This window comes from Streptococcus vicugnae, assembly GCF_016461705.1.
Classification (GTDB): Bacteria; Bacillota; Bacilli; order Lactobacillales; family Streptococcaceae; genus Streptococcus; species Streptococcus vicugnae.
The window spans coordinates 57,672-111,296 of the sequence record NZ_JAEMHW010000004.1; the positions used below are offsets into that span (position 1 = coordinate 57,672).

A 53,625-nucleotide genomic window follows, 5' to 3' on the forward strand; every position below is an offset into this window, starting at 1 on the left:
TCTCAAAGAAAGTAAAAAGATTATAAATGATATTGGGAATCGTTTAGGGAGGAGTATTGATGATTTAGAAATTAATTATCTCTATCAATACTTGTATTCGTCAAGATTTCAACTTAGTACACATCAGCAAAAAATTGAATTTTCAACGCGTGTTGTTTCTGTAACAAAATTTTATTTTAAAAAGATGAAAATAACAAAGTCAGAATCAATAAATGAACAATCTCCTATGTTTATTGATTTGGCAAACCATATCAGTCCATTGTTAAGAAGATTAGATAATAAAATTTATATCAAAAACAATATGTTGCATGATATTAAAGACCGTTATGCTGATATTTTTAATCAGACAGAGAAAGTTTCTCTGGAGATGACAGAACAATTTGGTTTTTCAATGTTAAGTGCTGATGAAATTGGCTTTTTGACGTTATATTTTGTTCGTTTCAAAGAATTAAACCCAACTCCCATAAAAGCGGTTGTGATGTGTTCATCGGGAATTGGCATTTCAGAACTGCTTAAAGTGAAAATTGAAACGGCTTTTCAAAATCTTGATATTGTTAAAGTAGTATCTTCTCAAAATATCAAAGAAATTTTACAAAATTATCCAGATATTCAATTGGTTATCACGAGTGTTAGTTTGCAAGAAATGTTAAACGTAAAGACAATTCTTGTAAGTGCCTTATTAACAGATGAAGATAAAAAGAATATCCAAAATGCAATAAGGGAGATTAATTATGGTAACTGATTTATATCAATACGTTTCTAACCAAAATTTCAATAATCGGCAAGAAGTTTATGAATATTTAGCATCTCAAATTGACAGTCAAACCCTAAGTCAGCAAGAGATAGAAAGTAAATTCCTAGAACGTGAAGCGATGGGAAATATTGAAATCGCACAAGGTGTTGTTTTACCGCATTTCACCAATGAGAATGTTCAAGATAAAATCTTCATTGTACGTCTTTCGGAACCTATTTTGAATTGGTCTAAAGGTATTGCAAAGGTAAATATTGTAATTGCTCTTGTGATTAATTCTCAAACAGCATTTAAAATACGTCCACAAATTCAAAATCTCATTCAGCATCTAATTGATGAGCAGTTTATTGAATTATTAATGACAGGCAGTCAATTGGAAATTAAGAATTATTTAAAACAATAGTACGAGGAGAAATTATGGAGTTATTAGATAAAGAAAATATCCAGTTAAGTTCTCAAAAAATGAATTGGGAAGAGGCAATAAGATTAACGGCTCAACCTTTACTAACAAAAGGAAAAATTAAAGAGAGCTATATTCAGGCGATGATAGATAAGGTAAAAGAATACGGACCATTTATTAACATTGGAGAATATTTAGCTTTACCACATGCCCGACCGGAGGAGGGAGTTATTGAAACTGGTATATCTTTTCTGAAGTTAAAATATCCAGTAAATCTTTTAGATGACCCTAACCATCCAGTATCTATTTTTATTTGTTTGGCTGCTAGTGATAGTAGTCAACATCTAGAAGCATTGATGAAATTAACAAAAATTCTATCTAAGAAGGAAAATTTACAAGTATTGCTTCAATCATCAAATATTGAAGAAATTAGCTCATTGCTAGAAGGAGTGTAATAATTATGAAAATTTTTGCAGTATGCCAAAGTGGTTTAGGAACAAGTTTTATGGTTCAAATGAATATTGAGTCAGCCCTACAAGAATTAGGAGTTGATGTAGAAGATTTTACAGTTGAGCATACAGATTCAGGAAGTGTTAGTGGAGACATGGCTGATTACTTCTTTGCTGAAAAGACTTTGGTTCCTGCTTTATCTAACCTACCAGAGGAAAAGATTATTTCGTTAAATTCTATCATTGATGCTGATGAAATAAAACAACAAGTAATTAATATACTAGATAAAAATGCTATTACACATCGGTAATCAAAAAGTAGAGAAGAGGATTCTATTATGAAAAGTGCTTTAAATATATTTGTTTCTATAGTTACTCAACCTGCCATTTTAGTAGCTCTCATTGCTTTAATTGGTTTACTTTTACAAAAGAAAAAATTCTCTGATGTAATGTCAGGGACAATTAAAACAATAGTTGGATTTCTTGTTTTAACAGGTGGTTCAGGGATTTTGCAGAATGCCTTGGCTCCTTTTGCAAAAATGTTTCAAGTAGCTCTAAATACTCAAGGTGTTGTTCCTAGTAATGAAGCTGTTGTTGCGATTGCTTTACAAGATTATGGAAGTCAAACAGCTTTAATTATGTTGGTTGGAATGATTGTTAATATTCTATTGGCACGCTTTACACGTTTTAAATATTTATTTTTAACAGGTCAAGCTATGATGTATGTTTCTTGTATTACAGCTGTTATTTTGATAAGTGCTGGTATCAAAGCGAATCCTATAGTTATCATACTTGGAGGGTTATTTGAAGGAACGTTACTGACAATCACTCCCGCTCTTTGTCAACCTTTTATGAAAAAAATTACTGGTAATGATAATGTTGCCATGGGACATACAGGAAATATTGGTTATGCTATAGCTGGTTGGATTGGAAAATGGTTTGGTGATAAATCAAAATCTACAGAGGATATGGATGTTCCACAATCATTTAGTTTTCTACGTGATTCAACAGTATCTATTATGTTATTAATGAGTGTAGTTTATGTCATCTTGGCACTGGCAGCTGGCACAGGTTATGTAGAAAAAGAATTGAGTGATGGAACAAGTGCGATTGTTTATGCAATTATTCAAGCAGGGACATTTACGGCAGGATTTGTAGTTGTTCTACAAGGTGTTCGTATGGTACTAGCAGAAATCGTTCCAGCATTTCAAGGTATTGCTAAAAAATGGGTACCAAATTCTAAACCAGCATTGGATGTGCCAATTATCTTTTCTTATGCACCAAATGCAGTATTGATTGGCTTTTTTACTAGTTTTATTGTTGGCACAATTTCAATGTTTATAATGATTGCTCTTCATACTACGGTTATTATTCCAGGTGTAGTTGGACACTTCTTCTGTGGAGCTGCAGCAGGTATTTACGGAAATTCTACTGGTGGTAGAAGAGGAGCTGTTCTTGGCTCTGCTGTTAATAGTTTACTTATAAGTTGGTTACCATTGGCTATTTTACCATTACTTGGTTCTCTTAAAATGGCAGCTTCAACATTTGCTGATACAGATTATCTAATTCCAGGCTATATCTTAGGAAAAATTGGACAATTGGGGTCAGGTGCACTTATTACAGCAATCCTCGCTTTTGTATTTATTGTAATTGTAATAAGTATTATTCTTGATAAACGAACAGATTCTGAATTGTAAGAAGGGGAATACAATGAAATTTTTCTTAGATACAGCCGATGTTTCGGCGATTAAAACAATTAACGAATTAGGTGTCGTGGACGGTGTCACGACCAATCCAACGATTATTTCCCGTGAAGGGCGTGATTTTGAGACGGTTATCAAGGAAATTTGCCAGATTGTTGATGGTCCTGTGTCGGCAGAAGTCACAGGCGTAACAGCTGAAGAAATGATTACTGAAGCGCGTGATATTGCTAAATGGGCAGATAATATTGTGGTCAAAATTCCGATGACAATGGAAGGGTTGAAAGCAGTCAATGTGCTTTCAAAAGAAAACATTAAGACCAACGTCACTCTTATTTTTACGGTATCTCAAGGGCTTATGGCTATCAAAGCTGGTGCAACCTTTATCAGTCCATTTGTTGGACGTCTGGAAGACATCGGCACAGATGCTTACCAATTGATTTCAGATTTGCGAGAAATCATTGATTTTTATGGCTTTGATACGGAAATCATTGCAGCCAGCATTCGTAATACAGTTCATGTTGAGAACGTTGCGAAACGAGGTGCTCATATTGCTACCATTCCAGATGCTGTTTTTGATAAAATGACCAAACACCCTTTGACGACAAGCGGCATAAAAAACTTTACTAAAGACTGGGAAACGTTTAAAAATAAAGTCGAATAATAATTTAATTTAAAAAGTCAAGTATTTTATGTTATAATAGAATCCGAACAATAATACTTTAAGTCCTTAAAAACAGAAAGGTTTCACTCATGACATTTGATGCTATTGATCAGTTGGCAGTCAATACTGTCCGTACGCTCTCAATTGATGCCATTCAGGCTGCTAATTCAGGTCACCCAGGCCTTCCAATGGGAGCTGCACCTATGGCTTATGTTCTTTGGAATCATGTAATGAATGTTAATCCGAAGACAAGCCGTTCTTGGTCTAACCGAGATCGTTTTGTATTATCTGCGGGTCACGGTTCTGCCCTTTTATACAGCCTTCTTCACTTATCAGGCTATGATGTAAGCATTGATGATTTGAAGAATTTCCGTCAATGGGCTTCAAAAACACCAGGTCACCCAGAAGTAAACCACACAGATGGTGTTGAAGCAACTACTGGACCTCTTGGACAAGGGATTGCTAACGCTGTTGGTATGGCAATGGCAGAAGCTCACTTGGCAGCTAAATTTAACAAACCAGGTTTTGATATTGTTGACCACTACACATATGCTTTGCATGGTGATGGTTGTTTGATGGAAGGTGTCAGCCAAGAAGCAGCAAGTCTTGCTGGACATCTTAAACTTGGTAAATTGGTTCTTCTTTACGATTCAAACGACATCTCACTCGATGGCCCGACATCAAAAGCTTTCACAGAAGATATTAAAGGTAAATTTGAAGCTTACGGTTGGCAACATATTTTGGTTAAAGATGGTAACGATCTTGAAGCTATTGCAAAAGCAATTGAAGAAGCAAAAGCTGAAACTGAAAAACCATCTATCATCGAAGTCAAAACAATCATCGGTTTCGGTGCTGAAAAACAAGGAACATCTGCAGTCCACGGTGCTCCTCTTGGTGTTGATGGTATTGCCTACGCTAAAAAATCTTACGGTTGGGAATATCCAGAATTTACAGTACCTGAAGAAGTGGCTAAACGCTTCGAAGTTGGTATCAAATTCCGTGGTGAAGCTGCTCAAAATGCATGGGAAACTAAATTCCGTGAATATGAAGCTGCTTATCCAGAATTGGCTGCTGAATACAAAGCAGCATTTGCTAACAAACCAGTTGATGTAAAACTTGAAGACTTCGAACTTGGAACAAGTCTTGCTAGCCGTTCATCAAGTCAACAAGCTATCCAACAAATTTCAGCACAAGTTCCATCATTCTGGGGTGGTTCAGCTGACCTTTCTGCATCAAATAATACAATGGTCAAAGTAGAATCTGACTTCCAACCAGATAACTACCTTGGTCGTAACATTTGGTTTGGTGTACGTGAATTTGCTATGGCAGCAGCAATGAATGGTATTGCTCTTCATGGTGGTACTCGCGTTTACGGTGGTACATTCTTCGTATTCTCAAACTACCTTCTTCCTGCTGTTCGTATGGCTGCTCTTCAACAATTACCAACAGTTTATGTTATGACACACGATTCAATCGCTGTTGGTGAAGATGGTCCAACTCACGAACCAGTTGAACAATTAGCTAGCGTTCGTTCTATGCCTAACCTTAATGTTATTCGTCCAGCAGATGGTAACGAAACAAATGCTGCATGGAAACGTGCTCTTGCTGAAACTGATCGTCCAACAATGCTTATCCTAACTCGTCAAAATCTTCCTGTTCTTGAAGGAACAAAAGAATTGGCAGAAGAAGGATTGAACAAAGGTGCTTACATTATTTCAGAAGCTAAAGGTGATCTTGATGGTATCCTTATTGCAACAGGTTCTGAAGTGAAATTGGCTCTTGATACTCAAGCTGCTTTGGAAGCTAAAGGTGTTCATGTTCGAGTGGTTTCAATGCCAGCTCAAAACATCTTTGATGAACAAGATGCTGCTTATAAAGAAAGCATCCTTCCATCTAACGTTACAAAACGTTTGGCAATTGAAGCTGGTTCAAGCTTTGGTTGGGGCAAATATGTTGGTCTCCAAGGTAAGACTCTTACTATCGATACTTGGGGAGCTTCAGCACCAGGTGCTAAAATCTTTGAAGAATATGGATTCACAGTTGACAACGCTGTTAACCTTTACGAATCATTGTAATCTTTGATTATTTATAGATAGAAGTCCTTGCTTTAGCAAGGGCTTTTTATAATTAGTTGACAAATAAAGTAAGAAAAGGTAATATATTGTAAAACCTTATTTGTGTTATTATGATAGTACAAATAATCTTGGGGGAAGGTGAGATTTAATGGAAGAAAAATGTAGTAAGTTATATTCAGCTATTAAAGTCGCTTATGAAGATATGATTGTCAGACAAGATATAGAACTATCAAAGATTTTACTATCAGCGTCTAATGAAGTTATCAAGAGTAGAGATGCTGGTTTATGTGCTTTGCATTTAAATCGCAAACTAAATCTCTACAGCGCTCATAACGATTTAATTTTGCCGTGTGGTGTTAAGGAATTAAAAAAATTAACTCAACAGTGGGCAAGAGATTATTACGAAAAAAAAGAAGTCTCTAAGTGGATAAAGTCACTTTGAGGAGATTAGGGGGAAAGAAAAAATGATTCGTTTTGAACATGTTTCAAAATTATATGGGGATAAGGAAGCACTTAGTGACCTAAACGTGAGTATTGAAAATGGGGAAATTTTTGGTTTAATTGGTCATAATGGTGCTGGGAAAACAACAACTATTAGTATCTTGACGTCAATTATTGATGCGACATATGGTGAAGTTTACGTGGATGATTTGGCACTTTCTAAACATCGTGATGAAATCAAAAAACGTATTGGTTACGTCCCAGACTCACCTGATTTGTTCTTGAATTTGACAGCTAGCGAATACTGGCATTTTTTGGCTAAAATCTATGGTGTTGCTGATGCGGAAGCTTCTGAACGAATTGATCGTTTGTCGCACTTATTTGATATTGCAGAACATGTCGATGACTTGATAGAAAGCTTCTCACATGGGATGCGTCAAAAAGTGATTTTAATTGGAGCTTTGATTTCGAATCCTGATATCTGGATTTTGGATGAACCATTGACTGGTCTTGATCCTCAAGCTTCTTTTGATTTGAAAGAAATGATGAAAGAACACGCTCGTGGTGGCAATACAGTTTTGTTCTCAACACACGTTTTAGCAGTTGCGGAACAATTGTGTGATCGTATTGGTATCTTAAAAGAAGGTAAATTAATTTTTGTTGGTTCTTTAGAAGAACTAAAAGCTAATCACCCTAACAAAGATTTGGAAACTATTTACCTAGAACTTGCGGGGCGCAAGGTAGAAGAGGGGTGAGCGTATGAACTGGTCAACTGTTTGGGAACTCGTTAAGATTAATATTCTATATTCAAATTCACAAACTGTAACTGCAGTTAAACGTAAGCAAGAAAAGAACCCAAAGAAAAATTTTTCAATGTACAAGAGTGTGATTCGTCAGCAAATTTTCTTGAGTCTTTTCTTTGCGGTGATTTACATTTTTATGTATGTCAACCTAGATTTTAACTACTATCCAGGTTACTTCACTTTTTATACTGCTATCTTTTTTATCATGGCAACTTTAAATGCATTTACCGCCATGTATAGCATTTTTTATGAAAGTGATGATGTTAAGCTTTATGCACATTTACCAATAAAATCAAGTGAGCTTTATTTAGCAAAAGTAATCTCAAGTTTTGGAATGGGACTAACTTTTTTGATGCCCATATTATCACTCTTTTTCATAGCTTATTGGCAAATGGCAGGCCTTCTAGTTGCCATTATTGCAACTTTGATTGGATTTGGCATTCTTTTTCTAACATCAACAGTACTAGCCCTTTATATCAATAGTTTTGTTGGTAGCTTAATTGCTCGTAGTCACCATCGAAAATTGATTTCAACAGTTTTGATGTCACTTTCTACGATTGGTGCAGTAGGGGCCATTCTTTATATGAATGTCATCAACAGTAGAAATATGGGTGATGTTACAGCAATTACTGATTGCCCAGTTATTCCTTATTTTAGAGGTTTTTATGATCTTGTTAAAGCCCCCTTTAGCTTGGTGACAGTTTTGAATTTTTATTTACCTGTACTTGTTCTTTGCGGCCTAGTGATTGGTCTGGTTAAATGGGCGATGCCAAATTATTACCAAAGTACTTTGTATGCTAGACCTAAAGAAGTTAAGGCTAACAAGCAGCCAAAATCTCATTCAGGTAAAATTCCTTCGTTGACAAATATGATGATTCGTCATCATACGTCAACACTTCAAAATGCAACCTTACTGAGTCAAACTTATTTAATGCCTTTGATTTATGTGGTTATTTTCCTAACCCCAATGCTGGTCAATGGGTTTTCTTTAGCTAAGGTATCTAACCAGTATTTTGGAATAGCTTTGTTGGTTGGAGCTATTTTGGGAACAACTTGTGCTATGCCAACGACTTTATTAGGTGTTGGGATTTCACTTGAAAAAGAGAATTATAATTTTTTGAGAACTTTGCCGCTTAATTTTAAAGGTTTCCTTATTCAGAAATTTATAGTGTTAGCTGTCCTTCAGACCCTTGTTCCTGCTTGTGTTTATTTAGTTATTGGATTAGGGCTTTTGCATATCAGTTTGCCATTGATGATAGCCTTTTTGGTGGGATTGTGCGCTATGATTGTTATTCAAGGTCAACTCATGTATTGGCGTGATTATAAGCATCTCAATTTGCTTTGGCAAGATGTGACACAGCTCTTTAATCGCAATTCTGGTCAGTGGCTTGCCTTTGGTATTATGATGTCAGCTTACCTTCTTGGTGGAGGTCTTGCGCTAGGGTTGGTTATTCTTGGTAATGCTATTCAGCAGGTTCAACTTATTAATATGACCTTGGCAATTGTTTTAATCATTCTAGCAATTATCAGTCAAGTCTTGATTAGTCAAAAATTTTGGAAGAAAATCTCACATTAATTTCTAAAATCTCCTGAAATTAAGATGAGAATTAAAACTGACTAAATAGTTAGATAAAACCTTATAAAAACAGTTCCTAGGACTGTTTTTTTAGTGTATAATAAGCGTATGAAACGAAATTTTGAATCAGTACAACGAATTGTTATAAAAATTGGGACAAGTTCTCTTGTCATGCCAAATGGCAAAATTAACCTTGAAAAAATTGATCAGCTAGCCTTTGTTATTTCTAGCTTAATGAATAAAGGAAAAGAAGTTGTTTTGGTATCATCTGGTGCCATGGGATTTGGTCTTAATGTCTTGAATATGGACAAACGTCCAACTGAGATTGCACGTCAACAGGCGGTGTCAAGTGTTGGACAGGTTGCTATGATGAGCCTCTACTCACAAATCTTTTCACATTATCAAACAGAAGTCAGTCAGCTTTTGATTACACGTGATGTTATCGAATATCCAGAAAGTTTGACAAACTTCACCAACGCTTTTGAAACTCTTCTTTCAATGGGAATTGTTCCAATCGTTAATGAAAATGATGCTATCAGCGTTGATGAAATGGATCACGCAACAAAATTTGGTGATAATGACCGACTTTCTGCCATCGTTGCTAAAGTGACAAAAGCAGATTTGCTAATCATGTTATCAGATATTGATGGTCTTTATGATAAGAATCCAAATGTTTATGAAGATGCTAAACTTCGTGAACATGTTACTGAAATTACTGATGAAATTATTAAGTCAGCTGGCGGTGCCGGTAGTAAATTTGGTACTGGTGGCATGCTTAGCAAGATTAAGAGTGCTCAAATGATTTTTGATAATAACAGTCAGATGATTTTAATGAATGGTGCTAATCCACGTGATATTTTACGTGCTCTTGAAGGTGCTAATATCGGAACATGGTTTTCACAAGTGAATTAAAAGGAGGACCAAAGATGGGCTATATTGATGAATTAGGTAAAAATGCTAAAGTAGCTAGCCAAAGTCTGGTAAAGCTTGGAACTGCTGAAAAAAATCAGATTTTAGGACAAGTTGCGGATGCTTTGCTTGCAGAGACAGACTATATTTTGGCTGAAAATGCACGTGATGTTGACCAAGCACAGGAAAATGGTATTTCGCCTGTTATGGTTGACCGTTTGCGTCTAGATGCTAAGCGTATTGAGGGGATTGTTGAGGGCGTCCGTCAGGTTGCGGATTTGCAAGACCCGATTGGTCAGGTTGTCCGTGGTTATACCAATCTTGATGGCTTGAAAATCGTTCAAAAACGTGTACCACTTGGCGTGATTGCCATGATTTTTGAAAGCCGTCCAAATGTATCTGTTGATGCTTTCAGCCTTGCTTTTAAAACAAGTAATGCTATTATTTTGCGTGGTGGTCGCGATGCCATTTATTCTAATACAGCCCTTGTGACGGTTATCCGAAAAACTCTTGCTAAAGCGGGTGTAAATGAAAACGTCGTCCAGCTTGTTGAGGATACTAGCCATGCTGTTGCTGAAGAATTAATGCAAGCTGTTGATTATGTTGATGTTCTTATTCCACGTGGCGGAGCTCGTTTAATTCAAACGGTCAAAGAAAAATCAAAAGTTCCTGTTATTGAAACAGGTGTCGGAAATGTTCACATTTACGTTGATGATTCGGCTGACCTTGATATGGCAACGAAGATTGTGATTAATGCCAAAACGCAACGTCCAAGTGTTTGTAATGCTGCAGAAAGCTTGCTTGTTCACAAAGCGGTAGCAAAAACATTCTTACCACAGTTAGAAGAAGCAATTGCGAAAGTTCATGCTGTTGAATTTCGTGCAGATGATAAAGCGCTAGCTATTTTCAAAAATGCAGTAGCAGCCACAGATGAGGATTACGGTACAGAATTTTCAGATTATGTCATGTCTGTCAAAGTGGTTGATTCTGTTGATGACGCTATTGATTGGGTGAATCGTTACACGACTCATCATTCAGAAGCTATTATCACCAAAGACCTTGAACACGCTGAACGTTTCCAAGATGAAGTGGATGCGGCTGCGGTTTACGTTAATGCGTCAACACGTTTTACGGATGGATTTGTCTTTGGTCTAGGTGCTGAAATTGGGATTTCTACCCAAAAAATGCATGCGCGTGGTCCAATGGGCTTAGAAGCATTAACAAGTACAAAATTTTATATCAATGGTAAAGGACAAATCAGAGAATAATTTATTTTTCCCTTAAATTGATTTTTATGAAAATAGACTTATTTTGAAAATAAAAATGAACCAAGTGTTTTTAGTAATGAGGCACTTGGTTTTTCTATTTATTCCTATCTTTTAAGGAAGAAATTTTCTATTTGTGTTATAATGAAAGGTATGACAAAAGACTTTCATCATATTACAGTACTTCTACATGAAACCGTTGATATGCTTGATATCAAGCCAGATGGAATCTATGTAGATGCAACGCTAGGAGGAGCAGGACACAGTGAATATCTCCTCTCTAAGCTTGGCCCGAATGGTCATCTTTATGCTTTTGACCAAGACCAGACGGCTATTGATAATGCACAAATTCGACTAAAAGATTATATTGAAAAAGGACAAGTCACTTTTATCAAGGACAACTTCCGAAATCTTGCTTCAAATTTAGCAATGCATGGAGTAACTGAGATTGACGGTATTTTATATGACCTTGGAGTGTCAAGTCCGCAACTAGATGAACGTGAGCGTGGTTTTTCATACAAGAAAGATGCTCCGTTAGATATGCGTATGAACCGTGAGCAAGATTTAACGGCATATGATGTCGTGAACACTTACGATTATCATGATTTGGTTCGTATTTTCTACAAATACGGCGAAGACAAGTTTTCTAAGCAAATTGCGCGTAAAATTGAACAGGCTAGACAGGTTAAACCGATTGAGACGACGACTGAATTGGCTGAGATTATCAAGTCAGCTAAACCTGCTAAAGAACTTAAGAAAAAAGGACATCCTGCTAAGCAAATTTTCCAAGCCATTCGTATTGAAGTAAACGATGAATTGGGAGCAGCAGATGAGTCTATTCAACAAGCGATTGATTTGTTAGCTGTTGACGGTCGTATCTCTGTCATTACTTTCCATTCTCTTGAGGACCGTTTGACAAAACAATTGTTCAAAGAAGCCTCTACTGTGGAAGTTCCAAAAGGTTTGCCTTTTATTCCAGATGATATGCAACCAAAGCTTGCCCTTGTCAATCGTAAGCCGATTTTGCCAAGTCAAGAAGAATTGGAAGCTAATAATCGCTCGCATTCTGCAAAATTGCGCGTGGCTAGAAAGGTTCGTAAGTAATGACTGATAAACATCGTAACGAAGCCATTGCTAAGGCTCTTAAACGTCGTATTCGAAAATTTTCACGCATTGAAAAAGCTTTTTATGGTTCAATTATTTTAACGGCTATTACCATGGCGATTAGTATTATTTACCTTCAAAGCCGTAATCTTCAAGTACAACAGCAAATCACTGATTTAAATAGTCAGATTACTGAAGTACAGACAAATTACGACAATGCTAAACAAGAGGTTAACGAACTGTCAAATCGTGACCGTGTTGAGCAAATTGCCCAAAATGCTGGTTTAACAAGCCAACAGGATAATATTAAACAGGTGGAGTAGTCTATGAAAAAATTAATGAATCGTTTTTTAGACTATGTGGTAAAGGACAGACGCACACCCGATAAGAATCGCGAGCGTGTTGGTCAAAATCTGATGATTTTGGCAGTCTTCCTTTTCTTTGTGTTTATTATCAATTTCGCGATTATTGTGGGAACAGATACCAAGTTTGGTCATAATCTATCTAAAGAAGCCTCAGATGTTTACCAACAAACAGTGACGGTTCAAGCCAAACGTGGTACGATTTATGACCGTAATGGTGTTGCACTGGCTGAGGATTCGACAACTTATAGTGTTTATGCTATTATTTCGAAATCTTATGTGTCAACAACTGGTGAAAAACTCTACGTTAAAAAATCTCAATACGATAAAGTTGCTGAGATTTTGAATGCCCAAATCGGTATTGATAAAGACGAAGTCTTAAAACAATTGAATCAAAGTGGGCTTTTCCAAGTGTCATTTGGAAGTTCAGGGTCTGGTTTATCATACAGTAAGAAATCAGAGATTGAAACAGCTATGAAGGACGCTGGAATTAAGGGAATTGGATTTGAATCAACACCTGGACGTATGTATCCAAATGGTGTCTTTGCTTCGCAATTCTTAGGACTTGCCCAATTAAAAGAAAATAAAGATGGTAAAACATCAAGTCTTGTCGGAACCTCAGGTTTAGAAGCTTCTTTAGATGATGTTCTATCAGGGACAGACGGAAAAGTCACTTATCAAAAAGATAAAAATGGTAACTTATTATTAGGAACTGAAACAACTGTAAAACGAGCTGTTGATGGGAAAGATGTTTATACAACACTTTCTGAGCCATTACAATCTTATCTTGAGTCACAAATGGATATTTTCCAAAATGATGCTCAAGGTAAATATGCCAGTGCGACAGTGGTTAATGCTAAGACAGGAGAAATCTTAGCAACGACACAACGTCCAACTTATAATGCACAGACAATGGAAGGTTATAATGAAGATAACCTAAAAACATGGAATACCCTTCTATATCAAAGTTATTATGAACCAGGGTCAACCATGAAAGTAATGACACTTGCCTCAGCTATCGATGATGGTATTTTTACGCCAAATGAAGTGATTTCAACAATCAATGGTATTACAGTTGCTGATACAAAAATCAATGACTGGAACGTCAACGAAGGTAACACTTCTGTTCAATATATGACGTATGCCCAAGGGTTTGCTTGGTCAAGTAACGTTGCTATGACAAGTCTTGAACAAAAAATGGGTAATGACAAATGGCTAAACTATTTGTCTAAGTTTAAATTTGGTTACCCAACACGTTTTGGAATGGTTAATGAAGGTAGCGGTTTGTTGCCATCAGACAATGAAGTAACCATTGCTATGAGTGCATTTGGACAAGGTATTGGTGTGACGCAAGTTCAAATGTTGCGTGCCTTTACTGCGATTTCTAATAAAGGTGTCATGCTTGAACCACAATTTATTAGTCAAATCTACGATCCAAATAATAATACAGCCCGTAAAGCGTCAGCTGAAGTCTCTGGTAAACCTGTCTCAGAAAATGCTGCTAATCAAACACTTGATTACATGGTAACGGTTGGTACAGATTCACAATTTGGTACTTTGTATGATAACACAGAAGGAGCACCGGTTATCCAAGTTGGTGATTACTCAGTCGCTGTCAAATCAGGTACTGCCCAAATTGCGGCACCTGCCGATCAAGGTGGAGGCTATTTGACAGGTGACAATGATTACATCAACTCAGTTGTTGCCATGGTGCCATCAGATGATCCTGATTTCATCATGTACGTCACTCTTCAACAACCCACAACAACTTTCAAACGTAATTTCTGGAAAGATGTTGTAAACCCAGTACTTGAACGTGCTATGATGATTAAAGATACTTTGACAAGTACAGCTGTGACTGGTACTGATACAGAAACAAAATATCAATTAAAAGATTATATCGGAAAAGCACCTGGTGATACCGCTCAGGAACTTCGTAATAATCTTGTTCAACCAGTTGTTGTTGGGTCAGGTAATAAAATTAAGAAAATATCTAAAAAAGTCGGAAGTAACCTTTCACAAAATGAACAAGTGCTTCTTTGGACAGGAAAATTAAAAACAATGCCTGACATGTATGGTTGGACGAAAGAAAATGTTGAAAAATTTTCTAAGTGGACTGGAATCAAAGTGACTTTTAAAGGTTCTGGTTCTAAGGTAACTAAGCAAAGTGTCGATTCTGAAAAAGATATTGACCACGTCAAAAAAATTAAAATTACTCTAGGAGACTAAACTAAAATGTTTTTAAGTTTAATTGCAGGTATTGTTGCATTTGTATTGACAGTATTTGCTATGCCGCATTTTATTCGTATTTACCAATTGAAAAAAATTGGTGGACAACAAATGCACGAGGATGTCAAACAACATTTGGCTAAAGCTGGAACACCAACAATGGGTGGAACAGTCTTTCTAACAGTAGCCATTCTTGTTAGTCTTGTCTTTAGTTTCTTTATTGCAAGACAAGCTGGTGCTTCAATGGGAGCTACAGCAGGAATTCTTTTGGTTGTTTTGATTTATGGAGTTATTGGATTTCTCGATGATTTCTTGAAAATCTTTAAACAAGTTAACGAAGGGTTGACCCCATGGCAAAAAATGAGCTTGCAAATTATTGCTGGTTTGATTTTCTACTTTGTTCATGTTCGTCCAAGTGGTACTGATGATTTGAACGTTTTTGGTATTGATATTCACCTTGGTGTTCTTTATGTGCTTTTCGTTCTTTTCTGGATTGTCGGATTTTCAAATGCTGTTAACTTGACTGATGGTATCGATGGTCTTGCTTCAATTTCAGTTGCGATTAGTTTAGTAGCCTACAGTGTTATTGCTTTTGTTCAAAAACAATACGATGTGCTTTTGATTGCTGTTACTATGATTGGTGCTTTGTTTGGTTTCTTTGTTTTCAACCATAAACCGGCTAAAGTCTTTATGGGTGATGTGGGAAGTTTATCTCTTGGTGCCATGCTTGCAACAATTTCAATTGCCCTTCGTCAAGAATGGACATTATTAATCATTGGATTTGTGTATGTTTTTGAAACAGCTTCAGTCATGCTTCAAGTATCTTACTTCAAATACACTAAGAAAAAATATGGTGAAGGTCGTCGTATCTTCCGTATGACACCATTCCATCATCATTTGGAGCTTGGTGGTTTGTCAGGGAAATCAGACAAATGGTCTGAATGGAAAGTTGATGCTTTCTTGTGGAGCGTTGGTGCTATTGCAAGTATCATCACATTAATTGCACTTTATGCCTTTTAATCAATAACAGCGAGTTGAGGTTTCTCAACTCGTTTTTTATTTAAAGCGCATAGTACTTTGCTTTAATCCCCCTATTAATGATATAATGGAAGGGAATGAATAAATTCCCCTGGTTACTTTTACTAGGGATTAAACGATAAGTAGATATAGAGAAATTTTCAAGTTCATCTTGATGAGATAAGAAATTGAGGTAAAACATGTCTTTTAACGATTTTAATTTTAAGCCCTACATCCGTGAGGCACTCGCAGAGCTTAAATTCAAAAATCCGACAGAAGTGCAACAAAAATTGATTCCTGTTGTACGTTCAGGTCGTGATTTGGTAGGTGAATCTAAAACAGGTTCAGGGAAAACACACACTTTCTTGTTACCTATCTTTGAAAAATTAGATGAAAATAGTGATAATGTTCAAGTAGTTATCACAGCGCCAAGCCGTGAATTAGCGACACAAATTTATCAAGCTACAAAACAAATTGCTGATAAGTCTGAAACAGAAATCCGCGTGGCAAACTATGTCGGTGGAACTGATAAACTTCGCCAAATTGAAAAACTAAAATCATCTCAACCGCACATCGTTATTGGTACACCAGGTCGTATCTATGATTTGGTAAAATCAGGCGATTTAGAAATTTATAAAGCTCATACCTTTGTTGTTGATGAAGCTGATATGACGCTTGATATGGGATTCCTAGATACGGTTGATAAAATCGCTGGAACATTGCCAAAAGATGTTCAAATTTTGGTCTTTTCAGCAACTATCCCACAAAAACTTCAACCATTCTTGAAGAAATATTTGACAAATCCAGTCATGGAAAAAATCAAAACAACAACAGTTATCGCCGATACAATCGATAACTGGTTGGTGTCAACTAAGGGACGTGATAAAAATGCACAAATTTTAGAAATCACAAAAGCCCTTAACCCATACCTTGCCATGATTTTTGTTAACACTAAAGAACGTGCTGATGAATTGCACAGTTACCTCGCATCAAATGGTTTGAAAGTGGCAAAAATCCACGGTGGTATTCCGCCACGTGAACGTAAACGTATAATGAACCAAATCAAAAAATTGTCTTACGAGTATATCGTAGCAACAGATTTGGCAGCGCGTGGAATTGATATTGAAGGTGTTAGCCATGTTATTAATGATGCTATTCCGCAAGATTTGTCATTCTTTGTTCACCGTGTTGGACGTACAGGACGTAATGGTTTGAATGGTATTGCGATTACTTTGTACCAACCAAGTGATGATTCAGATATTCGTGAACTTGAAAAACTAGGTATTAAATTTGTGCCGAAAATGCTTAAAAACGGTGAATTCCAAGATACCTATGATCGTGATCGCCGCGCTAACCGTGAAAAATCATATCAAAAACTAGATACAGAAATGATTGGTTTGGTTAAGAAGAAAAAGAAAAAAATCAAACCTGGTTATAAGAAAAAAATTCAATGGAAAGTTGATGAAAAACGTAAACGCGAACGCCGTGCAGCTAACCGTGCTAAAGGTCGTGCAGAACGTAAAGCTAGAAAACAAACTTTCTAAGATAAGAAATGGTCTGAAACAAAAGTTTCAGGCTTTTTTTTTATGCTTTTTTTAATGATTAGGGTATAATTGTCAAAAATAGAATTCCCCAGACATTTAGCTTGTTATGGTCTTGTCAAAAATGGAGCTTAATATCTTGATAGTTTTTCTTTATCAAGTCCATAGAAAATATATATTGGGAATGTCATGTTAAGTTTGGTAGACTGTAACAAAGATGATTAGAAGAGAGGATATTTAGATGAAATTGAAGAGATTATTAACTGCGACTTTCTTAGCGGCTACGGCTATTGCTTTAGCTGCTTGTTCAAATCAAACACAATCTGGTGGAAAAACTGTTGTAAAAGTGGCTACTGATTCAGATACAGCTCCATTTACTTATAAAGAAAATAATACCTTTAAAGGTTATGATATCGATGTGGTTAAAGCCATTTTCAAGGATTCTAAAAAATACAAAGTGGAATTTGTGACAACAGCTTTTGACTCTATTTTGACAGGGGTTGATGCTGATCGTTACCAAATTGCCGCAAATGATTTTAATTACAATGAGGAACGAGCTCGAAAATACCTTTTCTCAGACCCAATTTCACACTCAAATTATGCCATTACGAGTGCTGAAGGAACAAGCTATGATAGCTTAGATGATTTATCAGGCAAAAAGACTGAAGTGATTTCAGGGTCTAATTATGCCCAAGTTTTGGAAAAATGGAATAAAGAGAATCCTGATAAAGAGCCAATTAAGATCAAATATGCTGCAAGTTCAACTGGGCTAACAACGCGTGTCCAACACATTGAAAATGGAACCATTGATTTTATTCTTTATGATGCGATTTCATCAAATTATCTGATTGAAGATCAAGGTTTCAATTTGACCGTGACAAATGTGAAAGATCAAATTGGTGATGAAAATGATGGTTTGGAATACCTTTTATTTGCTGATACAAGTGAAGGAAAAGATTTGCAAAAATTTGTCAACAACCGTATCAAGGTACTAAAAAAAGATGGAACATTAGCTGAATTGAGTCAAACTTATTTTGGCGGTGATTTTGTTTCATCTGTTAAATAATAGAAGGAGTTTACATGTCTTTAACAACGATTGCAACTGGCTTGTCTTGGTATGACAAGCTGGTTGAGAAAATACCTGAAGGTCAGTTGTTTAGTTGGCGAGCAGTGTTTGATGCCATTCCCGATTTGATTGGGCGCTTGCCAATAACTTTGGGTTTGACCTTAGCAGGTGCTTTATTTGGTTTGATTTTAGCTTTGGTATTTGCGATTGTGAAGATTAATCGCACTAAGGTTTTGTATCCCATTCAAGCTGTCTTTGTCAGCTTTTTACGTGGAACACCAATTTTAGTTCAACTCATGTTAACTTATTATGGGATTCCACTCTTTCTAAAATTTCTCAAATTAAAATATGGTTTTGATTGGAATATTAATGCTATTCCAGCCTCAGTATTTGCAATTACTGCTTTTGCCTTTAATGAAGCAGCTTATACAAGTGAAACGATTCGTGCAGCTATTCAAGCTGTTAATGTTGGTGAAATTGAAGCAGCACGTAGTCTTGGAATGACTTCATTTCAGGTTTATCGTCGAGTCATTATTCCAAATGCGGCAGTCATTGCAACCCCAACTTTGATTAACAGTTTAATCGGTTTGACGAAGGGAACGTCGTTAGCCTTTAATGCTGGGATAGTTGAAATGTTTGCTCAAGCACAGATTTTGGGCGGGTCAGATTACCGTTACTTTGAACGTTATATTTCTGTCGCCCTTGTTTATTGGGTTATCAGTATTATTATTGAGCAAATTGGCCGCTTAATTGAAAAGAAAATGGCTATTGATACGCCACAAGTAAACCAAGATACCGTAACAGGAGAGATTCGCTAATGATTAAGATTACAAATTTAACAAAAGCATTCTCCAATCAGAAAGTTTTAGATGGGCTAGATGTTGCTATTAAAAAGGGTGAAGTACTTGCTCTTGTTGGTGCATCTGGAGCTGGGAAATCAACATTTTTGCGAAGCTTGAATTATTTGGAGCAAGCTGATTATGGTAGTATTGCCATTGATGATTTTAAGGTTGATTTTCAAAAAATATCAAGAGAAGAAGTACTTGAACTTCGCCGAAAACTAGCTATGGTTTTTCAGCAATTTAATCTTTTTGAACGTCGTACAGCACTTGAAAACGTCAAAGAAGGATTAAAGGTTGTCAAAAAATTACCAGATACTGAGGCTACTAAGATTGCTAAAGAAGAGCTAGCAAAAGTCGGACTTTCTGATCGTGAGAACCATTATCCACGTCATTTGTCAGGTGGACAAAAACAGCGTGTGGCTTTGGCGCGGGCCTTGGCCATGAAACCAGATGTCCTTTTACTTGATGAGCCAACCTCTGCGCTTGATCCGGAATTAGTTGGAGAAGTTGAAAAATCGATTGCTGATGCCGCTAAAGCTGGTCAAACAATGATTTTGGTTAGTCATGATATGAACTTTGTTTATCAAGTAGCGGATAAAGTTCTCTTTTTGGACAAGGGACGTATTCTTGAAGCTGGGACACCAGAAGAAATTTTTAAACATCCTAAGGAAGCAAGAACTAAAGAATTCTTTGCAAATTATACAAAAACGTATATTTAAGCAGACAGATTTGATATAATAAGAGCTGAAAGTTTTTTTCAGCTTTTTTAGAGCAATAGAATACTAGTGCAGGGTGAAATATGTTTTTAGAAATTTTTAGTCTCTATATTCAGGGATTACTTTTATCAATTATCAGTGTTTTGTTAGTTGGTGTGATTTGGAATTTTTGGCGAGCTAGTCGTAAGTATGATAAAACCGCCAAAGAACGCCAAGCTTTTTTGTATGATATTTTAATGATATCTATTATGGTGATTCCAATTCTTTCATTTGCTTTTATGGCTATCTTATTGATGTTTAAAGCATAATAATTGCCTTTTAGTAACGAGATTGATAGAATAGAAAAATAATCAATAAGACGAGGTAAAAAAATAATGTACGATACACTAATTATAGGTTCAGGTCCTGCTGGTATGACTGCAGGGCTTTATGCCGCGCGTGCTAACTTAAAAGTTGGTATTATTGAACAAGGAGCTCCTGGTGGGCAAATGAATAATACCTCAGAAATTGAAAACTACCCAGGTTACGATCACATTTCTGGACCAGAATTGTCAATGAAAATGCACGCACCGCTTGAAAAATTTGGTGTTGAAAATATCTACGGTATTGTAAAAAGTATCGAAGATGCTGGCGATGTTAAACGAGTCATCACTGAAGACGCTACTTATGAAGCTAAGACTATTATTTTGGCAACAGGTGCTAAAAATCGTGCTCTTGGGGTAGCAGGTGAAGAAGAGTACACTAGCCGCGGAGTTTCATACTGCGCCGTTTGTGATGGTGCATTTTTCCGTAACCAAGATTTATTGGTTGTCGGTGGTGGTGATTCAGCAGTAGAAGAAGCTGGATATTTGACACAATTTGCAAAATCAGTAACTATTATTCACCGTCGTGATGAATTGCGTGCCCAAAAAATCTTGCAAGAACGTGCTTTTGCCAACGAAAAAATCAACTTCATCTGGGATTCTGTTGTCAAAGAAATCAAAGGAAATGATATTAAGGTTTCAGGTGTTGTTGTAGAAAACGTTAAAACTGGTGAAATCAGTGAGCACGACTTTGGTGGAATCTTCATCTATGTTGGGGTTGACCCAGTTTCAAAAATGGTGGAAAATCTTGGCATCACAGATGAGGCAGGCTGGGTTATTACAGATGAGCATATGAGAACTTCTATTCCTGGTATCTTTGCCGTCGGTGATGTTCGTAAAAAAGAACTTCGCCAAATTACCACAGCTGTTGGTGATGGAGCTATTGCAGGGCAAGGTGTTTACCAATATATCGAAAATATGAAATAATTACAGACAGTCTGAGATGATAATCTCGGACTTTTTTAGTTATTAGCTAAGTTAGAAAGATGAAAATACTTTCTGAAAATCAGATTTTTTTCAAATCTTTGCGCAAAACCTCACAAAGTTTTAGCCAGTCTCTCGTAATTGTGCTATAATATGGGGGATAATTAATCTTTTGGCAATACTAGCAGAGGTTGTTTGAAACCAGATATGATAAGACTAGTATTAGGCCAATAATCTTAAAAAGGGGATACCACATGTATCAAGATGATAGTTTAACTCTCCACACAGATTTGTATCAAATCAATATGATGCAAGTTTATTTCGATAAAGGCATTCACAACCGTAAAGCGGTTTTTGAAGTCTTTTTCCGTAAAGAACCATTTTCAAATGGCTATGCTGTTTTTGCTGGTTTGCAACGTATGGTAGAATACCTCAAAAATCTTCGCTTTACAGAAACAGATATTGCCTATTTAGAAGAATTAGGTTATCCAGCTGATTTTATTGCTTACTTAAAAGATTTTAAATTAGAATTAAGCATCCGTTCTGCCCAAGAAGGAGATGTAGTTTTTGCCAATGAACCAATTGTTCAAGTTGAAGGACCACTTGCTCAATGTCAATTGGTTGAAACAGCTTTGCTTAACATCGTAAACTTCCAAACGTTGATTGCCACAAAAGCTGCTCGTATTCGTTCAGTTATTAATGACGAACCATTGCTCGAATTTGGTAGCCGTCGTGCCCAAGAAATGGATGCAGCAATTTGGGGAACACGTGCTGCTGTAATCGGTGGTGCTAATGCCACATCAAATGTTCGTGCTGGTAAAATGTTTGATATTCCAGTGTCAGGAACACATGCACATGCTCTTGTTCAGGCTTACGGTGATGACTATGAAGCCTTCATGGCTTACGCAGGCACTCACAAAGATTGCGTCTTTTTGGTTGATACTTATGATACACTTCGTTTGGGTGTTCCAGCAGCTATTCGTGTAGCCAATGAACTTGGCGACAAGATTAACTTCCTTGGAGTTCGTATCGACTCTGGTGATATGGCTTACTTGTCTAAAAAAATCCGCGAACAATTGGATGCCGCAGGTTACCCAGATGCTAAAATTTACGCTTCAAATGATTTGGATGAAAATACCATTCTTAACCTAAAAATGCAAAAAGCCAAAATTGACGTTTGGGGTGTTGGTACAAAACTTATCACAGCTTATGACCAACCAGCTCTTGGTGCTGTTTACAAAATTGTCTCAATCGAAGATGAAAACGGTGTAATGCAAGACACTATCAAATTGTCTAACAACGCTGAAAAAGTGTCTACACCAGGTAAAAAACAAGTTTGGCGCATCACAAGTCGCGAAAGAAATAAAACAGAAGGTGACTACATCACTTTCACTGATACAGATGTTAACCAACTTGATGAAGTTTACATGTTCCACCCAACATACACTTACATCAATAAAACAGTAAAAGATTTCGAAGCTGTTCCTCTCCTTGTTGATATCTTTGATAAAGGTGAATTGGTTTACGATTTACCAACACTTGCTGAAATTCAAGACTACGCTCGTAAAGAATATGATAAACTTTGGGATGAGTACAAACGTCTACTTAATCCACAAGATTATCCAGTTGACTTGTCACAAGAAGTTTGGCAAAACAAAATGGATCTTATCGACCGTATTCGTAAAGAAGCACAACAAAAAGGAGAAGTTAAGTAATGACTTTACAAGAAAAAATTATTGCTGAATTAGGTGTAAAGCCAAGCATTGATCCCAAAGAAGAAATTCGTGTATCTGTAGATTTCTTAAAAGATTACATGAAAAAACATATCTTCCTTAAAAGTTATGTTCTTGGTATTTCAGGTGGCCAAGATTCTAGCTTGGCTGGTCGTTTGGCACAAATCGCTGTAGAAGAATTACGTGCTGAAACTGGTGATGACAGCTACAAATTTATTGCTGTTCGCTTGCCATATGGTGTTCAAGCTGACGAAGAAGATGCCCAACGTGCCTTAAAATTCATCAAACCAGATGTTAGTATTGCTGTCAATATTAAAGAAGCTGTTGATGGACAAGTTCACGAACTTGAAAAAGCTGGTATTGAGGTTTCTGACTTTAATAAAGGTAATATTAAAGCACGTCAACGTATGATTACACAATACGCAGTAGCAGGTGCCAATAGCGGTGCTGTTATCGGTACTGACCACGCTGCAGAAAACATTACTGGATTCTTTACAAAATTTGGGGATGGTGGTGCTGATGTGATTCCACTTTACCGTTTGAACAAACGTCAAGGGAAACAATTGTTAGCTGAACTTGGTGCAGATCCAGCTATCTACGAAAAAATTCCAACAGCTGATTTGGAAGAAAATCGTCCTGGTATCGCTGATGAAGTAGCACTAGGAGTTACTTACAATGATATTGATGATTACCTTGAAGGTAAAACAGTTTCACCAGAAGCACAAGCCAAAATCGAAAACTGGTGGAATAAAACAGAACACAAACGTCACCTACCAATTACAGTATTTGATGATTTCTGGAAATAATATTTCATTTTAAAGAGACCCTTGGGGTCTTTTCTTTTTATGCATTTAACATTAAAAGGTAGAATCTCTTGTAGGTGGAGCGTTTGATGTTTGAATTCCCGACATAAGTTGTTATAAAAGTTTACACATTTTTTTGAAAGTTTCAAAAAGTTCTACAATTTCTCTTGAAAAATGCCTAATAAGCGCTATAATGGTTATTAGTTAAGTCGGGTTAAGTCAGAAAATATAACACAATTGCTTAATCCAAAGTATTAGGAGGAAATATGTCAGAATTATCATCAACATTTACTGATAAACTATTTGCTGACTTTCAAGCAGATAGCAAATTGCGTGCTGTTGAAAATGCTGTAACTCACAATGGTTTGTTAAAATCACTTGAAACTCGCCAAAGCGAAATGAAAAATGATCATGCTTTTTCAATTGATTTAACAAAAGATAAAGTTGCTAACCAAAAAGCATCTGGTCGTTGCTGGATGTTTGCCGCTCTTAACACATTCCGTCATAAAATGATCTCAGATCTTAACTTGGAAAACTTTGAACTTTCTCAAGCACACACATTCTTCTGGGACAAATATGAAAAATCAAACTGGTTCTTAGAACAAGTTATCGCAACTGCAGACCAAGAACTTGGTAGCCGTAAAGTAAAATTCTTGCTTGATGTTCCTCAACAAGATGGTGGTCAATGGGATATGGTCGTTGCTCTTTTTGAAAAATATGGTGTTGTGCCAAAAGCAGCTTATCCAGAATCAATTTCATCAAGCAATAGCCGTGAATTGAACCAATACCTTAACAAATTGTTGCGTCAAGATGCTCAAATCTTGCGTGAAGCGATTGCAGCAGGTGCTGATGACAAAGCTATTCAAGCTAAAAAAGAAGACCTTCTTCAAGAAATTTTCAATTTCTTGGCAATCAATCTTGGTTTGCCACCACGTACATTTGACTTTGCTTACCGTGATAAAGATAATAACTATTATTCAGATAAAAATATCACACCACAAGAATTCTTCAAAAAATACGTTGGTTTAGACCTTTCAGAATATGTTTCAGTTATCAATGCACCAACAGCTGATAAACCTTATGGTAAATCATATACTGTTGAAATGCTCGGTAATGTTGTTGGTAGCCGTGACGTTCGTTACATTAACCTTGATATGGAACGCTTTAAAGAATTGGCCATCGCTCAAATGCAAGCCGGTGAAACAGTTTGGTTTGGTTCTGATGTTGGTCAAATTTCAGACCGCCAAAAAGGTATCATGGCAACAAATGTTTACGACTTTGAAACAGCTATGGATATCAACTTCACACAAGATAAAGCAGGTCGTCTTGATTACAGCGAAAGCTTGATGACACACGCTATGGTCCTTACAGGTGTTGATTTGGATGAAAATGGAAAATCTCTTAAATGGAAAGTTGAAAACTCATGGGGAGATAAAGTTGGTAACAAAGGTTACTTTGTTGCTTCAGATGCTTGGATGGATGAATTCACATATCAAATCGTGGTACGTAAAGAATTCTTAACAGCAGAAGAACGTGCAGCTTATGAAGCAGAACCAATTGTTCTTGCACCTTGGGATCCAATGGGAGCTCTTGCTAGCAAATAATGAGATTATCTAAATACCAGAAGCATCAGTACTTCTGGTATTTTTTTATCATAAAAAAGCCTCCTCTTGATATCAAGAGGAGGCTTTTAAATTTTTAGTTGCTAGTTTCAGTATCGCTACCATTATTATCTGATGCATTTTCAGATGATTGGTTAAATTCTGTAGAAGAACTTTCTTCGCTAGATGATTGACTAGATGAAGATTCTTCTGAAGAGCTTGAGCCATAGATGTTACTATATACAGAGCTTGATGAAGCTGAGTAAGTGTAGTTACTTGAGCCACTTAGATAAGCATAGCCACCACTTGTGTAAACACCTTTAGGAATATCAAAGTCTTCGCTACCACTACCATATTTTTCATTTAGATAACTTTGCATAGCTTTGTAAACATCAGCTGCAACGTTGAGACCATTACCGTAAATAGGTGTCATACGGTTTTTGTATCCTGTCCAAACAGCCATTGAATATTGTGGTGTATAACCAACAAACATTTCATCTGGCGCCATTGTTCCAACGACACTGTTGTAAATACCTGTTGATTCTTCGATTTCAGCAAGTTCGTCATCTGAGTAGTTAGATGTTCCTGTTTTACCTGCTTGGTAAATACCAGGAAGAGCAGCTCTAGTACCAGTACCATAAGTCAAGACAGTTTTCATCATTGAAGTCATCAAGTAAGCTGTTGATTCTTTCATAGCACGGCTACCAGAGGCGTCAAATGATTTGCTTGTACCATCGTTGAATTCAATTTTATTAACGTATTGAGGTTCGTAGTAGATTCCACCGTTAGCAAATGCGGCGTAAGCAGCAGCCATTTTTTCACTACTTGCTCCATATTTTTGGTTAGAATCACTTGTTGAACTTGAGATAGCATTTGAGTAGTAGAGTTGTGGATAGTAAATACCAAGACCTTCTAAGAATGACTTAGATTTATTTAAACCAACTGCTTCAAGAGCTTTAACTGCAGGAACGTTACGAGATTGTTGAATAGCGGTCTGGATTGTCATGCTACCGTAGTATTGACGGTCCCAGTTATAAACTTGAGTTGATGTACCAGGCCAGTAGTATTTATTATCGCTAGTAACAGCAGCGGTACTTGTGTAGATACCATTTTCAATCGCTGGAGCATAGTCAGTGATTGGTTTCATTGTAGAACCCCAGTCACGGTCAGTTAGGACGGCTTGGTTAGTTCCAAGTGAAACAGTTGTGTCTTGGTTACGTGATCCAAGTTGGGCAATAACTTTACCAGTGTTGACGTCAACAACTGTTGAGGCAACTTGGAGGTCAGTATCAGGGTAGTATACGTATGAGTCAGTATTGTAAATATCCCATAGATATTTTTGAGCTTCAGTATCAACGTTTGTGTAAACTTTTAGCCCAGCTGAGTAGATATCTTGGCCAGTTTTATTGCTAACTTCTTGGATAACTTCTTTAATGTAGTTATCAAAATATGGTTCGTAGCTTGTTGATTCTGTCAGTGTTTGTAGACCATCTGTAACAGGAGTAGCAAGTGCTGCCTTATACTCAGATTTAGTGATGTTACCATCCTCGTACATTTCAGCTAGAACAGTATTACGACGGTTTTGGGCAGCGTCAGGATTTGTATATGGGTCGTATTGACTAGGAGCTTGAGGAATACCAGCAAGCAAAGCCAATTGGGCAATAGACAAATCTTTCAAATCTTTACCGTAGTAAGATTTAGCAGCTGTTAGCATACCATAGTTACCATTTCCCATGTACACTTTGTTAATGTAGAAAGTTAGAATTTCTTCTTTAGTGTACTTACGTTCCATTTGAAGGGCAAGCCAAGCTTCTTGAGCTTTACGTTTCAAGGTTTGGTCAGATTCTTTTGTTGAGAAGTAAGCTAACTTGATTAATTGTTGGTCAAGTGTTGAACCACCTTGAGTGCTAGAGCTTGTGAAGTTATTCAAAGCTGCACCAAGGATACGATAAACATCAATACCACGGTGTTTGAAGAAGCGTTTATCTTCGATAGATGTAACAGCATTAACCAAGTTTAAAGGAATGTTATTAGCTGATACGCTTTCGCGTTTTTCAGAACCCAAGTCAGCAATCAATGAGCCATTAGCATCATAGATAAGACTTGAATTAGTAGATGAGAGTTTGCTAGCTGTTAGTTTTGGTGTGCTGCTGACATAAAATGCAAAGATTGAGCCACCAATTAAGAAACCAGCAACAACTAAAGCCATCATTGTGATTAGACCGTATTTTAACACCTTAAGAGCAGTATCTTTAGATGCAGGATTACTTGTTCGTCTTTGTTTTGTTGTTTTCTTTTTAATTGTGATCACCGCCTAAAATTTTTTGATCGATAATATCCAAATAAGGAACTTGAGGGAGTGAACTTGTTGTCACCATATACCCATTTTTTTTGATATAATCAAGTGGCATGGATTTGGTGCCGAGGTTGATTTGGTAAAAGTCTACTAGAGCGCTAGCAGGTAAAAAATAAGTTTCCTTAAGTGTCGAAAAGTGAAGTAGTACAAAGCAGATGCCATCTTGCTTTAAGACATGTTCCATATGCTCAATTTGGTGAGCGTGAAAGTTTTTCAAAGGCATAGATGTCTTTTGTCGCGTTTCTTTCGCTTCAAAGTCAATGTAGCGTCCTTTATAGACACCAGAATAATCGGTCGTTGATGCTTGGCGAAAGTATGCTTCTACAATTTTGGCACGGCTTCTTTTTGGATAATCAACTTTTACAATTTGAATTGGGGTTGGTTTTTTGTGAACAACAGCAATATCACGAGATAAGTAGTAATTATTGGTTTCATTGATTGCTGCTTCAAAACTCATCCCACGATTAGCAAAATTAATTGTTGATTTTGTTGTCTTTCTAGAAGCTGGGACTGCTTGTTTTCGAATAAGATGATGAGGGTAATTAACCATAAAACTCCTAACATTCATGCTTAAGTCAATATAAGCACTACTATTATAACATATTTTTAGAAAGGAAGCAGGATATGACTTCAATTCTCGTCACGGGTTATAAGAGTTTTGAACTTGGTATTTTTCAAGAAAAGGACGAGCGAATCAAGGTGATTAAAAAAGCAATTAGGCATGATTTCATTCGCTATTTTGATGAAGGTGTTGACTGGTTAATTTTTATGGGAAACCTTGGATTTGAATATTGGGCATTACAGGTTGCAAAAGAGCTGCAAGAGGAGTATGATTTTAATATTGCAACGATTTTTACCTTTGCAAATCATGGCCATAACTGGAATGAGACTAATCAGATTAAATTAAGTGAGTTTAAACAGGTGGACTTTGTTAAATACTCTTATCAGGAATATGAAAATCCAAGCCAGTTTCGAAATTATAACCAATTCTTAGTAGATAATACGGATGGTGCTTATTTGTTTTATGATCCTGAAAATGAAACAAATTTGAAATATTTAGCACAGGTCATGCAAGAAAAAGATGACTATCCAATCCAGTTTTTGACCTTTGATCGTCTTAATGAATTTCTTGAAGATTGGTAATCAATTTTTAATGATCTTTTAAAAGTAAATGCTTGATTTTTCATTAAATTTTCTGTAACATATATCTTGATATGACGTTTTCATATTCTAAGGTTAACTAGAATAGTTTTGTTTGGAGAGATAGAATGGCAAGTATTATTTATAGTCCTAAGGACATTTTTGAACAAGAATTCAAAACCAGCATGCGTGGTTACGATAAAAAAGAAGTAGACGAGTTCCTTGATGATGTTATTAAAGATTACGAGAGCTATATTTCTCAAGTTCAAGAACTACGTGCTGAAAATGAAAAATTAAAAGAAGAATTGGCTGCTAAACCAAAAGCAGCTCCAGCGACTTCTTATGTTGCTCCGCAAGCAGAACACGCACGTGTTGCTCAAACAGCAACAAACTTCGATATTTTGAAACGTATCAGTCGTTTGGAAAAAGAAGTGTTTGGTAAACAAATCACTGAATAATAGCTTTTCTATTCATTATTAACGAAGTTATTAGATGAATTTGTATATTACTTATCTTTATTTATGGAGGTAAGAAAGATAAATTGCAATTTTTGGATAATCGCGTGGTATTCTAATACCATGAGGAAAGTCCATGCTAGCACTGGCTGTGATGCCAGTAGTGTTTGTGCTAGGTTAATTAATAAGCCTAGGGACATCTTTTGATGTTACGGCGAGTGAAAAGGCTAAGTCTTTGATATGCCCAAATAGCTCTGAAAAGTGCCACAGTGACGTAGTTCCTGAGGAAACTTAGGAAGTGGAACGCGGTAAACCCCTCAAGCTAGCAACCCAAACTTTGGTAGGGGCACGGGATAGTAGGAATCCGAACGATCTATCCTGACTGGAAACAGTAGACAGATGATTATCGAAGGAGATAAGACCTAGTTATCTCTGGAACAAAACATGGCTTATAGAAAATTGCATATAGGTATCTAGCTAGCTTAGGCTAGCTTTTATTTTTGCTGTATTTTAATACTAAGATAATTCTTGGTTTGGTATTTGAAAATTAATCGATTTTTACTAGCTATATGCTAGTAAAACGTGTTAAACTTATAGATAAGTATTTTGATGAAATAGGAATGTGTGAATGAAAAAAACATTTAATTTAGTAGCAACTGCAGCTGCAGGACTTGAGGCTGTTGTTGGGCGTGAAATCCGTGATTTAGGGATTGATTGCCAAGTTGAAAATGGTAAAGTACGTTTTCAAGGAGATGTAAGAACGATTATTACGACAAATCTTTGGTTACGTGCAGCAGACCGTGTCAAAATTATTGTTGGTGAATTTCCAGCGCGTACCTTTGAGGAATTATTCCAAGGAGTTTATAAATTAGATTGGGAAAATTATTTGCCATTAGGCGCAAAATTTCCAATTTCAAAAGCTAAATGTGTGAAATCAAAATTGCACAATGAGCCAAGTGTTCAGGCAATTAGTAAAAAAGCTGTTGTCAAAAAACTTCAAAAAGTTTACCATCGTCCAGATGGTGTTCCATTGCAAGAAAATAGTGCTGAGTTCAGAATTGAAGTTTCAATTTTGAAAGATAAAGCAACGGTCATGATTGATACAACAGGAGCTAGTCTCTTTAAACGCGGTTACCGTGTGGAAAAAGGTGGCGCTCCGATTAAAGAAAATATGGCAGCTGCCATTATTGAATTGTCAAACTGGTATCCAGATAAACCATTTATCGATCCAACATGTGGTTCAGGAACGTTCTGTATTGAAGCAGCTATGATTGGGATGAACATTGCTCCTGGTTTTAATCGAGACTTTGCTTTTGAAGAATGGAATTGGGTTGACGCTGATTTGGTTCAACAAGTTCGCGATGAAGCTGAAGAAAAAGCTAATTATGATATTGAACTTGACATTTCAGGATTTGATATTGATGGTCGCATGATTGAAATTGCCAAGAAAAATGCTGAAGAAGCAGGACTTGGAGATATCATCAAATTGAAACAAATGCGTCTTCAAGATTTAAAAACTGATAAAATCAATGGTGTTATCATTTCTAACCCACCCTATGGTGAACGATTGCTTGATGACAAAGCTGTTGACATCTTGTATAATGAAATGGGACAGACTTTTGCACCATTGAAAACATGGAGTAAATTTATTCTGACCAGCGATGAACAGTTCGAACGAAAATACGGGTCACAAGCTGATAAAAAACGTAAATTATACAATGGTACGCTTAGAGTTGATTTGTACCAATTTTACGGTGAACGTGTTAAACGCTCTGCTATCACGCAAGCAAAAGAAAAGTAAGGAAAAGTGCGCTTAACAAGCTTAGTTAGGCAGTTGAAATTTTAATTAGAGAGGTGACCAAAACGTGTCAGAAAAAAAAGACATGCCGTCTTCTGAAGAACAAGATGGGCTTAATTTGCAAGATGTTAAAAATCTAACCATTGAAGAAGCTGTTCGAAAAGATTCTGAAATGAAAGCTGGAATTACTGAGTCTGATGGCGTTTTAGATAAGTATATTAAACAGCACCGAGACGAAGTAACATCACAAAAATTTGAAACAAAGCTATCTGATTTTGATGATTTAGATACAAAAGCTTTGGATAACTTTATTAAAAAACAACGCGAAGAACTTGTTAATAGTGGTATTGTTGGCAAAGAAGTTTTTGAGGAAGCTACTGAAGCTAATCAAGTGCCTGAAGCAGAAGAAGTGGTTGAACCAGCTGTTGAAGCTACCGAAACTGAGCCTGAACAAGTAGAGCCAGTAAGTTCTGAGTCAAAAGAAGCAACTTCAGAAGAAGCACCAAAGGTTGAAGAAACCGTTGAAGCTAATGAAGAAGAAAAAGAGGAGCCGGTAGTAGCTCAAATTGAAGATTCAGAAAAAACAGCTGAACCAACTATTGCTCTTACAACTGATGAAAGTAAAACAAGTTCTAAGAAAAAACGTGTTATTATTGGGAGTTTAGCTGCTCTTGTAGTTGCTATTTTTGGCGCTGGTTATGGTTTACACTATGTTAAAGGGTCAAATACTACAGTTGCTAGCTCATCAACATCATCAAGTCAGAAAAAAACATCATCAAGTTCAAGTGCAGCAGCGAAAGCAAAACAAGCCAAAAAAGCCAAAAAAGCTTTTGATGAAGCTTATACGGCAATGTTCACTGATGATACTAAGACTAAATTAAAAAACAGTGAATTTGATAAAATTTCTGTTCTAAAAGAAAAATTAGATGCCCTAAAAGGAACTGATTTTTATGATGATGCCAAAAAACAATATGATACAGTAGCAGCTCACATTACAGCTATCAAAGCTATCAATGCTTTATTTGAAAAAGATGTTATTGTTGATGGTAAAAAGGTTGCTGGAACAGTTAAAGCCGACGCCAAGTTTGATAGCTTGTCTAGTGATGTTTTGAATACTGGTGATGCTAAATTGGATAATTTATTGCAATCAGTAATTACTGATGGTAAAAATCAATTAGCTTCTAAGACTCAATCAAGTAGTCAAGCACAAGCAGCTGCAAACACTGCTAGCCAGACAGAAAGTAGTGAAGAAACAGCGGATGCCAAACCACAAGCTCCAGCTTCTGATAATTCAAATCTTCAACGCGATAAGAGTCGTGTTCCTTATAATGAATCGGCAATTGCTGATTCAGGAAATCCAGCTTGGACATTTGCTGATGGTGTGCTTGAAAAAATTGTTTCAACATCACAAGCGCGTGGCTATTTCTCAGGAAATGATTATATTCTTGAAAAAGTTAATATTATCAATGGTAATGGCTATTACAATATGTTTAGAAAAGATGGAACATATCTATTTTCAATTAACTGTAAAACAGGTTACTTTGTAGGTAATGGTTCTGGTCACTCTGACGCATTGGATTATTAATGAAAAGTTTGAAAAAGCTCTCCTCTTGGAGGGCTTCTTTTGGTTTTAGAAGTGAAATAATGAAAAAATCTTGAAAAAAGTTTCAAAAAATTGACAATAAAAAATGGAAGCGTTATAATTAGCGTAACTTAAAGATTAAGGGGTGATATTATGGTAAAAGTAGCCATTGTTACTGGTGCAGGTCAAGGGATTGGCTTTGCTATTGCAAAACGTCTTCACGAAGATGGTTTTAAGATTGGAATCTTGGATTACAATCAAGAAACAGCAGAAAAAGCTGTTCAAGAACTTTCTCCTCAAGATGCTTATGCTGTTGTAGCTGATGTTTCTAAGCGTGAAGAGGTTGCTAAGGCATTTGCGCAGGTTGTTGAACATTTTGGAGATTTATCGGTAGTTGTGAATAACGCAGGGGTTGCCCCAACAACGCCTTTAGATACAATCACAGAAGACGTTTTTGAACGCACTTTTGCCATTAATGTCGGAGGTGTTATCTGGGGAGCTCAGGCAGCCTTGGCTGAATTCAAAAAATTAGGTCATGGTGGTAAGATTATTAATGCTTCATCTCAAGCTGGTGTAGTTGGTAACCCTAATTTGACTGTTTACGGTGGTAGTAAATTTGCCATTCGTGGTATTACCCAAACCTTAGCACGTGATTTAGCAGATTATGGTATTACAGTAAATGCTTATGCACCTGGTATTGTTAAGACACCGATGATGTTTGATATTGCTCATGAAGTCGGTAAAAATGCTGGTAAAGATGATGAATGGGGTATGCAAACATTCGCAAAAGACATTACCCTTAAACGTTTATCTGAACCAGAAGATGTAGCTAAAGCTGTCAGCTTCTTAGCAGGAACTGATTCTGATTATATTACTGGACAAACCATTATCGTTGATGGTGGTATGCAATTCCATTAAAATTATCATAAAAGCAGAAAAGTCAGGGAAGAAAATTCTCTGACTTTTTTGATTTTTTAGATGACGTGACGTTCAAATGGATCGTCTGAGATACCATCTTTAAGGATGAGTTTTGCCCATTCTTTAGCAGTAAATAAGCTGTGGTCTTTGTAGTTACCACATGATTCAATTGTTGTACCTGGTACATCATCCCATGATGTTACAGTAGCAATTTCTTCTAAACTTGATTTGATGACTTTTGCAATTTCAGTTGTGTTGTGTTTACCCCACATAATCAAGTGGAAACCAGTACGGCAACCAAATGGTGAGCAGTCAATCATTCCGTCGATACGTTCACGGATAAGTTTAGCAAGTAAATGTTCGATAGTGTGTAAACCAGCAGTTGGAATAGCATTTTCATTTGGTTGAACCAAACGGATATCAAAGTTTGTGATGACATCTCCAAGAGGTCCAGCTTCTTCAGAAATAAGACGAACATAAGGTGCTTTAACGATTGTATGATCTAGTTCAAAACTTTCTACAGTTACTTCTTTTTTTGACATAATAGACTCCTTTTTTATTCCTCTAATAATCATATCATAAATTTTAGTAAAACGCTTTACAATTTTAAATTGTGAAAAAACTCGATTTATGGTAAACTTGAAAGTAGCTTTCTATAGATGAAATCTAAAATTTTTATTGAGGTAAAAACATGCCAAATATTATTATCTTGATTGTTTTTGCCCTCATTGGTTTGATAGTTGGTTATGCACTGATTTCCATCAGACTTAAGTCTGCGAAAGAAGCTGCGGAACTCACTCTTTTAAATGCAGAACAGGATGCTGTTAATCTACGTGGTAAAGCTCAATTAGAAGCTGAACACATTAGAAAATCAGCTGAGCGAGAAACGAAAGCTCATCGCAAAGAATTACTGATCGAAGCAAAAGAAGAGGCTAGAAAATATCGAGAAGAGATTGAAAAAGAATTTAAATCTGAAAGACAAGAGTTAAAACAAATGGAGACTCGTTTGACTGAACGAGCGTCTTCTCTTGATCGCAAGGATGAAAATCTAACCAGCAAAGAAAAAGTGTTGGATAGTAAAGAACAAAGTCTAACCGATAAATCTAGACACATTAATGAGCGTGAAAAACAAATCGGAGAACTCGAAGAACAGAAAAAAGCAGAACTAGAACGTGTCGCCTTGATGACAATTGCTGAAGCGCGTGAAATTATTTTGACGGAAACTGAAACTAATTTGACGCATGAAATCGCAACTCGTATTAAGGATGCTGAACGTGAGGTTCGTGATAAGTCTAACAAGCTCGCCAAAAACATTCTCGCTCAGGCCATGCAACGAATGGCTGGTGAATATGTTACTGAACAAACCATTACAACCGTTCATCTACCAGATGATAGCATGAAAGGTCGTATCATTGGTCGTGAAGGACGTAATATTCGTACCCTTGAAAGTTTGACAGGGATTGATGTCATTATCGATGATACACCTGAAGTGGTGGTCCTTTCAGGATTTGATCCAATTCGTCGCGAAATTGCTCGCATGACATTGGAAGCTTTGATTCAAGATGGTCGTATTCACCCAGCTCGTATTGAAGAATTGGTTGAAAAGAACCGTTTGGAAATGGATAATCGTATTCGTGAGTATGGTGAAGCTGCTGCTTTTGAAATCGGTGCAGTAAACTTGCATCCTGATTTAATTAAAATTATGGGACGTTTGCAGTTTAGAACGTCATATGGTCAAAATGTTTTACGTCACTCAGTTGAAGTTGGTAAGATGGCTGGTATTCTTGCTAGCGAACTTGGCGAAAACGTAATGCTTGCTCGTCGTGCTGGTTTCTTGCATGATATGGGTAAAGCAATTGACCGTGAAGTTGAAGGTAGCCACGTTGAGATTGGTGCAGAATTTGCTCGTAAATACAAAGAAAACCCAATCGTGGTTAATGCAATTGCAAGTCACCACGGAGATGTAGAACCTGAAAGTGTGATTGCTGTTATTGTTGCAGCAGCGGATGCTTTGAGTTCAGCTCGTCCAGGTGCTCGTAACGAGTCAATGGAAAACTATATCAAACGTCTTCGTGATTTAGAAGAAATTGCAACAAGCTTCGATGGCGTTCAAAATAGCTATGCTTTGCAAGCTGGACGTGAAATTCGTATCATGGTGCAACCAAATAAAATTTCCGATGATGAGGTCACAATCATTGCACATAAAGTTCGTGAAAAAATTGAAAGTAACCTTGATTACCCAGGTAATATTAAAGTTACCGTTATTCGTGAACTACGTGCAGTCGATTACGCAAAATAATGAAAATAGAAAAAAGAAGTACGTTGCAAACGTACTTCTTTTTAATGTGAAGGAGCTTGTAAATTTCCTTGAAATATAGGTTTATCTTTGATATACTAGACTGTAGTCTAATTGATAAAAAGCAAGTCTTAACTTGTAGTCTATAATAAGGAGAGTGGCATGACCGAACGTGGTTTGTTAATTGTTTTCTCAGGACCTTCTGGGGTTGGTAAGGGAACAGTTCGCCAAGAAATTTTTTCAACACCTGATCATAAATTTGAGTATTCTGTTTCTATGACAACGCGCCAAAAACGGCCTGGAGAAGTTGATGGCGTTGATTATTTCTTCCGAACTCGTGAAGAATTTGAAGAGCTTATTAAAAATGGTCAAATGTTGGAATATGCTGAATATGTAGGCAACTACTATGGCACACCACTGACTTATGTTAATGAAACGCTCGATAAAGGAATCGACGTATTTCTTGAAATCGAAGTTCAAGGTGCTCTTCAAGTTAAGAAAAAAGTTCCAGACGGTGTGTTTATTTTCTTAACACCACCAGATTTGGACGAATTAAAAGACCGTTTGGTTGGTCGTGGTACTGATAGCGAAGAAGTTATCCGCCAACGTATCGAACGTGCGAAAGAAGAGATTGCTTTGATGCGTGAATACGATTATGCTGTTGTTAATGACGAAGTGCCTTTGGCAGCTGAACGCGTTAAACGTATCATTGAAGCAGAACATTTCCGTGTTGATCGTGTTATTGGACGTTACAACGACATGATTAAAGACATTGACTAAAAGAGAGAAGAGAGAAAAAAGCTATGATGTTAAAACCTTCTATTGACACTTTGCTTGATAAAGTGCCATCAAAATACTCACTTTGCATTCTTCAAGCTAAACGCGCTCACGAACTTGAAGCTGGTGCAAAACCAACTCAAGAATTCAAATCAGTAAAAGCTACTTTGCAAGCTCTTGAAGAAATTGAATCTGGTAACGTTGTTATTCACCCAGATCCAGAAGCAAAACGAGCTGCTGTTCACGCTCGTATCGAAGCAGAACGTTTGGCTAAAGAAGAAGAAGAACGTAAAATCAAAGAACAAATTGCTAAAGAAAAAGAAGAAGGAGAAAAAATCTAAGGTATTTTATCTTAGATTTTTCTTGTAATAAATCATTGTGATAAAGTAAACAAGTATTAAAAATGATTACTTATCACGATGATTATTCTTTTTTCATCAGGATAAATTTTTTGAGTTTATTAAGGATTAGAAGGGAGAATTATGACAAAAATTGCTCAGGTCATTGTTGATGTCCCATTAATGCAGACTGATAAGCCTTTCTCATATCTTGTGCCAGAAGATATGCAAAATCAAGTCACCTTGGGGTCGCGTGTTCATGTTCCTTTTGGTCGTGGTAACCGTCTTTTACAAGGATTTGTTGTAGGATTTTCGGAAACGTTAGAAAGTGATGCCAGCAACTTAAAAGCTATTAGCGAGGTATTGGATTTTGAACCAGTTTTGAATGAAGAACAGCTTGCTTTAGCAGATCAAATGCGTCATACTGTTTTTTCTTATAAGATTTCAATTTTGAAATCAATGATTCCTAATTTGCTCAATTCAACATACGATAAACGTTTGGTGCCGACAAAGACACTATCTAGCGAAGAACGTTTGGTTTTGTTCGGAGATAAAGAGAGCAGACTTCATTCAACGCTTTCTGAAGCGGAAGCTAAAAAAGTAGCTCGTCTAGTTCAAGCTGGAAAAATCACAGTTGATTATCTTGCTAAAGATAAGAAAAGTATCAAAACGGAAAAATTCTATCAAGTTAATCTCAAACAGCTCGCTCAAACAGAGATTTCAGTAAGGGCTAAAAAACGTTTACTTTTACGAGATTATTTACTTGAGCATCCTGACGAGGGAAAACTTTCTGATTTGCATCAGCTCTTCTCACGAGAAGTTGTTAAATTCTTTGTGGAGAATAATCTATTAGCCATTTTAGAAAAAGAGAAAAAACGTTCGGATGCTTACTTTGATGTTGCAATGACAGAATTTCTTGATTTGAATGAAGAACAAGCAGCAGTTGTTGAAGAGGTGACTAGCCAAATTGGCAAAGACTCTAAGCCATTTTTACTAGAAGGTGTGACAGGTTCAGGGAAGACTGAAGTATATTTGCACATCATTGATAAGGTCTTAAAACTTGGTAAAACAGCAATTGTTTTGGTGCCTGAAATCTCTTTGACACCTCAGATGACAAATCGTTTCATTTCACGTTTTGGTAAGCAAGTGGCTATTATGCATTCAGCTTTATCTGATGGTGAGAAATTTGATGAGTGGCGCAAAATTAAATCTGGTCAAGCTCGTGTTGTTGTTGGTGCACGCTCTGCCATTTTTGTTCCAATGGAAAATATCGGAGCTATCATCATTGACGAAGAACACGAAGCAACTTACAAGCAAGAATCAAATCCACGTTATCATGCGCGTGATGTGGCTTTGCTTCGAGCTAAATATCACAAAGCTGTTTTGTTAATGGGGTCTGCAACTCCAAGTATTGAAAGTCGTGCACGCGCCAGTCGAGATGTTTATCATTTTTTACAATTGACTCACCGCGCTAATCCATTAGCCAAGATTCCTAAAGTTGATATTGTTGATTTTCGTGATTATGTCGGTAAGCAGGAGGTCAGCAATTATACACCTTACTTGCTGGAAAAAATTGCGGATCGTTTGGAGAAAAATGAGCAAGTTGTGCTCATGTTGAATCGACGAGGCTATTCAAGTTTCGTTATGTGTCGTGATTGTGGTTACGTGGATGAATGTCCAAATTGTGATATTTCTTTGACGCTTCATATGGACACTAAGACTATGAATTGTCACTATTGTGGCTTTGAAAAAGCTATTCCACACACTTGTCCAAATTGTCATAGTCGCAGCATTCGTTATTATGGAACAGGGACACAGAAGGCTTACGATGAATTGTCAGAAGTCTTCCCGCAAGCGCGTATTTTGCGAATGGATGTTGATACTACGCGACAAAAGGGAGCTCATCAGCGTATTCTTGATAAATTTGGTAATCATGAGGCTGATATTCTACTTGGGACTCAGATGATTGCTAAGGGACTTGATTTTCCAAATGTTACCTTGGTTGGTGTCTTAAATGCGGATACGTCTCTAAATCTGCCAGATTTTAGATCATCTGAACGGACATTTCAATTATTAACACAGGTTGCTGGGCGTGCGGGACGCGCTGAAAAAGAAGGAGAGGTTCTTATTCAGACATACAATCCCCAGCATTACGCTATCAAGTTAGCCCAAAAGCAAGATTATGAAGCTTTCTATGCTTATGAGATGGGAATTCGTAAACAATTATCTTACCCACCATATTATTTTACTGTTGGCTTAACTTTATCACATAAGGATGAGCAGACTGTAGTGCGTAAGTCTTTTGAGTTGTTACAAATCTTGCGCCAGCATCTGTCTGATAAAATTAAAATCCTTGGACCAACACCTAAACCAATTGCTAGAACGCATAATCTTTACCACTACCAAATCATTGTCAAATATCGTTTTGAAGACCATTTGGAAAGTGTCTTAAATCAGATTTTAGATATGACTCAATTACCAGAAAATAAAGATTTACGTTTAGTAATAGATTATGAGCCACAAAATTTTATGTAGTGCTCTGCTATGCTATAATAAAGAAAAATTTAAGTAATAAAATCCTTTGAGAGGAACTAAGATGACAAAATTAATTTTTATGGGAACACCTGATTTTTCAGCGACTGTTCTAAAAGGTTTGCTAGATGATGCCAACTATGACGTTTTGGCAGTTGTAACACAGCCAGACCGCGCGGTTGGTCGTAAAAAAGAAATCAAAATGACTCCTGTTAAGGAAGTTGCTTTGGAACATAATCTCCCTGTTTACCAACCTGAGAAGATGTCTGGTTCAGACGAGATGGCTGAGCTTATGACTTTGGGAGCTGATGGTATTGTAACAGCTGCATTCGGTCAATTTTTGCCAACAAAATTGCTTGATTCTGTTGATTTTGCTGTTAATGTGCATGCATCACTTCTTCCTAAATATCGTGGTGGTGCACCAATTCACTATGCTATCATCAATGGTGATAAAGAAGCTGGTGTGACAATCATGGAAATGGTTAAGAAAATGGATGCTGGTGATATGATTGCTAAAGCCTCTACACCAATTACTGATGATGATAATGTTGGAACAATGTTTGAAAAATTAGCTGTCATTGGACGTGATTTGCTTTTGAAAACATTGCCGGATTACATCGCTGGCAACATCAAACCAGAACCACAAGATGAAAGCCAAGCGACTTTCTCACCAAATATCACACCAGAAGAAGAACGTATTGATTGGAATAAATCAGCGCGTGATGTCTTCAACCATATCCGCGGATTGTACCCATGGCCAGTTGCACATACTCTTCTTGATGGCAAACGTTTCAAAATTTATGAAGCAAGTTTGGTAGAAGGACAAGGAAAACCAGGTCAAATCATTGAAAAAGGTAAGAAATCATTGGTTGTGGCAACTGGAGATGGCGCTATTTCTCTTAAAACAGTGCAACCCGCTGGAAAACCACGCATGAGTATTGTTGATTTTCTTAATGGTGTTGGACGTAAGCTTGAAGTAGGTGACCTTATTGGCGAATGATTGGAAAAATCAAGCTCGTGGCTTAGCGCTACTTGTTCTTGAAAATGTCTTTGAAGAAGGAGCTTATTCTAATATCGCTCTTAATCAAGAACTAAAACACACGAAACTATCGCAAAAAGATAAGTCTTTAGTGACTGAAATTGTATATGGTACGGTGGCACGAAAGATTACTTTAGAATGGTATCTTGCTCACTATATCGAAGACCGCGATAAGCTAGATCCTTGGGTTTATTACCTCTTGATGTTGAGCCTTTATCAATTGTTATACCTTGATAAAATGCCTGCTCATGCTGTGGTTAATGATGCGGTTAATATTGCTAAAAATCGCGGTAACAAAAAGGGTGCTGAAAAATTTGTTAATGCTGTTTTACGACGCTTGGCCAAAGAAAAGCTCCCAAATCCTGAAGAGATTAAGCGTAAAAATAAGCGTTATTCAGTTCTCTATTCTTTACCAGTTTGGTTGGTTAAAAAATTAATTGATCAATTTGGTGAAGAACGTGCAATAGCTATCATGCAAAGTTTATTTGTCCGAAATAAAGCAAGTATCCGAGTAACACATCCTGAAAAACTAGCTGAGATTAAAGCGGCAACTGGCGCAGAACAATCTCTTTTATCACCAGTTGGTTTGGTCAAAACTTCGGGACATTTTGCAGGGACAGACTATTTTTCACAAGGTGATATCACCATCCAAGATGAGTCAAGTCAATTAGTGGCTCCAACTCTTAATATTCAGGGAAATGAGCAAATCTTAGACGCCTGCGCAGCACCTGGTGGAAAGACCACTCACATGGCTTCTTATCTGACAGATGGGCACATTACGGCACTAGATTTGTATGATCATAAGCTAGCGCTTGTCATGGATAATGCTAAACGTCTGCATGTAGATGATAAAATCACGACACAAAAAATGGATGCCACAAGTGTCCATGAACATTTTGCAGCTGATTCATTTGATAAGATTTTAGTTGATGCACCTTGTTCAGGAATCGGCTTGATTCGCCGCAAGCCTGACATTAAATACAATAAAGAAAACCAAGATTTCAATGCTTTACAGGAAATTCAATTGCAAATTCTTGATAGCGTTTGTCAAACATTGCGTAAAGGTGGTATAATAACTTATAGCACTTGTACGATTTTTGATGAGGAAAACTTCCAAGTTATTAACAAATTTTTAGAAACTCATCCAAATTTTGAGCAGGTAAAACTGAGTCATACGCAAGAAGATATTGTCAAAGATGGCTGTATTGCTATTACACCTGAACAATATCAGACAGACGGGTTCTTTATTGGACAAGTTAAACGTATCTTGTAATCTCAAGGAGGAAACTGACACAGTCAGAAGGAAAACTATGAAAATTTCACTTGTAACTGATATCGGACAAAGACGTTCAAATAATCAGGATTTTATTAATAAATTTGATAACGAGAAAGGTATCACTTTAGTCATCCTAGCAGATGGTATGGGAGGTCATCGTGCTGGTAATATTGCTAGTGAAATGACCGTCACTGATCTTGGACGTGAATGGATTAGTACCGATTTTACTGAATTAAGCCAAATTCGTGATTGGCTGATTACTGCGCTAGAAGCAGAAAATCAAAGAATTTATGAACTGGGTCAAACTGATGAGTACAAAGGTATGGGAACAACCGTTGAGGCTTTAGCGATTGTTGATAACAATGTTATCTTTGCTCACGTTGGTGATTCACGCATTGGATTGCTCCATAATGGTGAATATAAATTGCTAACTAGCGACCACTCTCTCGTTAACGAATTGGTGAAAGCTGGTCAATTGACAGAAGAAGAAGCTGCAAATCACCCACAAAAAAATATCATTACACAATCTATTGGACAAGCTAATCCAGTTGAACCTGATTTAGGGGTTCAAGTTCTTGAAGAAGACGATTATCTTATTATTAACAGTGATGGTTTAACAAATATGATTACCAATGACGAAATTGTTAGCATTTTAAGTCAAGATAAAAATCTTGATGATAAAAATAATGAGTTAGTGACTCTTGCTAACGAACGTGGAGGTCTTGATAATATCACCATTGCTCTTATCCATGCCGAAAGCGAGGAAGCTTAATGATTCAGATTGGCAAATTATTTGCTGGTCGTTATCGGATCCTCAAATCTATCGGACGGGGTGGAATGGCAGATGTTTATCTTGCCAAAGATCTAATTCTTGATAATGAAGAAGTGGCTATCAAAGTTCTTCGGACGAATTATCAAACAGATCAAATTGCCGTTGCTCGTTTCCAACGTGAAGCGCGTGCCATGGCAGAGCTGAACCATCCAAATATCGTTTCGATTCGTGATATTGGAGAAGAAGACGGACAGCAATTCTTAGTAATGGAATATGTTGATGGCTCGGACTTGAAAAAATACATTCAAGACCATGCCCCTCTTTCTAATAATGAAGTTGTTAGAATCATGGAAGAAGTCTTGTCTGCGATGACTTTGGCTCATCAACAAGGTATTGTTCACCGTGATTTAAAACCACAAAATATTTTGTTAACCAAAGATGGAACAGTTAAAGTTACCGACTTTGGTATCGCTGTAGCTTTTGCAGAAACAAGCTTGACACAGACAAACTCAATGCTTGGTAGTGTGCATTATCTTTCACCTGAACAAGCGCGTGGTTCAAAAGCCACTGTTCAAAGTGATATTTATGCTATGGGGATTATGTTGTTTGAAATGTTAACAGGTCACATTCCATATGATGGAGATTCTGCTGTTACCATTGCCCTTCAACATTTCCAAAAACCACTTCCATCAATCATTGATGAAAATAAAAATGTTCCTCAAGCTTTGGAAAATGTTGTTATTAAGGCAACTGCTAAACGTTTAAGTGATCGTTATGCATCTACTTTTGAAATGAGCCGTGATTTGATGACTGCTCTTTCATATAATCGTAGTCGTGAACGTAAACTAGTTTTTGAGGACACTGAAAACACTAAGACGTTACCAAAAGTAACCACATCAACACCTGTTCCCTCAACTACAGAACAATTGTTGAAAAAACAAAAAGCTGCTAAGGCTAATCGAGAAACTACAGAAAATAAAATTGCAAAAGCAAAACCTAAGAAGAAAAAATCACACCGTATGTTTGGTACGATGATGAAAATTTTCTTTGCTGTAGTAATTGTTGCCATCGCTATTTTCACTTACTTGACGTTAAGCACCCCAGCCTCTGTTAATGTTCCAGATGTAGCTGGAACAAGTTTACAAGATGCTAAGACAACTCTTACATCAGCGGGGCTTAAAGTTGGTGATATTCATAAAATTGCTAGCGATACAGTGCCAAGTGGTCAAGTTATTAAAACAGATCCAACAGCAGGTTCATCTAAAAAAGAAGGTGCCAAAGTTGACATTTATGTGTCAAAAGGAACATCAGGCTTTAAGATGAAAGATTATACTGGTCAAAACTATCAAGAAGTTATCAAAGAACTTAAAGATAAGCACGGTATTTCAAGTGATAAGATTGATGTCGAATGGATAACAGGTACTAACTATGACGGTGGTACTATCATTAGTCAAACACCTGAAAAAGGTACAAAAGTAGCTAGTGAAGATAAGATTACTTTCAAGGTTGCAGCAATCGTTATGCCAAACCTTATTGGTTATACTTACCAAGATGCTATTGCTGAATTGACTGCACTTGGCTTATCAAGCTCACATATTACAGTATTCCAAGCAGATGCTACTTCATCAACTGGATACTCTCAAGTCAAAACACCATCTGCCTCTGCAGTTGTTGTGGCACAAGATCCTTACTTTGGCGCAGCTATTGAAGGAAATGTGAAACTTTACTTCTCATCTGGAAGTGACGTTCAATCTTCTGAAGTAGCACCATCGCAATCTGTTCCTGAGTCAACTGAGTCAAGTGAAACGACTGAGTCAAGTTCATCAAGTAGCAGCAGTAGCAGTACTGAAGAAAGCTCACAAACTGATGCATCAGTTGAACAATAATATTTTAAAAGAACACCCGAAAGGGTGTTCTTTTTTAGGCAAAACCGAGCATTTTTCCCTTCTTTTTGGTAAAATACAGAAAAAGAAAGGGTATGATATGAGGAAAGTTCAATTTTTTGTCATTGTAGAAACGATTCTATTGGTCATGGGCTTGATGACAATCATGGCAAATAATTTATCGAGTTTTATCTTGATTTTAGTGTTAATTCTTTTAGCATTGCGTTTTTATAATCAGGACAAACGCAATAATTTTTTGCTAACAGTAGGCTTAGTTCTTTTATTTTTAATCCTAATGTTAAACCCCTACATCATTATGGCAGTGGTACTTGGGGTTGTTTATGTGGTTATTAACCATTTCTCACAAGTTAAAAAGAAAAATCGTTTTGCACTTGTACGATTTCGTGAGGAAGAGTTAAAAGCTAAACCAATTCGTAATCAATGGATTGGCGCTGATATGCATGATAGTGATTTTTATGCTTTTGATGATATTAATATTATTCGATTAACAGGAAGTGACACAATTGATTTAAGTAACGTTATTGTGACAGGTAAGGATAATGTTGTTATCATTCGTAAAGTGTTTGGGCCAACTAAAATTTTAGTTCCTATTGATGTTGGTGTTAAATTAGATGTTAGTGCTATTTATGGCAGTGTTCGTTATTTTGATTTTGCTGAATATGATTTGCGAAATGAATCTTTAAAATTATGGCATGAGCAAGATGATGACTATTTGAAAGTAGTTAAAATCATTGTTAATACATTAGCTGGAGATGTCGAGGTGGTACGTAAATGAAAAAGCATCATTTTTTACTTTTGATTCTCTATGCAAGTATTATCATTATTTCTATTGTTGTCGTTGTTTTAGATAGTCTAGAATTACATTTAGAAAATCTTATTTCAGATTTTTGGATGGGAGAGCGTTTTGTTTTCTCAATTGTTTTCCTAATCTTAGCTGTTACGATTCTGTTATTGCTTCTTTGGGTTATTTTAGATGATAATAGTAAACGCAGTATTAACCAAAATCTACGACGTATTTTGAACAACCAAGAGGTATTTTTAGACGAAGACACTGAGATTAATGCTAATTTATCACGCTTATCTAAAAAGATGACGCATTTGACAAATAGCCTACAAAATACGGAAAACAGTCGTATTCAAAATGGTCAAGAAATTGTGGAACAAGAACGCAAACGTATCGCACGTGATTTACATGACACAGTTAGCCAAGAACTGTTTGCTTCCTCAATGATTCTTTCTGGAGTATCTGCTAACCTTGATCAGATTGAAAGAGAGCAGCTTGAATTCCAGTTGACTGCCGTTGAAAGTATGCTACAAAATGCTCAAAAAGACCTGCGTATTTTGCTCTTACACTTACGACCCACTGAATTAGAAAATAAAACCCTTTCAGAAGGTTTTGATATCCTCTTGAAAGAATTAACAGATAAGAGTAGTATAGAAGTTGTTTATAAGAAAAATATCGGAAAACTACCTAAAAAAATTGAAGATAACGTTTTTCGAATTGCTCAAGAATTTATCAGCAATACACTTAAACATGCCAAAGCAACACGTTTAGAAGTTTACCTTAATCAAACCAAAACTGAGCTACAATTAAAAATGATCGATAATGGTGTTGGTTTTGATATGGATGAAAGACATGATTTAAGTTATGGTCTTAATAATATTGAAGAACGTGTTGATGACATGGCTGGAACGATGACATTATTGAGCCAAAAGGGAAAAGGAGTATCGATGGATATCCGCTTGCCTTTGGTTAAGGGAGAAAACGAGGAGAAAGAAGATGACCCAGAAAATTAGAGTTATCCTAGTTGATGATCACGAAATGGTACGTCTGGGATTGAAAAGTTTTTTTAACTTGCAACCAGATATTGAAGTTGTTGGTGAAGCAGGAAATGGTGTTGAAGGGATTAAACTTGCTTTAGACTTAAAACCAGATGTAGTAGTTATGGATTTAGTGATGCCTGAAATGAGTGGTGTTGAGGCCACTTTGAAACTTCTAAAGGAGTGGAAAGAGGCTAAAATCCTTGTTTTGACATCATATCTTGATAACGAAAAAATCTATCCTGTAATCGAAGCGGGCGCCAAAGGTTACATGTTAAAAACATCTAGTGCAGCAGAAATTTTAAATGCGATTCAAAAAGTTGCGCGAGGAGAGCTAGCTATCGAAACAGAAGTTGATAAAAAAATCAAAGCTCATGACAAGCAACCTGAATTGCATGAAGATTTGACCGCACGCGAGCGTGATATTTTGAGACTTTTAGCTAAAGGTTATGATAATCAAACCATTGCTGATGAATTGTTTATTTCATTGAAAACGGTCAAAACACACGTTTCAAACATTTTAGCTAAGTTAGAAGTAGATGACCGTACGCAAGCAGTTGTCTATGCCTTTAAGCATCATTTAGTACCGCAAGATGAGGATTAATGATATAATAAGAACATAGCTTTTCTTTGATTTTAAAGTTAGAAAGGAAAATGGGATAAAAAGTCTTTGGACTTTTTATGGAAAATGAGATTTAATGACCATTTCCTTTCCCATAATGATACAGATGGATGTAAAAACAAAATACAAGGCTAAGAAGACAAAAATTGTTTTCTTTGACATTGATGATACCTTACGTGTCAAAGTCACAGGTTATATGCCAGAATCAATCAAGTATGTTTTTAAAAGTTTGAAAGAAAAAGGCATTATGACAGGAATTGCGACAGGACGCGCTCTTTATGGTGTTGTTCCTGAAATCCGTGATTTAAACCCTGATTATTTTGTCACAATCAATGGAACATATGTTGTTGACAAAAAAGAAGCAGAGATTGTTAGTGATCCTCTTCCACGTGATTTAGTTGAAAAATACGTCAACTGGGCTAAGTCAAAAGGTATTGAGTACGGCTTTACTGGTAAGGATAAACCAGTCGTGTCAAAACGTTGTGACTTGATTGATGATGCTATGAGTCCGATTTATGGCATTTGTGATGTTGAACCAGATTTTTATTTGACAAACGATGTTTATCAAATGTGGACATTTGCTGAAAATAATGCTGACTTGCAATTGCCTGAAGAATTAGCTAGTGAAATTCGCTTGGTTCCTTGGCACGAACATTCATCTGATGTTGTTAAAGTTGGTGTGTCTAAAGCCTCAGGTGTTGCTCATGTTTTAGAAAGTCAAAACTTAAAACCAATCAATGCGTTGATGTTTGGCGATGGACCAAATGATATGGAAATCTTTGATTATGTTGGTTTGAAAATTGCTATGGGCAATGCCGTGCCTGAACTCAAAGAAAAAGCAGATTTTGTAACAAAAACAGTAGAAGAAGATGGCATTTTATATGCTTTGGAGGAACTCGGTTTGGTAGAAAAACAATTAAATTTCCCACAAGTTGATTTATCAACAGTTGAAGGTCCAGTTGCGACAATAAAAACAAATCATGGTGACATGAAAATCAAACTTTTCCCTGATCATGCACCAAAAACAGTAGCGAACTTTGTTGCTTTGTCAAAAGATGGTTACTATGACGGTATCATTTTCCACCGTATTATTCCAGAATTCATGATTCAAGGTGGTGACCCAACTGGTACTGGTATGGGTGGACAATCTATCTACGGCGATAGTTTTGAAGATGAATTCTCAGAAGAACTTTACAATGTTCGTGGAGCTCTTTCAATGGCAAATGCTGGTCCAAATACAAACGGGAGCCAGTTCTTTATCGTTCAAAATAGCAAAATTCCATACGCTCAAAAAGAACTTGAACGTGGTGGCTGGCCAAAACCAATCGCAGAACTTTATGCTGCTAAAGGTGGAACACCTCACCTTGACCGTCGTCATACAGTCTTTGGTCAAATTATGGATGAAGCTTCATACAAAGTCTTAGATGAAATTGCAAACGTCGAAACTGGTGCACAAGACCGCCCAGTTGAAGATGTAGTTATCGAAACTATTGAGGTAGTTGATTAATGAGAATTGGCGACAAAATCACTGGAACAATAACAGGTATAAAACCTTATGGTGCCTTTGTCGCATTGGATAATGGGACAACAGGCCTTATTCACATCTCAGAAATCAAAACTGGCTATATTGAAAATATTTATCAACTGTTAAAAGTTGGTGAGAAAGTCTTGGTTCAAGTAGTTGATTTTGATGAATTTACTCAAAAGGCAAGCTTATCATTACGTACGCTGGAAGAAGAAAAACATCATCTTCATCGTCGCCACCGATTTTCAAATAGTCACTTAAACATCGGCTTTCAACCTTTAGCAGATAATCTGCCAAAATGGACTAAAGAAAGCCTAGAACTATTAACAAAAGATTGAAAAAGAGGCACCGTTGGGTGCTCTTTTTATAATGTATGTAAAAAAGGTTGGGGCATTGCCCCAGCCTTTTCATATATAATATTCTTTATTCACCAAAATCGTAAAGAGACGTTGAAAGGTAACGTTCACCATTATCTGGAAGAAGTGCCAAGACTTTTTTACCTTTACCAAGTTCTTTAGCTTTTTCAATAGCTGCGAAAATAGCTGCACCAGATGAAATACCAGCAAGGAAACCTTCTTTTCCACCAAGATTACGGCTTGTAAGAATGGCATCGTCTGATGCTACGCGAATGACTGCATCATAAGATTTAGTATCAAGAGTATCTGGAATGAAACCAGCTGAGATACCTTGAATTTTATGTGGACCTGGTTTTTCACCAGAAAGTACAGCAGATTCATCGGCTTCAACAGCATAAACTTTAATATCAGGATTAACTTTTTTAAGCGCATGAGAAACACCAGAAACAGTCCCACCTGTACCCACACCAGCTACAAAAGCATCAAGTCCTTTTGGTCCAAAGGCTTCGATAATTTCAGCACCTGTTGTTGCTTCGTGGACGGCTGGATTAGAAGGGTTAGCAAATTGAAGTGGTACCCAACCATTTTTCTCTGCTGCAACTTCCTTCGCTTTTGCAATAGCACCTTTCATTCCTTCGCTTCCTGGTGTCAAAACAAGTTCAGCACCATAAGCTTGAATAATTTTACGACGTTCAAGGCTCATTGTTTCAGGCATAACAATAATGACTTTGTATCCTTTAGCTGCACCAACCCATGCAAGTCCAATACCAGTATTACCAGATGTAGGTTCGACGATTGTATCACCAGGTTTGATAGTACCAGCTTTTTCAGCATCTTCGATCATACGAAGAGCAATACGGTCTTTAACAGATGAACCTGGGTTAAATGATTCAATTTTAACATAAACATCAGCAGCATCTTCAGGAACAATGTTATTAAGCTTGATAATAGGAGTATTTCCAATTAGTTCAGTAATTGAGTTATAAATTTTTGCCATAAATGATTCTCCTTGAATTAAAATTTATAGGTCAAGTATATGCTCAAATTGACTGTTTGTAAAATATATAATTCTTATCATGGTGATAGAGAAATCTTATCACAGCTCAACTTCAACGATTTTTGAACCTGATTTTTCAAAAGAAACTTTTCCTTGATAAAATTCAACAAGGCGATCACTGACTGCTTGAACATTTTCTGGATCAAGGTAGATGTGTGTCGTAACATTTTCTAAAAATTCAGTTTCGAATTCTTGAAGATTTTCAGCCTGCAAAAAGTTAGAGAAGGTCTGATATTGAGGGTATGAAAGTGTTAGCTTAAGCCCATCTTGTTCTTTAACTTCAACAATTCCAATTTCTTTTAGAGCATTGGCGACGCTCCCAGCATAAGCACGAATTAAGCCACCAGCGCCAAGTTTAATACCACCGAAATAACGTGTGACAACAGCAACAACGTTTGTTAAGCCTTGTTTTTCTAAAACAGTTAGCATGGGAACGCCAGCTGTCCCGCTTGGTTCACCATCATCACTAGAACGCTTAATTTCAGCATTTTCTCCAATAATCATCGCTGAACAAGAATGAGTTGCTTTGTAGTGTTCTTTTTTAATTTGAGCAATAAATTCTCGTCCCTCTTCTTCAGTTTCAACACGTTTTAATTGGCAAATAAAGCGAGATTTTTTTATTTCTTCTTCGCAAATACCATCAGTTTTGATTGTTTTATAATTCATACCAAAATTTTACAAGATTTTTAAGGATTTAGCAAAATTTTCGAATAAATAGGTATGGCAGAAATGAATGACTATTATGGAAGAATTTTTACTGAAGCGCAGCTCACTAATGAATTAAAGCAAAAAGCAAAGGTAATGCCATCTATGATAAAACAAAATGGCAAAATAATTTGCAACCGTTGTGGGAACAGAGTGTCGCCAAATCATATGTTACAAACTGGTCGTATCTATTGTAGAGAATGCTTGATTTTTGGTCGAAATACCAGTGATAGTAACCTATATTATTTTCCTCAAATTGGCTTTCCAGAGACTGAGTCTCTCATTTGGAAGGGAGAATTAACGCCTTATCAAAAAGAAGTTTCTCAAGGAATGTTGGCAGGCATCGCTCAAAAAAGTGATTTATTAGTTCATGCAGTAACAGGTGCTGGAAAAACAGAGATGATTTATCAAAGTGTTGCAAGCGTGATTGACCAAGGTGGTTGTGTTTGTCTGGCAAGTCCCCGAATTGATGTTTGTTTAGAGCTTTATAATAGGTTGTCACGAGATTTTTCTTGCCCGATAACCTTGTTACATGGAGATTCAGAAGCTTACAAACGTTCACCACTGATTATTGCGACGACTCACCAATTGTTGAAATTTTACCGAGCATTTGACTTATTGATTATCGATGAAGTTGATGCCTTTCCTTTTGTTGATAATCCAATGCTTTATCACGCTGTTAATCAATCAATTAAAGATGATGGGGTCAAAATTTTTCTTACAGCGACCTCTACGGATGAATTGGATAAAAAAGTAAGAAAAGGAGAACTGACAAAATTACACTTAGCTAGACGATTTCATGCAAACCCATTAGTTATTCCTAAAATGGTTTGGCTGAATGGTCTTCAGTCATCAATGAAAAAAGGAAAAATCTCTAATAAATTAAACTCTTTGCTAAAAAAACAGCGGCAAAGCCATTTTCCCCTTCTTATCTTTTTTCCAAATATCGAACAAGGCAAACAATTTTCAATTATTTTGCAGGAAATTTTTCCTGCCGAAGCTATTGGATTTGTTTCAAGTCAGACCGAAAATCGTCTAGAACTGGTTGAACAATTTAGAAAAAAAGAGCTCACTATTCTTGTGACAACAACTATTTTAGAACGAGGTGTAACATTTCCGTGTGTAGATGTCTTTGTTTTGCTTGCTAATCATAGATTATACAGTAAAAGTGCCTTAGTCCAGATTGCAGGTCGTGTTGGACGGGCAATTGAAAGGCCAACAGGAGAACTATTATTTTTACACGATGGCACAACAAAAGCTATGAAAAAGGCCATTGCAGAAATCAAAGAAATGAATAAAAAAGGAGGATTTGGATGAAATGTTTACTTTGCGGGCAAGAATTCTCCGAAAGAGAAACATTTTTAGGAATAATTTCTATGAGAAAAACTGCCAAGTTAATTTGTCCAGAATGCCAGAATGCTTTTGAGAAAATCGGCGATGAGCATTGCCCAACATGTTATCGAAATGGAAGTAGTGAACAATGCACAGACTGCAAAAAATGGGCTAAAGAAGATCATAATGTTCAACATCGAGCAATTTATACCTATAACGAGGCAATGAAAGAGTATTTCTCTAAGTATAAATTTCAAGGAGACATGCTATTAAGTCAAGTCTTTGTTAAAGAATTAAAACAAGTTTTAAAAGAATATAAAGATTATACGGTTGTTCCTGTCCCCTTAAGCACGGAGCGAATGGCCGCAAGGCAATTTAATCAGGTTACAGCGTTACTTGATTCCGCGCATATTTCTTATCAAGATATTTTAAGCAAGAAAGAGATAAGAAAGCAGTCTGATAAGAACAGAAAAGAAAGACTAGAAAGTGATTGTCCCTTTAGTCTGAAATCAGATAATTATATTCCAGATAAAGTGTTGATAATAGATGATATCTACACGACAGGAGCAACTTTAAGAGGAATTTACCAATTATTTTATGAAAGAGGAACAAAGATTGTAAAAAGTTTAACAATTGCACGGTAAATACTTGCAAATTTTCATGAAAGCAGTATAATAAAAGAGTAAAGAAAGCGCTTTATAGCGAGAAAGAGGTGTTTTTATGATTAAATATAGTGTTCGTGGAGAAAACATCGAAGTAACAGATGCAATCCGTAACTATGTCGAATCTAAACTCGGTAAAATTGAAAAATACTTCAATGCTGAACAAGAATTAGATGCTCGTGTTAATTTAAAAGTTTACCGTGAAAAAACTGCAAAAGTTGAAGTAACAATTTTGGTTGATTCAATCACTCTTAGAGCTGAAGACGTTTCACAAGACATGTATGGATCAATCGATTTGGTAACTGATAAAATCGAACGTCAAATTCGTAAAAATAAGACAAAAATTGCTAAAAAACATCGTGAAAAAGTTCCAGCTAGCCAAATTTTCACAAGCGAATTTGAAGCTGAACCCGTTGAAGAAGGTCCAGTTGTAAATGTCGTCCGTACGAAACATGTTAGCTTGAAACCGATGGACCTTGACGAAGCGCTTCTTCAAATGGACCTTTTGGGACATGATTTCTTTATCTACACAGATGCTGAAGATGGGGTAACAAACATTCTTTATCGTCGTGAAGATGGTGAACTTGGTTTAATTGAAGCCAAATAACTGATTGTAAATCCGCTAAATTTTTAGCGGATTTTTTTAATTTCCACTTGACAGAAGGTAGAATAGATGATAAATTATTAGAGTTGCTGCTTGAGGGGCTCCACGGAAGAGGAAATCCAAGAGAAAAAAATCTTAAAAAAAGATGTTGACAAAATCAAATGGCAATGCTAAACTAATATAGCTGTTGTCCGAGAGGGTAGCGGTAACAGATTTGAAACAAGTTTGAAAAAACCTTGAAAAAGGTATTGACAGCGAGTTTTAAATTTGATAGAATATAGAAGTTGTCTCTGATGAGACAAAGACCTTTGAAAACTGAACAATACGAACCAAACGTGCGGGTTACGGAAGTAACCTGTCAAAAACGATAAATCTGTCAGTGACAGAATGAGAACAAGATTAAATGAGAGTTTGATCCTGGCTCA

General features: G+C 36.6%; 51 protein-coding genes and 1 other RNA gene (1 of these 52 cut by a window edge). 47 read left to right on the forward strand and 5 right to left on the reverse strand.

Features of this window, described 5'->3' with window-relative positions; translation table 11 throughout:
• The 25 genes from JG537_RS08060 to pepC all read left to right on the forward strand — a co-directional run.
• Positions 1-742: the 3' portion of a BglG family transcription antiterminator gene (locus JG537_RS08060; RefSeq protein ID WP_199544811.1), read on the forward strand. It extends 740 nt beyond the left edge of the window; 742 of the gene's 1,482 nt are visible here — the last part of the coding sequence; its start codon lies off the left edge, out of view; its stop codon occupies positions 740-742.
• Positions 732-1,154 carry a PTS sugar transporter subunit IIA gene (locus tag JG537_RS08065; RefSeq protein ID WP_012961449.1) on the forward strand — a complete coding sequence of 141 codons (423 nt, stop codon included), beginning with the start codon at positions 732-734 and terminating at the stop codon, positions 1,152-1,154. Before JG537_RS08060 ends, JG537_RS08065 begins: the two co-directional genes overlap by 11 nt.
• A 14-nt stretch (positions 1,155-1,168) precedes the next feature.
• Entirely contained in the window at positions 1,169-1,606 is a 438-nt protein-coding gene (locus JG537_RS08070) for a PTS sugar transporter subunit IIA (RefSeq protein WP_061460061.1), read from the forward strand.
• A 5-nt stretch (positions 1,607-1,611) separates the two neighbouring features.
• A complete protein-coding gene (locus JG537_RS08075; protein WP_003063470.1) occupies positions 1,612-1,911 on the forward strand; it encodes a PTS sugar transporter subunit IIB in 300 nt (99 codons plus the stop codon).
• Positions 1,912-1,938: 27 nt separating this feature from the next.
• The gene (gene ulaA / locus JG537_RS08080) at positions 1,939-3,297 is read left to right on the forward strand and encodes a PTS ascorbate transporter subunit IIC (protein WP_074658715.1); all 1,359 of its coding nucleotides are present in this window, start codon (positions 1,939-1,941) and stop codon (positions 3,295-3,297) included.
• Positions 3,298-3,310: 13 nt separating this feature from the next.
• The gene (gene fsa / locus JG537_RS08085) at positions 3,311-3,964 is read left to right on the forward strand and encodes a fructose-6-phosphate aldolase (protein ID WP_013642715.1); all 654 of its coding nucleotides are present in this window, start codon (positions 3,311-3,313) and stop codon (positions 3,962-3,964) included.
• A gap of 89 nt (positions 3,965-4,053) precedes the next feature.
• The gene (tkt, locus tag JG537_RS08090) at positions 4,054-6,039 is read left to right on the forward strand and encodes a transketolase (protein WP_132869266.1); all 1,986 of its coding nucleotides are present in this window, start codon (positions 4,054-4,056) and stop codon (positions 6,037-6,039) included.
• 148 nt (positions 6,040-6,187) lie between these two features.
• Positions 6,188-6,481, forward strand: a complete 294-nt coding sequence (locus tag JG537_RS08095; protein ID WP_199544813.1) for a bacteriocin immunity family protein — start codon at positions 6,188-6,190, stop codon at positions 6,479-6,481.
• 22 nt (positions 6,482-6,503) lie between these two features.
• Positions 6,504-7,235, forward strand: coding sequence for an ABC transporter ATP-binding protein (locus tag JG537_RS08100; protein WP_074482655.1), 732 nt, complete (start codon positions 6,504-6,506; stop codon positions 7,233-7,235).
• 4 nt (positions 7,236-7,239) lie between these two features.
• A complete protein-coding gene (locus tag JG537_RS08105) occupies positions 7,240-8,859 on the forward strand; it encodes an ABC transporter permease (protein ID WP_199544815.1) in 1,620 nt (539 codons plus the stop codon).
• A gap of 108 nt (positions 8,860-8,967) precedes the next feature.
• The gene (gene proB / locus JG537_RS08110) at positions 8,968-9,771 is read left to right on the forward strand and encodes a glutamate 5-kinase (protein ID WP_199544817.1); all 804 of its coding nucleotides are present in this window, start codon (positions 8,968-8,970) and stop codon (positions 9,769-9,771) included.
• Between the two features lie 14 nt (positions 9,772-9,785).
• On the forward strand, positions 9,786-11,036 hold the full coding sequence (locus JG537_RS08115) for a glutamate-5-semialdehyde dehydrogenase (RefSeq protein ID WP_043878512.1): 1,251 nt from the start codon (positions 9,786-9,788) through the stop codon (positions 11,034-11,036).
• Between the two features lie 150 nt (positions 11,037-11,186).
• Entirely contained in the window at positions 11,187-12,137 is a 951-nt protein-coding gene (gene rsmH / locus JG537_RS08120) for a 16S rRNA (cytosine(1402)-N(4))-methyltransferase RsmH (protein ID WP_024344632.1), read from the forward strand.
• Entirely contained in the window at positions 12,137-12,460 is a 324-nt protein-coding gene (gene ftsL, locus JG537_RS08125) for a cell division protein FtsL (protein ID WP_132869338.1), read from the forward strand. The genes rsmH and ftsL overlap by 1 nt, the downstream gene beginning before the upstream one ends.
• Positions 12,461-12,463: 3 nt before the next feature.
• Positions 12,464-14,728, forward strand: a complete 2,265-nt coding sequence (pbp2x, locus tag JG537_RS08130) for a penicillin-binding protein PBP2X (protein WP_132869339.1) — start codon at positions 12,464-12,466, stop codon at positions 14,726-14,728.
• Positions 14,729-14,734: 6 nt separating this feature from the next.
• Positions 14,735-15,748, forward strand: a complete 1,014-nt coding sequence (mraY, locus tag JG537_RS08135) for a phospho-N-acetylmuramoyl-pentapeptide-transferase (protein ID WP_199544818.1) — start codon at positions 14,735-14,737, stop codon at positions 15,746-15,748.
• 197 nt (positions 15,749-15,945) lie between these two features.
• Positions 15,946-17,289 carry a DEAD/DEAH box helicase gene (locus JG537_RS08140; RefSeq protein ID WP_199544819.1) on the forward strand — a complete coding sequence of 448 codons (1,344 nt, stop codon included), beginning with the start codon at positions 15,946-15,948 and terminating at the stop codon, positions 17,287-17,289.
• Positions 17,290-17,527: 238 nt separating this feature from the next.
• Positions 17,528-18,352, forward strand: coding sequence for a transporter substrate-binding domain-containing protein (locus JG537_RS08145; RefSeq protein WP_199544820.1), 825 nt, complete (start codon positions 17,528-17,530; stop codon positions 18,350-18,352).
• Between the two features lie 14 nt (positions 18,353-18,366).
• Positions 18,367-19,170, forward strand: a complete 804-nt coding sequence (locus JG537_RS08150; RefSeq protein WP_132869542.1) for an amino acid ABC transporter permease — start codon at positions 18,367-18,369, stop codon at positions 19,168-19,170.
• Positions 19,170-19,913, forward strand: a complete 744-nt coding sequence (locus tag JG537_RS08155; RefSeq protein ID WP_199544821.1) for an amino acid ABC transporter ATP-binding protein — start codon at positions 19,170-19,172, stop codon at positions 19,911-19,913. The genes JG537_RS08150 and JG537_RS08155 overlap by 1 nt, the downstream gene beginning before the upstream one ends.
• 80 nt (positions 19,914-19,993) lie before the next feature.
• A complete protein-coding gene (locus JG537_RS08160) occupies positions 19,994-20,218 on the forward strand; it encodes a DUF4059 family protein (protein WP_132869544.1) in 225 nt (74 codons plus the stop codon).
• Positions 20,219-20,284: 66 nt separating this feature from the next.
• Positions 20,285-21,199 carry a thioredoxin-disulfide reductase gene (gene trxB / locus JG537_RS08165; protein WP_199544822.1) on the forward strand — a complete coding sequence of 305 codons (915 nt, stop codon included), beginning with the start codon at positions 20,285-20,287 and terminating at the stop codon, positions 21,197-21,199.
• Positions 21,200-21,450: 251 nt separating this feature from the next.
• Entirely contained in the window at positions 21,451-22,911 is a 1,461-nt protein-coding gene (locus tag JG537_RS08170) for a nicotinate phosphoribosyltransferase (protein ID WP_132869546.1), read from the forward strand.
• Complete coding sequence (gene nadE, locus JG537_RS08175; RefSeq protein ID WP_199544829.1) at positions 22,911-23,735, forward strand: ammonia-dependent NAD(+) synthetase; 825 nt, start codon at positions 22,911-22,913, stop codon at positions 23,733-23,735. Before JG537_RS08170 ends, nadE begins: the two co-directional genes overlap by 1 nt.
• 263 nt (positions 23,736-23,998) lie before the next feature.
• Positions 23,999-25,336, forward strand: a complete 1,338-nt coding sequence (gene pepC, locus JG537_RS08180; RefSeq protein WP_199544831.1) for an aminopeptidase C — start codon at positions 23,999-24,001, stop codon at positions 25,334-25,336.
• A 94-nt stretch (positions 25,337-25,430) separates the two neighbouring features.
• On the opposite strand, the gene pbp1a is transcribed toward pepC, so the two are convergent.
• Together pbp1a and recU are read right to left on the reverse strand one after the other, a co-directional pair.
• Entirely contained in the window at positions 25,431-27,644 is a 2,214-nt protein-coding gene (pbp1a, locus tag JG537_RS08185; protein ID WP_199544832.1) for a penicillin-binding protein PBP1A, read from the reverse strand.
• Positions 27,631-28,239: a Holliday junction resolvase RecU gene (recU, locus tag JG537_RS08190; RefSeq protein ID WP_199544834.1), complete on the reverse strand. Its 609-nt coding sequence runs from the start codon at positions 28,237-28,239 to the stop codon at positions 27,631-27,633. The genes pbp1a and recU overlap by 14 nt, the downstream gene beginning before the upstream one ends.
• A 74-nt stretch (positions 28,240-28,313) precedes the next feature.
• Between recU and JG537_RS08195 the strand changes: the two genes are divergently transcribed.
• The 6 genes from JG537_RS08195 to JG537_RS08220 all read left to right on the forward strand — a co-directional run bounded on the left by JG537_RS08195 (position 28,314) and on the right by JG537_RS08220 (position 33,582).
• Entirely contained in the window at positions 28,314-28,832 is a 519-nt protein-coding gene (locus tag JG537_RS08195) for an SLOG family protein (protein ID WP_132869177.1), read from the forward strand.
• Between the two features lie 125 nt (positions 28,833-28,957).
• Positions 28,958-29,287: a cell division regulator GpsB gene (gpsB, locus tag JG537_RS08200; protein WP_132869176.1), complete on the forward strand. Its 330-nt coding sequence runs from the start codon at positions 28,958-28,960 to the stop codon at positions 29,285-29,287.
• A gap of 88 nt (positions 29,288-29,375) precedes the next feature.
• Positions 29,376-29,741, forward strand: an RNA gene (rnpB, locus tag JG537_RS08205) — RNase P RNA component class B.
• A gap of 171 nt (positions 29,742-29,912) precedes the next feature.
• The gene (locus tag JG537_RS08210) at positions 29,913-31,085 is read left to right on the forward strand and encodes a THUMP domain-containing class I SAM-dependent RNA methyltransferase (protein ID WP_199544836.1); all 1,173 of its coding nucleotides are present in this window, start codon (positions 29,913-29,915) and stop codon (positions 31,083-31,085) included.
• A gap of 64 nt (positions 31,086-31,149) precedes the next feature.
• The gene (locus tag JG537_RS08215; RefSeq protein ID WP_199544838.1) at positions 31,150-32,667 is read left to right on the forward strand and encodes a cell division site-positioning protein MapZ family protein; all 1,518 of its coding nucleotides are present in this window, start codon (positions 31,150-31,152) and stop codon (positions 32,665-32,667) included.
• A gap of 150 nt (positions 32,668-32,817) precedes the next feature.
• Positions 32,818-33,582 carry a (S)-acetoin forming diacetyl reductase gene (locus tag JG537_RS08220; RefSeq protein ID WP_199544840.1) on the forward strand — a complete coding sequence of 255 codons (765 nt, stop codon included), beginning with the start codon at positions 32,818-32,820 and terminating at the stop codon, positions 33,580-33,582.
• 56 nt (positions 33,583-33,638) lie between these two features.
• Here the strand turns inward: JG537_RS08220 and JG537_RS08225 are convergent, their stop codons facing one another.
• Entirely contained in the window at positions 33,639-34,124 is a 486-nt protein-coding gene (locus JG537_RS08225) for an S-ribosylhomocysteine lyase (RefSeq protein ID WP_132869180.1), read from the reverse strand.
• Between the two features lie 149 nt (positions 34,125-34,273).
• Between JG537_RS08225 and JG537_RS08230 the strand changes: the two genes are divergently transcribed.
• The 13 genes from JG537_RS08230 to JG537_RS08290 all read left to right on the forward strand — a co-directional run bounded on the left by JG537_RS08230 (position 34,274) and on the right by JG537_RS08290 (position 48,822).
• Positions 34,274-35,881: a ribonuclease Y gene (locus JG537_RS08230; protein WP_132869858.1), complete on the forward strand. Its 1,608-nt coding sequence runs from the start codon at positions 34,274-34,276 to the stop codon at positions 35,879-35,881.
• A 159-nt stretch (positions 35,882-36,040) separates the two neighbouring features.
• Positions 36,041-36,658, forward strand: a complete 618-nt coding sequence (gene gmk / locus JG537_RS08235; RefSeq protein ID WP_003063524.1) for a guanylate kinase — start codon at positions 36,041-36,043, stop codon at positions 36,656-36,658.
• Between the two features lie 23 nt (positions 36,659-36,681).
• Positions 36,682-36,996, forward strand: a complete 315-nt coding sequence (gene rpoZ, locus JG537_RS08240) for a DNA-directed RNA polymerase subunit omega (RefSeq protein ID WP_014334364.1) — start codon at positions 36,682-36,684, stop codon at positions 36,994-36,996.
• Positions 36,997-37,137: 141 nt separating this feature from the next.
• Entirely contained in the window at positions 37,138-39,528 is a 2,391-nt protein-coding gene (locus JG537_RS08245) for a primosomal protein N' (protein ID WP_199544842.1), read from the forward strand.
• Between the two features lie 61 nt (positions 39,529-39,589).
• Complete coding sequence (gene fmt, locus JG537_RS08250; protein WP_132869382.1) at positions 39,590-40,525, forward strand: methionyl-tRNA formyltransferase; 936 nt, start codon at positions 39,590-39,592, stop codon at positions 40,523-40,525.
• A complete protein-coding gene (rsmB, locus tag JG537_RS08255) occupies positions 40,515-41,837 on the forward strand; it encodes a 16S rRNA (cytosine(967)-C(5))-methyltransferase RsmB (protein ID WP_199544844.1) in 1,323 nt (440 codons plus the stop codon). Before fmt ends, rsmB begins: the two co-directional genes overlap by 11 nt.
• Before the next feature lie 37 nt (positions 41,838-41,874).
• Positions 41,875-42,612, forward strand: coding sequence for a Stp1/IreP family PP2C-type Ser/Thr phosphatase (locus JG537_RS08260; protein WP_132869380.1), 738 nt, complete (start codon positions 41,875-41,877; stop codon positions 42,610-42,612).
• On the forward strand, positions 42,612-44,498 hold the full coding sequence (gene pknB / locus JG537_RS08265) for a Stk1 family PASTA domain-containing Ser/Thr kinase (protein WP_199544846.1): 1,887 nt from the start codon (positions 42,612-42,614) through the stop codon (positions 44,496-44,498). The genes JG537_RS08260 and pknB overlap by 1 nt, the downstream gene beginning before the upstream one ends.
• Before the next feature lie 97 nt (positions 44,499-44,595).
• Positions 44,596-45,291 carry a cell wall-active antibiotics response protein LiaF gene (gene liaF, locus JG537_RS08270; RefSeq protein ID WP_199544851.1) on the forward strand — a complete coding sequence of 232 codons (696 nt, stop codon included), beginning with the start codon at positions 44,596-44,598 and terminating at the stop codon, positions 45,289-45,291.
• A complete protein-coding gene (locus JG537_RS08275; protein ID WP_199544853.1) occupies positions 45,288-46,313 on the forward strand; it encodes an envelope stress sensor histidine kinase LiaS in 1,026 nt (341 codons plus the stop codon). Before liaF ends, JG537_RS08275 begins: the two co-directional genes overlap by 4 nt.
• Positions 46,297-46,941: a response regulator transcription factor gene (locus JG537_RS08280; RefSeq protein ID WP_199544855.1), complete on the forward strand. Its 645-nt coding sequence runs from the start codon at positions 46,297-46,299 to the stop codon at positions 46,939-46,941. Before JG537_RS08275 ends, JG537_RS08280 begins: the two co-directional genes overlap by 17 nt.
• Positions 46,942-47,065: 124 nt before the next feature.
• Positions 47,066-48,466, forward strand: coding sequence for a bifunctional Cof-type HAD-IIB family hydrolase/peptidylprolyl isomerase (locus JG537_RS08285; RefSeq protein WP_199544857.1), 1,401 nt, complete (start codon positions 47,066-47,068; stop codon positions 48,464-48,466).
• Positions 48,466-48,822: a S1 RNA-binding domain-containing protein gene (locus JG537_RS08290; protein WP_020916316.1), complete on the forward strand. Its 357-nt coding sequence runs from the start codon at positions 48,466-48,468 to the stop codon at positions 48,820-48,822. The genes JG537_RS08285 and JG537_RS08290 overlap by 1 nt, the downstream gene beginning before the upstream one ends.
• An 85-nt stretch (positions 48,823-48,907) precedes the next feature.
• Here the strand turns inward: JG537_RS08290 and cysK are convergent, their stop codons facing one another.
• Together cysK and JG537_RS08300 are read right to left on the reverse strand one after the other, a co-directional pair.
• Complete coding sequence (gene cysK, locus JG537_RS08295; RefSeq protein ID WP_132869613.1) at positions 48,908-49,837, reverse strand: cysteine synthase A; 930 nt, start codon at positions 49,835-49,837, stop codon at positions 48,908-48,910.
• Positions 49,838-49,936: 99 nt separating this feature from the next.
• Entirely contained in the window at positions 49,937-50,563 is a 627-nt protein-coding gene (locus JG537_RS08300) for a YigZ family protein (RefSeq protein WP_132869614.1), read from the reverse strand.
• Between the two features lie 54 nt (positions 50,564-50,617).
• Between JG537_RS08300 and JG537_RS08305 the strand changes: the two genes are divergently transcribed.
• From JG537_RS08305 to hpf, 3 genes are all read left to right on the forward strand, one after another.
• The gene (locus tag JG537_RS08305; RefSeq protein ID WP_132869615.1) at positions 50,618-51,919 is read left to right on the forward strand and encodes an ATP-dependent helicase ComFA; all 1,302 of its coding nucleotides are present in this window, start codon (positions 50,618-50,620) and stop codon (positions 51,917-51,919) included.
• A complete protein-coding gene (locus tag JG537_RS08310) occupies positions 51,916-52,578 on the forward strand; it encodes a ComF family protein (RefSeq protein ID WP_199544859.1) in 663 nt (220 codons plus the stop codon). Before JG537_RS08305 ends, JG537_RS08310 begins: the two co-directional genes overlap by 4 nt.
• 76 nt (positions 52,579-52,654) lie before the next feature.
• Positions 52,655-53,203 (forward strand): ribosome hibernation-promoting factor, HPF/YfiA family, encoded by a 549-nt coding sequence (gene hpf / locus JG537_RS08315; protein ID WP_074482701.1) that lies wholly within the window; start codon positions 52,655-52,657, stop codon positions 53,201-53,203.
• Positions 53,204-53,625 lie beyond the last annotated feature (422 nt).

Excerpts from the sequence above, each read along its gene's own strand:
- JG537_RS08160 (WP_132869544.1), top strand. The coding sequence starts at position 19,994 with ATGTTTTTAGAAATTTTTAGTCTCTATATTCAGGGATTACTTTTATCA.
- JG537_RS08210 (WP_199544836.1), top strand. The coding sequence starts at position 29,913 with ATGAAAAAAACATTTAATTTAGTAGCAACTGCAGCTGCAGGACTTGAG.
- fmt (WP_132869382.1), top strand. The coding sequence starts at position 39,590 with ATGACAAAATTAATTTTTATGGGAACACCTGATTTTTCAGCGACTGTT.
- JG537_RS08170 (WP_132869546.1), top strand. The coding sequence starts at position 21,451 with ATGTATCAAGATGATAGTTTAACTCTCCACACAGATTTGTATCAAATC.
- JG537_RS08305 (WP_132869615.1), top strand. The coding sequence starts at position 50,618 with ATGGCAGAAATGAATGACTATTATGGAAGAATTTTTACTGAAGCGCAG.
- JG537_RS08075 (WP_003063470.1), top strand. The coding sequence starts at position 1,612 with ATGAAAATTTTTGCAGTATGCCAAAGTGGTTTAGGAACAAGTTTTATG.
- JG537_RS08095 (WP_199544813.1), top strand. The coding sequence starts at position 6,188 with ATGGAAGAAAAATGTAGTAAGTTATATTCAGCTATTAAAGTCGCTTAT.
- trxB (WP_199544822.1), top strand. The coding sequence starts at position 20,285 with ATGTACGATACACTAATTATAGGTTCAGGTCCTGCTGGTATGACTGCA.
- rpoZ (WP_014334364.1), top strand. The coding sequence starts at position 36,682 with ATGATGTTAAAACCTTCTATTGACACTTTGCTTGATAAAGTGCCATCA.
- gmk (WP_003063524.1), top strand. The coding sequence starts at position 36,041 with ATGACCGAACGTGGTTTGTTAATTGTTTTCTCAGGACCTTCTGGGGTT.
- JG537_RS08245 (WP_199544842.1), top strand. The coding sequence starts at position 37,138 with ATGACAAAAATTGCTCAGGTCATTGTTGATGTCCCATTAATGCAGACT.
- recU (WP_199544834.1), bottom strand. The coding sequence starts at position 28,239 with ATGGTTAATTACCCTCATCATCTTATTCGAAAACAAGCAGTCCCAGCT.
- JG537_RS08195 (WP_132869177.1), top strand. The coding sequence starts at position 28,314 with ATGACTTCAATTCTCGTCACGGGTTATAAGAGTTTTGAACTTGGTATT.
- nadE (WP_199544829.1), top strand. The coding sequence starts at position 22,911 with ATGACTTTACAAGAAAAAATTATTGCTGAATTAGGTGTAAAGCCAAGC.
- gpsB (WP_132869176.1), top strand. The coding sequence starts at position 28,958 with ATGGCAAGTATTATTTATAGTCCTAAGGACATTTTTGAACAAGAATTC.
- JG537_RS08290 (WP_020916316.1), top strand. The coding sequence starts at position 48,466 with ATGAGAATTGGCGACAAAATCACTGGAACAATAACAGGTATAAAACCT.
- JG537_RS08310 (WP_199544859.1), top strand. The coding sequence starts at position 51,916 with ATGAAATGTTTACTTTGCGGGCAAGAATTCTCCGAAAGAGAAACATTT.
- JG537_RS08275 (WP_199544853.1), top strand. The coding sequence starts at position 45,288 with ATGAAAAAGCATCATTTTTTACTTTTGATTCTCTATGCAAGTATTATC.
- JG537_RS08220 (WP_199544840.1), top strand. The coding sequence starts at position 32,818 with ATGGTAAAAGTAGCCATTGTTACTGGTGCAGGTCAAGGGATTGGCTTT.
- pbp2x (WP_132869339.1), top strand. The coding sequence starts at position 12,464 with ATGAAAAAATTAATGAATCGTTTTTTAGACTATGTGGTAAAGGACAGA.
- JG537_RS08300 (WP_132869614.1), bottom strand. The coding sequence starts at position 50,563 with ATGAATTATAAAACAATCAAAACTGATGGTATTTGCGAAGAAGAAATA.
- JG537_RS08280 (WP_199544855.1), top strand. The coding sequence starts at position 46,297 with ATGACCCAGAAAATTAGAGTTATCCTAGTTGATGATCACGAAATGGTA.
- JG537_RS08150 (WP_132869542.1), top strand. The coding sequence starts at position 18,367 with ATGTCTTTAACAACGATTGCAACTGGCTTGTCTTGGTATGACAAGCTG.
- JG537_RS08260 (WP_132869380.1), top strand. The coding sequence starts at position 41,875 with ATGAAAATTTCACTTGTAACTGATATCGGACAAAGACGTTCAAATAAT.
- JG537_RS08140 (WP_199544819.1), top strand. The coding sequence starts at position 15,946 with ATGTCTTTTAACGATTTTAATTTTAAGCCCTACATCCGTGAGGCACTC.
- pepC (WP_199544831.1), top strand. The coding sequence starts at position 23,999 with ATGTCAGAATTATCATCAACATTTACTGATAAACTATTTGCTGACTTT.
- ulaA (WP_074658715.1), top strand. The coding sequence starts at position 1,939 with ATGAAAAGTGCTTTAAATATATTTGTTTCTATAGTTACTCAACCTGCC.
- tkt (WP_132869266.1), top strand. The coding sequence starts at position 4,054 with ATGACATTTGATGCTATTGATCAGTTGGCAGTCAATACTGTCCGTACG.
- JG537_RS08230 (WP_132869858.1), top strand. The coding sequence starts at position 34,274 with ATGCCAAATATTATTATCTTGATTGTTTTTGCCCTCATTGGTTTGATA.
- proB (WP_199544817.1), top strand. The coding sequence starts at position 8,968 with ATGAAACGAAATTTTGAATCAGTACAACGAATTGTTATAAAAATTGGG.
- mraY (WP_199544818.1), top strand. The coding sequence starts at position 14,735 with ATGTTTTTAAGTTTAATTGCAGGTATTGTTGCATTTGTATTGACAGTA.
- hpf (WP_074482701.1), top strand. The coding sequence starts at position 52,655 with ATGATTAAATATAGTGTTCGTGGAGAAAACATCGAAGTAACAGATGCA.
- JG537_RS08145 (WP_199544820.1), top strand. The coding sequence starts at position 17,528 with ATGAAATTGAAGAGATTATTAACTGCGACTTTCTTAGCGGCTACGGCT.
- cysK (WP_132869613.1), bottom strand. The coding sequence starts at position 49,837 with ATGGCAAAAATTTATAACTCAATTACTGAACTAATTGGAAATACTCCT.
- JG537_RS08225 (WP_132869180.1), bottom strand. The coding sequence starts at position 34,124 with ATGTCAAAAAAAGAAGTAACTGTAGAAAGTTTTGAACTAGATCATACA.
- rsmH (WP_024344632.1), top strand. The coding sequence starts at position 11,187 with ATGACAAAAGACTTTCATCATATTACAGTACTTCTACATGAAACCGTT.
- pknB (WP_199544846.1), top strand. The coding sequence starts at position 42,612 with ATGATTCAGATTGGCAAATTATTTGCTGGTCGTTATCGGATCCTCAAA.
- fsa (WP_013642715.1), top strand. The coding sequence starts at position 3,311 with ATGAAATTTTTCTTAGATACAGCCGATGTTTCGGCGATTAAAACAATT.
- JG537_RS08100 (WP_074482655.1), top strand. The coding sequence starts at position 6,504 with ATGATTCGTTTTGAACATGTTTCAAAATTATATGGGGATAAGGAAGCA.
- JG537_RS08105 (WP_199544815.1), top strand. The coding sequence starts at position 7,240 with ATGAACTGGTCAACTGTTTGGGAACTCGTTAAGATTAATATTCTATAT.
- ftsL (WP_132869338.1), top strand. The coding sequence starts at position 12,137 with ATGACTGATAAACATCGTAACGAAGCCATTGCTAAGGCTCTTAAACGT.
- JG537_RS08065 (WP_012961449.1), top strand. The coding sequence starts at position 732 with ATGGTAACTGATTTATATCAATACGTTTCTAACCAAAATTTCAATAAT.
- JG537_RS08115 (WP_043878512.1), top strand. The coding sequence starts at position 9,786 with ATGGGCTATATTGATGAATTAGGTAAAAATGCTAAAGTAGCTAGCCAA.
- JG537_RS08285 (WP_199544857.1), top strand. The coding sequence starts at position 47,066 with ATGGATGTAAAAACAAAATACAAGGCTAAGAAGACAAAAATTGTTTTC.
- JG537_RS08155 (WP_199544821.1), top strand. The coding sequence starts at position 19,170 with ATGATTAAGATTACAAATTTAACAAAAGCATTCTCCAATCAGAAAGTT.
- JG537_RS08070 (WP_061460061.1), top strand. The coding sequence starts at position 1,169 with ATGGAGTTATTAGATAAAGAAAATATCCAGTTAAGTTCTCAAAAAATG.
- liaF (WP_199544851.1), top strand. The coding sequence starts at position 44,596 with ATGAGGAAAGTTCAATTTTTTGTCATTGTAGAAACGATTCTATTGGTC.